Origin of the sequence: Mesoplasma florum L1 (assembly GCF_000008305.1) — a bacterium.
GTDB classification, from domain to species: domain Bacteria; phylum Bacillota_I; class Bacilli_A; order Mycoplasmatales; family Mycoplasmataceae; genus Mesoplasma; species Mesoplasma florum.
On record NC_006055.1, the window covers coordinates 519041 to 576711 of the forward strand.

A 57671-nucleotide genomic window follows, 5' to 3' on the forward strand; every position below is an offset into this window, starting at 1 on the left:
TGAAGCATCATTTCCTTTAGCCGCTGAAATTTTTAAATCATCAGCTTTAATAATATCTGCTAAATATTTTGAAAAGTCTGTTGATCAAGTTACAACAAAAGTTACTTTAGAACCATCAACAACTTTATCTGAACCTTTTCCTGTTATTTCAACACTTGTTGTTGCTTCATCATCAGTACGAGCAACTGTAAAGTCTACATAATCAGTTCCATTTACTAATCCAGCTGCAGTTAACACCGTTTCAATTTGTGTTTTAACAGCTGAATCATCATTTCCTTTAGCAGCTGAAATTTTTAAATCATCAGCTTTAATAATATCTGCTAAATCTTTTGAAAAGTCTGTTGATCAAGTTACAACAAAAGTTACTTTAGAACCATCAACAACTTTATCTGAACCTTTTCCTGTTATTTCAACACTTGTTGTTGCTTCATCATCAGTACGAGCAACTGTAAAGTCTACATAATCAGTTCCATTTACTAATCCAGCTGCAGTTAACACAGTTTCAATTTGTGTTTTAACAGTTGAAACATCATTTCCTTTAGCAGCTGAAATTTTTAAATCATCAGCTTTAATAATATCTGCTAAATCTTTTGAAAAGTCTGTTGATCAAGTTACAACAAAAGTTACTTTAGAACCATCAACAACTTTATCTGAACCTTTTCCTGTTATTTCAACACTTGTTGTTGCTTCATCATCAGTACGAGCAACTGTAAAGTCTACATAATCAGTTCCATTTACTAATCCAGCTGCAGTTAACACAGTTTCAATTTGTGTTTTAACAGCTGAAACATCATTTCCTTTAGCAGCTGAAATTTTTAAATCATCAGCTTTAATAATATCTGCTAAATCTTTTGAAAAGTCTGTTGATCAAGTTACAACAAAAGTTACTTTAGAACCATCAACAACTTTATCTGAACCTTTTCCTGTTATTTCAACACTTGTTGTTGCTTCATCATCAGTACGAGCAACTGTAAAGTCTACATAATCAGTTCCATTTACTAATCCAGCTGCAGTTAACACAGTTTCAATTTGTATTTTAACAGCTGAAACATCATTTCCTTTAGCAGCTGAAATTTTTAAATCATCAGCTTTAATAATATCTGCTAAATCTTTTGAAAAGTCTATTGATCAAGTTACAACAAAAGTTACTTTAGAACCATCAACAACTTTATCTGAACCTTTTCCTGTTATTTCAACACTTGTTGTTGCTTCATCATCAGTACGAGCAACTGTAAAGTCTACATAATCAGTTCCATTTACTAATCCAGCTGCAGTTAACACAGTTTCAATTTGTATTTTAACAGTTGAAACATCATTTCCTTTAGCAGCTGAAATTTTTAAATCATCAGCTTTAATAATATCTGCTAAATCTTTTGAAAAGTCTGTTGATCAAGTTACAACAAAAGTTACTTTAGAACCATCAACAACTTTATCTGAACCTTTTCCTGTTATTTCAACACTTGTTGTTGCTTCATCATCAGTACGAGCAACTGTAAAGTCTACATAATCAGTTCCATTTACTAATCCAGCTGCAGTTAACACAGTTTCAATTTGTGTTTTAACAGTTGAAACATCATTTCCTTTAGCAGCTGAAATTTTTAAATCATCAGCTTTAATAATATCTGCTAAATCTTTTGAAAAGTCTGTTGATCAAGTTACAACAAAAGTTACTTTAGAACCATCAACAACTTTATCTGAACCTTTTCCTGTTATTTCAACACTTGTTGTTGCTTCATCATCAGTACGAGCAACTGTAAAGTCTACATAATCAGTTCCATTTACTAATCCAGCTGCAGTTAACACAGTTTCAATTTGTGTTTTAACAGTTGAAACATCATTTCCTTTAGCAGCTGAAATTTTTAAATCATCAGCTTTAATAATATCTGCTAAATCTTTTGAAAAGTCTGTTGATCAAGTTACAACAAAAGTTACTTTAGAACCATCAACAACTTTATCTGAACCTTTTCCTGTTATTTCAACACTTGTTGTTGCTTCATCATCAGTACGAGCAACTGTAAAGTCTACATAATCAGTTCCATTTACTAATCCAGCTGCAGTTAACACAGTTTCAATTTGTGTTTTAACAGCTGAAGCATCATTTCCTTTAGCAGCTGAAATTTTTAAATCATCAGCTTTAATAATATCTGCTAAATTTTGTGAAGAATTACCAACTCTAGCTTTTACACTAAAATCATTTTTTCCTTCAATTACATAATTTTCTTTAAATGTAACAGTAAATTTAATTGTTTCATCGTTTCAGTCTTTTGGTGTTTCTGTTGGATAAATAACACTATCAACACCAGTAATAGCTTGTACTGCATTTGTAATATCTTCTTGAGCTGCTTCAATGTTTGCATATGATTTTCCGTTAATAGCAACTTCAGCCGCTGTTTGAATATCACTAGCTAAAACTTTATATGATTTTCAAGTATGAGGTAAAGTTACATCTCCTGTATAAACAAATTCGTTTTCATCATTAGAATTACCAATAAATTTTCATTCTTTTGTATTTTTTACTACATTTGAATTATCATCTTTTAACAGAATAACTTCCTCTACTGTAATTTGCCCTTTATTAAATTCAGTATCAACAGCTTTTTGCAATTCATCTAGAGTTCATGTTTTTTCTTCATAATCTTTATCCTTTAAGATAGTTTCTAATTCATTTTTAATTGTACTTATATTGGCAGTAACTTTATAATCATGAGTAACTTTAAGTTCTCCTTGATATTGTTTGTTATTTTCTTTTGAACCTTGACCTGTAATAACAAATTTTTCTGTTTTTTTACCTAGTTCAGAATTATCATAAGTTACAGTTGAATCATCTTCAGTAACATCAAATTCTTCAGAACCATATTTAGTATTTAATGCAGATTGCAATCCATCTTTAGTTCAAGCTTGATTTTTATGTGCTTCATCATTAACAAAACTTGTTAATTCTTGTTTAAATTCTTCATTAGTTGATATATCTGTTCTTGACATTAAATTTACAGTAACTTCTACTGTGTTAGTTGTTTGTTCTAAAACATAACCAGTTGATAATGTTAAAGTAACTGTAAAACTTGATTTATCATCTTCAACAGATTTATTATATTTAGCCTCAGCTTTTTCAATACCTTTAATTCCTGTTGGTTCTGCATCACTTGCTGCTTCTTTATAAGCAAATGCAGCTTCAATAGCTGATTTAGCAGCTTCTTTATTATCAAATTTATCGTGATTTGCTAAATCAGTAACAACAGTATTTATTTGTGCATTGCTAATTACAGTTTGTTTTGTATATGTATGAGTTAATGTTATTTCACCTATATACTTTAATGTATTTTCTGGATCTGTTGTTGCATTACCTGTAAATGTAAATTCAGCTTTTTTCTTTGTTTCACCAGTATAGTTATTATCGTCACTATAAGTTCCACCAGAAACTGCTATTTCACCATTTCCAAATTCAGAATCTATCTTAGTTTGTAAATCAGTAACAGTTCATTCATCATGAGGTTTTTCAGATAGAATGCTTGTCAGTCTTGTTGAAATAACTGAAATATCTTCAGCTTTATTATCTTTTACTTCATAAGTTTGAGTTAATGTTAATTGACCTGTATATTTTTTATTATTTGCTTTAAATATAAATTCAGCTTTAGCTATACTTGTTACTTTAGTATAGTCTTTAAATGAAACTGTAATTTCACCTTCACCAAATTCAGTATCTACTTTTTTTTGTAATTCTGATACATCTCATTTTGCATCAGTTTTTGATTTTAAAATTGCTTCCAATTTTGATTGCAAGATTCTAATATCGTTTTGCTTTTTCTTGTCTGCATTAGCTATAGCTACACCAGCTACAACAACGTTTGTTGTTAATGTAACAACCACTAATAATGCTAATAATTTTTTCATATAAACCCCCATATTTAATTGTTTTTTTACAATAAATACTCCAATTTTAGATTATTAATTCAAAAAAAACTCCAAAATGGGAATTTTTTCGTCTTTTTTTATTGAATTTACCAAAAAAAAAAAAAAAAGGCCAAAAACACTACTTTTTGACCCTTTTTTGACATTAAAATAAGCTATAACCATAGGTTAAAAAATAGCTTTTTTATCACTAATTAAATATACTAATGATCAAATTCAACTAAAAATATTAATTGATATTACTGATGTAACTATAAATAGTATTTAAATAACTCTATTTTTAGATAATTTTAATCTTCATGCAAATATTATATTTAATAAATTAATAGCAGTTAAACTAGTTGCAACAATTACTATAATCATCATTATTTGATTAAAGTAAGCAATAAACTGGGAAAAATAAAATTTACATTTCTGAAAAAGAAAGGTAGATTTTTTTATGTCTAAATTTTTAACAAAAAAACAAAGAATAAATATTATAAAAATAAATGATGAATTAAGTATTAATAAAGCAGCTATAGAGTATTTAAAAATAACTGGAAAAGAGGTTGGTCTAAAAGAATTAGAAATAAAAGTTTTTTTTAGATAATAAAGGTATGAAAGCACTACAAAGAAAAGCAGGTAATTTTAGACCGCCAAAAAGAGATGATTCTGATATTCCTTCAATTATTGATAAATTAAATGAAAACAAAAAATGAAATAATTGAAGCTTGAATTAAAGAACAAAGAAATAATAAAGAATAAAAACTCTGTAAAGAAAATTAAGTCATTAAATAATACTTTAAGATCAAAAATTTCTACAATACATAGAACAACTTTTTATATTACGTAAAAAGAAAGGAATTATAAATTTGACTATTTGAAAAATAAAGTAATTGATATTTTTAATAACAGCAAAGGATTTTATGGAAGCAGAAAAATAGCAATCATTTTATCTCAAAATGGGTTATATATAAACGATAGAACTTTGAGAAATTACATGATTAGATAAGGTTTAATAACACTTACATGTAAAAAGAAACGCAAAGCAGAAATTAAAAATACAAAAATTAAATAAAGAGATTAATCAAAAGAAATTATAATCCCGAATTAGATAATATCGTAGCTACAGATGTTTCTTATATACCTGCAACATCAACATATAATGATGTTTATTTATCAGTTGCGATTAGTCACAAAACTAAAAAAATAGAATCATGAAAAATTTCTGAAAATATGATGTAAAATTAGTTTTTGATACTTTAGATAAGCTAAACTGAAAAGGGTTTATTTTGCATTCTGATCATGGTTTTCAATATTCTTCTTATGAAGTTACTAAAAAGTAAAAAAATCAATTCACAAATATCTATGAGTAGAATTGGAAACTCATTAGATAACAGAGAAGTTGAATATTTCTTTAGTGTGTAAAGGGCGAATACTTAAATAGAATAAATACTCAAAAAATGAAAATTTAAATAAATTTATAAACACATGCAATGATATATAAGTTGATACAATAATCATAGAATATAGAAAGTTTTAAATTGAAAAACGCCAGCATGAGCTAGCGTTAATTAATTATTTAAAGTGTAGATTTATTTTTTCCCAGTTTATGATGCAAATGAAAATTTTAAATAATTAATTCTTAAAAAAGTATTCTTAATAAATTATACATTTAAATAAATATTTTCTTGTAAAAAGACACTAATGAAAATATTAATTGATTATTAAAATATAATTAGCTAAAAAAACTAATTTTGCCAATTAAGGAAATGATAATATAATTAAAATATTGAAAAATTAATATCTGATAAAATACCTAAACCTAGAATTAACTTAGGTATTTTGTGATAATTCTAACAAGAAATATGACACTTTAAAAACACTAATCTATACTTTGAGATAGTCAAAAAAATTATTTTCATTTATTAATTATTTTCAGGAAATTTTGGTTGTCTTTCCTTGGCTCAATTTCCCCCTTGATGATAAAAATTAGCAAAATATTCAACATTTTTAACATCTCAATTAGAAATATCAACATTAAAAGCTTGAGCACGATAAAACATATAACTCATGTTAGTTACACTTGAGATATTTCATTTTGAAATATCTTGATTAAAAGCTTGAGCACCAAAAAACATACTACTCATATCTGTTACCTTTGATGTATCTCATGCTACATATTTTTCATTATTTTTTTCTACTTCTTTTGTTGAAATATCACAATTAAAAGCTTGAGCACCAGAAAACATATTACTCATGTTAGTTACACTTGAAGTATTTCATTTTGAAATATCACCATTAAAAGCATAAGTTTCAGAAAACATACTACTCATATCAGTTACTTTTGATGTATCTCATGCAACATATTTTTCATTATTTTTTTCTACTTCTTTTGTTGAAATATCACCATTAAAAGCTTGAGCACCAGAAAACATACTACTCATATCAGTTACACTTGAAGTATTTCATTTTGAAATATCACCATTAAAAGCTTCAGCTTCAGAAAACATACCACTCATATTAGTTACTTTTGATGTATCTCATGCAACATATTTTTCATTATTTTGATCTACTTCTTTTGTTGAAATATCACCATTAAAATTTTGAGCACCTAAAAACATATTACTCATGTCAGTTACACTTGAAGTATTTCATTTTGAAATATCACCATTAAAAGCATAAGTATGATAAAACATATTACTCATATCAGTTACTTTTGATGTATCTCATGCAACATATTTTTCATTATTTTGATCTACTTCTTTTGTTGAAATATCACCATTAAAAGCTGAAGCATCAGAAAACATACTACTCATGTTAGTTACACTTGAAGTATTTCATTTTGAAATATCACCATTAAAAGCATAAGTATGATAAAACATATTACTCATATCAGTTACTTTTGATGTATCTCATGCAACATATTTTTCATTATTTTGATCTACTTCTTTTGTTGAAATATCACCATTAAAAGCTGAAGCACGAGAAAACATATTACTCATGTCAGTTACACTTGAAGTATTTCATTTTGAAATATCGCCATTAAAAGCATAAGTATCAGAAAACATACCACTCATGTTAGTTACACTTGAAGTATTTCATTTTGAAATATCACCATTAAAAGCTGAAGAACCAGAAAACATATTACTCATATCAGTTACTTTTGATGTATCTCATGCAACATATTTTTCATTATTTTGATCTACTTCTTTTGTTGAAATATCACCATTAAAAGCTTGAGCACCATAAAACATATTACTCATGTCAGTTACACTTGAAGTATTTCATTTTGAAATACCAAAATCCACAATATCACTTTGTGCAAAAATTCAATTCATATTAGTTACATTCGAAACATTTCAACCTGATAAGTCAATATTACTAAATGTTGTAAGTTTGAATGTTCCTTCCATGGAATTTACATTTGAAGTATCTCATTTTTTGATATCACTTAAATGATCTCCAGAATTAGAATTAGCATAAAATAAATAGTTCAAAGATTTTATGTTTTCATTTAATTTATTTGGATAAACTATATCCTCTGAAAAACGAGTAAAAATGTTTATTGGTTCATTATTGTCTTCTTCAAAAAATATTCCACAAACTTGACCATTATTATATCAACCAAACTCGATTATTTCAGTAAATTCAATTTCATCTCAATCTTTAGAACTTGTTCCTTTAAATTCTTTGCTATGGATATTTTCATCTTTATCTATTTTATAAAACATAAGTGTTGAATTTAAAACTGTTTTTATTTTAAATTCGCCATCAAATTCTGATTTTCATTCATAGTTATGGGTGTTTAATGATACTTTTATTGTAATTTCGTGCTCCTTATCTCATTCCACTTCTCCTAATTTTTTAATTTCAATCTTTGGTTCAGTTGTTAAATCAGGATTTATTATTTTATTGAAAGTTTCAATAATAGCTTTTTTAGCTTCACTCTCATCATATTCTTGAAGAATAGCTGATTTAAAAGATTTTTCCATTACATTTTGATCAATTTTAATAACTTTAGATACTGAAATATTCACATTAAATTTACCTTCAAATGATAAATCATCTCAAACATAATTTTCTTCGAGCATTACTTTAACTTCAAAAGTTTTTTCCTCAAATGCATATGATGTTAATATTTTAGCTTCAACAGTTTTAATTCCAGAAACATTTTTTAATGAATTATTAAGTTCAGCAATAGCTTCATCCTCAGTTAAATTTTTACCCTGAATTGATTCATTTAACATAGTTTGAATTTCTTCTTTTTTAATGACATCATAAGTTCCAACTTTTGCTGAAACTGTGAATTCACCATTAAATGATAAATCATCTCAAATATAATTTTCTTCGAGCATTACTTTAACTTCAAAAGTTTTTTCCTCAAATGCATATGATGTTAATATTTTAGCTTCAACAGTTTTAATTCCAGAAACATTTTTTAATGAATTATTAAGCTCAGCAATAGCTTCATCTTCAGTTAAATTTTTATTCTTAATAGATTCTTCTAATTTCTTTTGTATTTCATTCTGATCAATTTTATTATAAGCAGGGGGTTTATTTAATTTTTTCATCGACTCATAAGAAACAATTCCTGTAAGAACACTTGCTGTTAAAGATAAAACAGCTAATAATTGTAATAATTTTTTCATATTTCTCCTTTATATTTTTTAATTTTTAATTTCATTTTTTACTTTTTTCATATAAGCAATTAATTCTTTTTTTGTCAGGTTTCTCAAATTAACTTTTTGTAATTTTTTTGATAATTCTTTTTCAATCGCAATGCTTCTTAATTTATTTGAGTATTTTTGCAATTCATTTCTTTGTTCATCAATATTGCGTGATCCATCAATTTTAGCTCTTTCAGAGACTGACATTTTTGGCGTAACTTCTTTTTTAGCTATAGTTTTTCTCTCTTTAAAGTTGACTTCTTCAATATACTCCTCAGCGGTTTCCACTAAGCTATCTTTATATTTTGTTTCCATTTTTGAAACAAAGTCATGTGCATCTTCATCAGAAACATTAGAGTCTTTTTTAAAATTGATTTTTTTTATTTTGTTACTTGAATTGGCTGTTTTTTTACTTTTGTCATTTTGATTAGATGCTGGTTCAATTTCCAATATATTATTATTATTATTATTATTTAAAAGCTCATAAATAATAAAACCTAGCATGCAGGTAATTCCAACGATTAGAATTCAGTTGATTAATAAATCTCAAAAAATTGGAAGTAAGAATATATATCCACCGTTTACACTGTATAATAATCGAAATTCTGAAAATGACTTTGAACCTATTGGTCCTGTGAAAAAAGAACTTGTTATTTTTCCATTAGCAAATCAGTTAACATCTGTCTTGTTTATTAAACTAAATTCTGATTCAAAAATTACTTTTCATTGACTAGTTCCATTTATTGCCTGATTTATCATCTTAAACATGAATGCTAAAATTATCAAGATAATTATCATTAAGAATCAAGTTAAGATATTTTTAAATTTATTTTGATTTACTTTTAGTATTTTTTTCATTTTATCTCCTTTTATTTCCTTTTCATTTTGTTATTTTTTTGTTGAAATCCTGATTAAAAGTTTTGTTTTCTTTATTTTTATAAAGTAAAATTAAGTTTTTATTTTATTTAAATATTCACTAATATTCTAATTAAATTCATTAATTTAGTAAAACCTGGAGAAGTAAGGGCTAGGAAATTTTAAACTAATATATTATTATATAAATTGAATCTTCTTTAAAGATTTTTTCATGTATTTTTTTATATATAATAATAATTAATTTAGCACGATATAGGTTTTTTCACTTCTTTAAGACTAGATTCTGAACTATAAACTCCACTAGCTCTTAAAGTATGAAATGTTAGTTTTTATTAAATTTTGGTTTTGTGTTTAAATGATCCTATATGAATAAAATTTTATTTAAACTCAATGTTTTGGTAGATATTTTACTAAAATACTTTCAGATACTAAAGAAATAATATTGCAATTAAAAAAGCTAAAAGTAGAATCATTATTTCTATTTATTTTGATAACATTCTTCAGAAAATTAAAATTTTGTGAATTAATTTTTCAATTTATTTTGAAGATGATAATTAATTTATAATAAAGCCCATATTTTAAATAAATGCTCATTTTACTATCCACCTTTATTTTTTAAAGATCTAAAAGTTTAGTAAACTTAATTAATAATTATTTTTGTGTAAATTTTATTTTTTAAGTTACTGTTTGCTACTTTCAATTCTTTAATTTCTAAAAGATATAATTTATGCTAGGTATTTTTTATATATAGTAATCTTTATAATAAATACACTTATAAGGTGGTTATTTATAATGTTAGCAAAAAAAAAAAAAAAAGGCAAATTACCTAATAATTTGCTTATTCAAGAAACCTTTCCTCAAATTCCAACACACAAAATGTATTATTTGCCAATCACTTAAATTATGATTTTAATTTTTATTGATGCTTGAAATACATTTTATACAACAATAACATTTAAAAAAGAAATATTTCATCATGTTTGAAATTTTGATACTCTAATAAATAAGAATTAGTATCTTGTTTGAATATATAATAATTTCGAACATGAAAAATATTATGGATGCTTTTAATTTTGCAAAGCAAAAAACAATTGAGTCTTTCACAAAATACTATAAGTTTTATAAGTAAAAGTTATCTTATAAAATCTTTTAATAATATATGTTATTACTTGTTTTTTGGTATGTCTCTAACTATATTTTTTATAAACCTAATTTATTAAAGGTGCATTACCTAGTCCTGAATTACATCCAAATAAAATTGCTCTTATATAATTATTTGGTAATTCTACTTGCCATCTTTAAAAAAATTTTATGAGAAATATTTTAAAACAAATTCAAAATAATTTAAATTGATAAATTAATATTTATTAAAATATTGAATATATTTTCTAATCTTTTTCTTTATTATATTTTTAAAATATATTTAAAACTATTAAATTAAAAAATTATATTCTAAAATACTTCTTTTCGATCATTAAATAAATATACTAATGATCCAATTCAGCTAAAGATATTAATTGATAATACTGATGTAATTATAAATAGAATTTTAATTACTTTATTTTTAACTAACATTAATCTTCAAGCAAAGATAATGTTTAATAGATTAATTATAGTTACACTAGTTGAAACAATTACTATAATAAACATAATTTCATTAAAGTTATCTAACTTTAACTTTTTAATTAAATCTCTTAAGAAATCTAAATTAACATTATCAGGAATTTTAATTTCACCAAAGTCTAAGAAGTCATTAATTAATTTTACAAAATCATCTTTTGGTAATATTTGATTAAATAAATCCTTAACTTCTTGAGCCGATAGTGTTACAACTTCATTTTTAATTTTTACTGTTATATCACCTTTTAAGCTATCTAATACTTTTTGATAAATCTCTTCAGGATTAGTTTTATCTTTAACTGTTTGTATTGCATCATTGATCAATTTCTCTATATTAGTCTTTAAATCTTTTTCTAAATTATCAACTAAAGTTATAAAGTTTTCTTGACGTATATAAATAAAAATTAAGATAGAAATTAAAGAAAACATTATTAGTCCAATAATTGTAGTAGAAGAACCAAATAAGTTAAGTAGAATCCCATTCTTTCTACGTATGACTTTTTTATTAAATTTCTTTTCCTCTTTTGAAGGTTTTTGCTTAATTACTTTTTCTTTCATTTAATAGTTTCCTTAATTCTAATTAACTTGATTTTACTTGTTTAAAAAACAAAAGTAATGAAAATCACTAATAATATGAATACAAAACAAAAAAACAGTAATTAAAAAACTGTTTTTTTATCATTAACCATAAATACCAACATTCCAATTCATTTATAATATTGATTGATAATATTGAAGTAATAATAAATAAAGGTTTTGAAATTTTGCCTTTAACTACAATTAATCTTGAAGAAAAAATAATATTTAATAAATTAATAGCTGTTAATACTGCTGCAACTATTACTAAAAGAAAATCCATATTTTTAACTATATCTAAATCTAGTTTAACAATTACTGTATTTATAAATTCTGCATTAACAGTTTCATGTAATTGTACAGAACCACCATTGTCTAGTGAATTTTGAATTACTTGTGTTAATGTTGTTTTATCAAATACAGTTCCAAAAACATCTTTTACTTGTTCAAGACTTAAATGTTTTTTACCAAAGTTTAATCCGTTATCTTGAATTAATAATATTATTTTATTATAGATTTCTTCAGCTGATAAACCTTGTTGTGGATTAGCATCTCTTATTAATTGTTCTAAAGTATCTTGAATTTTTGTTTAAGTTAAATTATTTAATATTTCTAAATATTTATAATTAATCCTACTTTTCTTCTTTTAACATTTTTATTAAATTTCTTTTACTTCTTTGTTTTTATTTACAATCTCAAATTTTTTTAGCTATTGGTTGAATAACTTTTTTAGTTGATTTTGTTGCTGGTTTTTTTGTCGTTGATTCTTTTGTGGTTTGTGCACTTGTTTTCTTAGTGTTTGCCATAAAAAATCCTATTTTCTATTTTTAAATTAAAATATAAAAAACTTACTATTTCTAGTAAGTTGCTTTACGATTTTGTAATGTTCATAATCAAATGAATAAAATGATAAATGCAATATTATATGCATACCCTGCAAATATTAATCAGTTATTAGCATTTCATCAAAAACTTGACCCTGATGAAACTGATGGAATCATAAATAAAATTCAGCCAATTATACTTCGATAAAAATTGTCTACTAATAATAACGGAATTAACGAAAAGTTAGCACTAACTAATAAATATTGAATGAAAAAGAAAGCGATAATAATAATTACTTTTATAGCTCCTTTTTTCGGTAAAGCTTGAATTAATACTGATAGTAATAAACCTAAGAAATAAGCTGATAGTACTTTTAATACTAAAGTTGCAAAGAATTGTAAATTCATTAGTTCAATTACTTTAACTGACGAAATAGCTGTAGTTAAACCAAATATAATAATTATTATTAGAGTTGCTATAATTGCTTGTGCTATTAATAATATTGCATTATAGATTAAGCCAAAGTTTTTAATTTGGTATCTTTTGATTCCACCAAATAAGAATATACGGTTAACTTTTTTGCTTATATTATCATTAAGTGTGCTTTTCATACTTGTGATTGAAAAAACTAGCATTAAAGCACCAACTATCATCATAACAACACCCACTGTTAACTCTGTTTTATCTGGTTCATCAACTAAAGCCATTTTAACAGCAACATAGCTTAATAAACTAATAGTTCCAATTAAAGCTATTGTAAATAAAGATAAAATTACAAAACCAGATTTGAAGCCATTAAAGAAGTTATATTTAAAATAAATAGCAAATTTATTTTTAGTAGGAAATTTTGCACTTAAATGCATTTTTTTATTATTTGATCTCATAATTAAAAATCCCCTATTTCAGTAAATTCATAAAATGATTTAAAGCTTTCTCTTAAATTTGATTTATGATCTTTAATATTTACATCTTTAACAATAGTGTTATCTTTAATAATTAATCCACGATCACAAAATTTTTCAACTTCGTCTAGAATATGACTACAATAAATAATAGTTAAATCTTTTTCTTTTAATTTATCCATAATTTTTTCAAATAATTCTACAGCAATTGGATCTAATCCTCTTGTTGGTTCATCAAAAATTAAAATTTCTTTATCTCCAGATATTGCTAAAATAATTTTTAATTTTTGTACCATACCAGATGATAAACTACCAATTAATGAACTATCATTTAAATCAAATGCTAATACTTTAGCAAACATTTCAATGTTAGTGTTAAATTTTTCACTATTTTCTAATTCTTTAATATATCCTACATACTCAGATACACTTAATTTTTTAGGAATATCTAAATTAGCTGATATATAGCCAATTTTACTAATATCAAAATTCTTATCTGTTGACTTAATACCATTAATAAGAATTTCACCTTTTCTTGGTAAGTGAAAACCTAATAATAGTTCAATAAAAGTTGTTTTACCAGCTCCATTAGGACCAACTAAACCTATTTGTTCTTTATCAATAATAATATTTACACCTTTTAATCCTTTATTAGATGCAAACATTTTATCTACGTTTTTAAATTCAATCATAAATAATACCTTTAACCTTATTTAAAATAGATTATAACTAAATATAAAATAAAAAAGACCATATGGTCTTTTAAAAAATATTTAATTTAAGTATTTTTATAAATTATTCAGCTAGCTGAGCAATAGTTAAAACTAATTGACCTTCAACTAACTCTGATGAATCGTTTGCTTTAATTGTAATTGTTCCTGTAGCTTCATTTGTTGCATCTACTTTAGTAATTGTTACATCTTCAGCTTTTAAACCAGATAAACCTTCTACTTTAACTAATTCTGCAATTACAGCTAAGTCTTCAGTATCATTTTTTGCTACAAAATCAGTTAATTCAATTTTTGATAAATCTACTTTAGTAACTTCTGGATTAGTGTTTTCTTCTGTCCCTTTGTAAGTTACATTGTAAACAGTTTCACCATCTTTGATTTTAGCACCTTTTAAAGTGATTCCTTCAACAGTTGCTTGTTCACTAACAGTTAAATCTTTATTCTTAGCTTTAAAAGCATCTAAAATAACTGCTGCATTAGTTTTACCCTCTTTATTTTTTGCATCTGCTTTGTATTGTTCTCTAATTGGTGTACCAGCAATTGTGATATCTCCCAACGCTAAAATAACTTTGTCCCCTGGATCTGTAGTATTGCTACATGAAACAGCAACTGAAGCTCCTGTTGCTGTTAAACCAACAGCTCCTAATATTGATAATAATTTTTTCATTATTTATCCCCTTTTCTTATTAAATATTAAAAGCAAGAAAAATCTTACCTTGCATAAATTATAAAACTAAATTTTTTCAAATTGTGAGTTTGGAATAAAAAAAAAAAAAAAAGCAAAATTTTGGAAAAAATTCTCAAAATTTTGATCTTTTTACTCTTTTTGGCTAAGTTATTGATAAAACAAAACGTTTATATTTAATACTTTGAATTAAGTTATTATTATAAACTAATCATAAATGTTGCAATGAAAATCAAACAAAGAAGGTTATTATTAAATACAATACATATAATCAAACTGAATTACCTATAAATAAGTTTTGAAAGTCTACAAATGGATAAGGATATCTTCCTGTATTAAGGTTTTGTAAATATAACTCTCCCCTTATATATACATATGCTAAATAACTTGCTGCATAGATAAATACAATGTAGATATCTCATTTCTTATAAAAGTTATATTCATATCTTTCATTGCCCATACTAAATTGATAGATAATAAATAATAATATAGGACAAATTAAATGCGTTACTATGGTACAGATTATTTGATTAGTACCATAGTTAACTATACTATCTTCTCCAGACTTAACATAATATACTACACCCATTCAAAATATTAAAAATACTAACATATTTAAATTCATAATAGCCATTCTAAAACGATCAGTTAATATTCCATGCTTTTCTTTTTTATCAAAATTAATGATATAGATAATTAATCAAACTATTGTCATAATATTAACTTGCACTGAAAAGAAACTCATTAAGATATCATAATTTGTAAATGCATTTTTACTATATCAATATTCAACAAAGCTTGAAAGGTAAAATCCTCAGCATAAAAAACCTATAAATAGTAGACAAGCTATTAAATGATAATATCAAATTCAATTTTTATAATATGGTTTTGTTTTCATACTATAATTTAATCATAAAAAAACAAAAGACTATAGTGAGTCTTTTGAACTTATTATTAAAGTTAAATAAATTTTGCATTTAAACATTTATAGTTGTATTAAAGTAATATTTAAGCATTACACTACCTTGATAATATTCATCATTATCATCAACATTTATAATTACATAAAAAAGATTTGGTTCTACTTCTTCTTTATAAATAACAAATAATCTATTTATAAGTTGTGGTACTAATTTATAAACACTATTTAAGATTCCTTCATCAGTATTTTCTTCAACTTGAATAAAACTTCCTTCTTCTATTAAAGAATTAATTTCAATTTGAAATTTTGGTATTTCTTCTTCTTTATAAATAGTTATGTTGATAATAACATTACCTTGATATATTGGATCTTTATCATATACAGATAAATTTCATTCTAATTCAGTTAATCTTTCAAGTAGTAAATTAGTAGAAATTAATTCGGGATAAATTTCTTTAATTTTGTTTAAGATATTTAATTCATTTAGTTCACTATTTTCATCTAATATAATGTTTTTGTCTAAAACTATATCAATCAATTCTTTTTTAACTGATGGTAATTTTGGTATCTCTTCATTTTTAATTAAACTAAACTCTTTAAAACCTTCATAGTATAAATCATTATCATCAACATGGACTTCTCACTCTAGTTCAAAGGAAACTAGTTTTAATTTACAATCATTTAATTTTGGATATGCTACTTTTATTGCGTTTAAAATATTATCTTTATTTATTTCCATTCAATAAGGTATCTCAATATAATTGTCAGTAAATATTGTTTTTATATCAGTTTTTACAATTATTGGTATCTCTTTTGTGTCACAACTAATTACTATTGTTGATGTACACATTGTTAAAGTTAAACCTGTTAATAAATTAAGTAATTTTTTCATAAACTTTCCTTTGTGAGGTGTTACCCTCAACTTCATTTTATGACTTAAAAATAAATAAAAAAATGGTTTTAAACCATTTTGTTAAATATATAATTCTATAATACATTCACCATAATAAAGCACTTCATTTGAATCTATAATAATTGATCAATGAGATTTGTCTAATTTAATCGCTGACATTTTAATATTATTTAATTCAGGATAGCTATTTCTAATTAACTTTAAAACTAATATCTCGTGTGTGTTTAAAGTTGTTACTTTAAACTCTTTTTGATTTATGACTTCTTGTATATCTTTAACAATGAAAACTTTTAATATTAAATAGCCATCATAATTTTCATCACTTGTTTCAGCTAATATTTTTCAAGTATTATTATATTTCTCACAAATTAAATTAGCATTTTCTAAAATAGGGTTATTCTTTTTAAAATTGTAAATTATCGTATCTGGATTTTCTTCTGCTAATTTTAAATAAATGTTTGGATAAAAGATATTGATATTAGTTTTTTGTTTTATTTCTATTTGTATAAAACCAATGTAAATATTCTCATTTAAACTGGTTAAGAAATATTCTTCATTTTTAATTACAGATAATTCATTTCAATCTATGTTAATTTCTTTATTTAAAAAAATGAACTTTTCTAATATTAATTTTTCATTGAGTTCTTCATCACTTAATAATACAACTTTTGTTATTAAATCTAAAGACTTTAAGTCTATTGGTTCATTGTTAATTTCTGGTTGTTCAATATTATTTTTATCATAATCATTAGTAGTACAAGCAACCAGACTACTAATTACAATTGTTGAAAGACTAATTCCTGTTATAAATAGTAATAATTTTTTCATAATTTTATTCCTTTATACTTTCTAATTGTTATTAAGTATTAGAAAAGCAAAAAAGCAATTAATATAATGATTTTTATTTTTAAATAAAAAAGAACCTTACAGTAAGTAAAGTTCCTTAAATATATTTTTTCAGTATAAAGTACAAATTAAGCTTTTAATAATTCTTGAGGTGTTGTTTCAAGTCCTTCAATAAGTTTTTGTAAAATTTTAATTGTTATATTTCTTCTTCCTCTTTCAAAATCAGAAATATAATTTTTTGAAATGCCACATCTAAAGCCTAATTCTTCTTGAGTTAAACCTTTACTAGATCTAATCTTTCTTAAATTAGCTGCAATAATCAAAATTAAATCGTCTTCACCACTATACTTTTTCATTATTTAAACTTTCTCTTAAACCTTTTAAAGATTTAAACTTGATTGTCTTACGTGAAGGAACCATTTTTAATTCACCAGTTTTCATATCTTTCATTGTTGTTTCATCTACAAAAACAGTTGAAAACTTAGCAAAATTATTAATTTTGATTTCTGAACCTTCATTAACTAAATTGTTTTCCATTAATTCAAATAAACTATCAACAATTTTTTTAATTTTAACTTTTGTCAATTTATTTTCATTATTTGAAAAAATTGAATTAACCAAATCATTTTTTGTTACCTTATTTTTTCTTATTACGGGCTTTTTTTGATTTATTTTACCTGCCTCAACAACATCAATATTTTCTGATTGTTTTTTTTCATTAATTTGATTTATATTTTCATTTTCAGTAATTTTAATTTCTCCGTCTGTTGAAGCATCTTTAAAATTAAGATATTGATATTCAACTTTTCTTAATTCATTACCTATTTTTTTCATAAATAGAATTAATTCTTTTTTAGTCATTTCTTCTAAAACTACATCATCAACTTCTATATTATTTAAAATTGCGTAATTTCTAATTTTATAAGCATTTTTAACTAACTCACTTAAATTTTCTTTGATTAAAACTGATCCATCTGTTTTTGCTCTTTGTTGTAACAAAGTCAAATCGTTATCACTTTCATTATTAATTTCTTCAAAAAATGTTTTGTCTTCCTCAAAATGAGGATATAAATCAATATCAGGATTTTCAACTTCTAATACTATTTCAGTTTCAACTTTTTGATTTTTTATTGAAGCTTTAAAATCTTTTTTTGCTTTTTTTGCTTTTTTGTTTTTAAATTTAATAATTAGAACAATTCAAGTAAGTACTAAAATAGGTAAAACTATTAGCAAAATAATATTCGATATATAATCAATTAAATTTGGCAAACTTAGATCTGTTGGGGGAATTATTCCAATAGTTTTAAATGCATCTAAAATATCCGTATTATTTACTAATGCATTTACTATTTTCATTAAAAAGAAAATAACTATTGTAATTAATACAGAAAACGCCAAGCTTACTTTAATTACATTACTTTTTGATTTTTTTAAAAAATTATTTTTTTGCTTTTTATTTTTTTCTTGTTTTTCCATTAGTATCCTTTCTAAATACAAAACCCTTCTTTTATTTAAAGAAGGGTTCAAAGTTATTTTTGATAAACCATTTCTTATTATAAATTTATTCGATTTATAATATCTTCTAAATCATTAATCAATTTATTTAATTGTGAGTTAATCATTTCAGCATCTGATATAGAAATTCTAAATTCACCTAATTTAAGTAAATTTTTATTTGAACTAACTTCATTAATTAAATTTTTACTTAATTGTTTTTTAAATTTAATTAAATCTTCTAAATTAGTTTCTACATCATGACCACTAAAAAATTTTTTAATTTGTTCTGTCATAATCTTTTATCTTTCTATTTTAATCAACTACAGCAATTTCTTGAAGTAGAACATTTAATGTTCTATTTGCAGCTTTATATGTACCATTACTGTTTTTTGTTAAAAATACTGCGTAATAACTAGTATTTTGAGTATTTTCAATAGTTGTTCTAGTCAATGCGTTGCTTGAAGAAACAAACTCATCTATTGATTTAGTTTGCCCTAAAACGCTCTCAATATTATTATTTAAGTTTTCTTGAGTTTTATCAAAGAATAAAACTTCATCAACTTTAAATAAACTTTCACTTGCATCAGAACCATAGTTAAATGCAGTTGTATTCGTAAAGTAATAACTGTTAACAGATTCACTTATTTTTTTGTCTTTATCATCACCAGTAAAAATATTTAAACTTTTTACAAATTCTTTTTGTTGAAGTTTATCATTATCTTGGTTTCATTCATTAGTAATTTGTTGATTTGATAAATATTCTTTTTGAATTTTACTTGTTGTGTTAACATTTTTATCAAACTGAATAAATTGTGGTTCAATGTATTTATTACCTTTACTTGTCAAGACATGTCATTTTAAAGGATTTGATTGTATTTTTAAAATTTCAATCTCTGTTTTTATTTTATATTGTTCACTTTCAATTACTTCTTTTGAAAATTCATAACCAACATTTGGTTTTAAATTGACACTAACTTGATTTGTTCAATAAATTGAATCAATATTTGTTTCATTTTCAGTTATTCCTGAATCAGTAATACTATCAATTGCAATTTGTTCGTTTGCTAAAATTTCTTTTTGTTGAGTTAAAAGCTTATCATGAAAATCATTATAATCGCTAAATTTTTCGTTTTTAATTCAATCATTGATTGATTTTGTTGCTTCAGTTATAACAGTGTCTTCTATAATAACTGCATCTACAATTGTTCCTTGACATGTAAATTTTTTATCTTCCTCAGTAACTTCATCTTCAAATTCATAGTATCCATCATCATTATTTTTAATTCCAATTGTTCCACTTATTTCAAATTTTGTAAGTTTTGGAATTGATGGATCAGTTGGCTGAGTTGAATCAAGAATTGTTACTGTAATAGTTTTAAAAACTAATCCTTCAGCTGGAGTGCCTGGAATATTTGCATTTGGTACAAATGTACTTCTAACAGCATTTTCACTTTTGAAATAAATTGTATCTAAAAAGCTTTGTAACGCTGTTATAGTTGTGGCCAATTCTTGTTGACTTATTTTTTTCTTAGGTGCTGGTTTGTTTCCACCAAAGTTATAAATTAAAGTTATTGAGCCTGTATATTTGTAACCATTTTTTGAAGTACCATTACCAGTAAATACAATACTTTGTTGTTTATTGGTAATTGTTCCTTCTTTTATTTCATCACTAGCTTTTACACTAATTCCACCAGCTTCATCAACCTTTTGATTAACAAGTTCTGCTTCTAGTTCATCATTAGTTCAAGGCTCTTGATCATTTTCTTTACTATGCAATATTATAGTCAAAAATCTTTCAATTGAATCAATATTTTGTTTTTCCGCTTTAGTAGAACATGATACAGCAATCGTTGATGCTGAACTTGTAACTACTAAAGATGATAACACTAATAATAATTTTTTCATTTTCAGCTTCCTCTCTTATTTTTAATTATTGAACTCTTTCAATGAAAGTATATCTACCATGTGATTGAATATCAAATCTTTGACCTTTACCAAAAGAAACGTCTAATAAATCAGTTGAAATACCAAAAGTTAAAGCTGAATTATTTCTTGTAGACATTGATAAACCACTCATTAACATTGTTCCATTGTTACCTGTATATGATGAATCTGCAATTGTTGCGCTTCTTACACCTCTATAATTTGATTGAGATGAATTTCTGTTTACATCTGAATAAGTTAAGTTTAAATAAGTTAAACCTTCGATTTTTGAAATTAAGTTTTGTTCTTTAATTTGTTGAGCTTCAACTCCTGTGTTTAAACTTAATGCATTTGCAAAATTAGTTCCATTAATTGTTCCATTCATTGCGCCTGTTTCTTTTCAGTAATCTCAAATATTAAAATCTGTTCCATCTTCTTTTTTGACACCTGTTTTACCTGACATTTTAAATTTATTTTGTTTTTGTTGCAATGAGGCATTTGGTGATGATCAAATATCACTTTCAGAAATACCATAGAACTTGTGGAATGTATTTAACATTTGTTCAATTCCTTTATAGTATGCACTAAATATTTTTGATGTTTGGGGGCTATTTACTTCAGAAGCTGATGTTGCTTTATTGTCAATAGCGATTGAATATGTGAAACCAACATCACTTAATCTTTGAGTATATCCATTTCGTAAAGAAATAGTTAAACCTTTATTTGTAATTGTTTCACTTGAAATTGACATTGCTAATAAATCAGGAGTTCTTTCATTTTCTTGAATCACTGATGTTTGAACTCTTCTGTCATATTCACTTTTTAATTTATTATTATAATTTTGTAAAACTTGTTGTCATTGATTTTCAAGAGATTTATATAATACTTGATCTCCATTAACTCTTGAACCGTCTAATTGAATTTGATCTGTTGTCTTAACTTTTCCAAAGAAAGTATTTCATTCAGGTCATGCGCCTTGATCAAACTCAACACTAATTTTTCCTGTGTTGCTGAAATGATTTGTTTGCTCTTGTCTAATAATATCATTTTCATTATAGTAACTTACATTTATTGCGTTAACAACAGCAGAGCTAGTATTTCTAAAGTATTTGTTTTCAATAGTTGAAGTCATAGATTTTGCAAAGCTTTGATTGTACTTATTAATTGCTGATTTATAAGTTGTTGTATTAGCAGTTAATACATCTTGAATTGTTAAGCTTGGCTCTAGAGCTTTTAATGTTTCAAAATCAATGTAAACTTTTGAATTTGCTTCTTTTAACATGTCTCCTGCTAATTCATTACTAATTTTGTTAATTGCAGCAATAATTTCACCATTATCAGAAACAGTAATAACAACTGTTCCTCTTACAGTATTTGTCACAGTAGCTTGTTCAGCATCTCTGTATCTATAAGTTGATGAGAAGTTTAGGTTCATACCTGATATAAATCCTTCACCATCAGCTCCTGTATTACCATAAGTCATTTCTGCATTTTCATAGTCGAATTTAATATCATCAATTCATCTTGAACCAAAGCTTCCAATTAAAACGCTATATGTTGAAGTACTAATAGCATTTCTTAAATCTACCATTGCTTTAGCAGGACTTAATAGTGATTCAACATTTGAAGTTAAATCTTTTTGTTGATCAGGTGTTAAAACATCATAAAACTTAACTGATTGTTCATTTGCATATGTTGAAGTTTCAGGCCCTGTTTCTCCACCACCTGTTCCAGCTGATGCTTGATCATAAATTGATTTTAAATTATCTTTTTGGAAGAAAATTAAACCATTATTTGAGGCTTCTGTATCTAATAGAGTTGATCTTGTTGCCATTGGAGATGAAACAATTGTTGAAAATTTAGTTTGAACTTCAGATTCAAATTGTCTTATTAATTGTCTTATTGCTTCTTTTTCTTTTTCTGCTGGATCAACTGGTGGCTCAACTGGATCTTTTGAACATGAAATCACAGCCATTGATGAAGTACCAACTACAGCGAATGATGATAATATTAATAATAATTTTTTCATTTTTATTTTTTTCCTTTTCTTTCTTAATTGTGTGTATTTTTAAAATTTTATTTTAAAAATCAAACTTTCTAAATTTATATAAAGCTATTGAAAAACTAAATGTGCTTATTCCAAATAAAATAACCAAATAATATCAAGGCTTAATATAGTTTGATGTGGTATTTTTTTCAATCATATTAGTAGAAGTAAGTTTTATATCATACTCTGGATATCCTAAAAATAAATTCTTTTGATCTTCTAAATAAATCTTTGAAAAAGAATTTGGAGAAAATCAAATATCATTATTGTAAAATCCTAAGTTTTTGGTATAAACCATTCACAACCCACTATACAAGTTGAAATAGGATAGGCCACGCATCATGCTTCTGCCTTTAGTATAACTATTTCAGTCTCCTGAAGTTTTAGATACCGCATTTGAAGACATAATTATGTAATTGCTTGAATATTTAATAAAGTATTCTTCAATGACTCTAGCTGAGTACATTAAATTAAAGTTTAATTGATTTCTAACTAAATCATTTGCATTTGTAAATCTGAATCCATCATTACGGATTCCCGCAACTGAATATTCATAGAACGAAACAACATCTTGTTTTTTCAAAGCATAAGTTACTTTATTTTCTTCTATTTCTTCTTCAGATGGATTAAGTTTTTCTAAATAGCTTTTCTCAATACCTGAATCTAAAAATAAGAAATCATAAAATAAATCATATTTTTCAAATTGAAGATCATTGTTGAAGTATTTGTTAATTTCATTTGTGAAATTTCTAAATTCAACTAAAATATTTTTTGTATTTTGATCAACTGTTTTATTAATTAGTTCATCTAATTGATCGTTTGTTATAAAAGTGTCTTTTAAAGTTATTTGAATATTAAATTTATCATAGATTGCTCAAGTATTTGGAACAGATGTATCTCTAAGGGGTTTTGAGAATAAATCTAAATTTGTTTCTGTTATAACAACTGGATTAGGATTTATAAGTCCTAAATCTTTTCACATTTGCGTTCTATAATTTATATTTGTTGTGTTACGAAATTGATCAGTGACCATTTCTTTTGAAAGAAAATAGTTGTAAACGTATTTGGATAAATGGGGATATTTAATATTTCCATCGTTTACATGATCATATAAGCTGTATGCATCATATATATCATTTAACTGAAAAATGTCACCGCTTGTAAATTGTACATAATAACTTTTTTCATTTGCTTTTATAAACGACATGGGGATGTTTGCTATAAATGATAATGCTAATAATAATGTACATATAATTGTAGTTGTTTGTAACGTAAATATAAAAATTAAAAACGAAATAAAGTTAATTAAAAAGAATGTTGCAAGTAAACAATATATAACATACATTGATGTCATTCTAAGTATAAATACATCATAATGAAACAATGTAAATACTGCATAGAATATATTAATAACAATAAAGCTCATTAAAATATTTACAGCACAAATTAAAATAATTAATAAATATTGAGCTATAAAAAACTTTGTTCTACTTACTTGATTAGTTAAAACAATATATGTTGTTTTATCTTCAAAATTCTTACTGAAGAAAAATTGAATCATTCTTAAAATAAATACAAACATTAAACAACAAACAAAAAATAATATATAAAAGTTGAATATTACAACTTGAGAACTTCCAGATTTTACAAAAGCTAATATAATTCCCATTAAAATAGAAATAATAATAGTTGCTAAATTTAAAATATAAAATAATTTTTCTTTTAATAAACTTTTAAAACTAAATTTCATTAATTTAACAAACGGGATTCTTCTATATTTAATAAGCTTTTGCTTTATAAAATTTTGCAAAGGGTTTGTTTTCTTTTTTTCATAATTTTCTTCTACCATAGTACCTTCACCTCCTTTCAATGTAATTCACTAAATTAAATAGATTCAATTAGTGTTCTTTCAAATCAATAAAATTTTTCTGATTTAATTACAAAGCTTAGGTTTAAAAATGATAGATTAAAATCGACTGAAAGATTACTTGAACCTTCTTTAAATTTTTTAAAAATAAGTTGATTATTATTCATTTCAATTATTGGAATATTCTGCAATTCTTCACTATTGTTAAATTGAAAATGAAATGATGATGAGTTAGTTTTATTTAAAAAACTTTGGCGATCTGATTCTGCTGAATAAGTTGAACTTTTATTATTAAGTAAACTTAGTTGAGCATTAACATCTGAGATACTTTTATCATTAGTAGTTGCAGCTCTTGATTGTAAAATATTTGAACTTTTTAAACTAATTAATTGCTGATTGTCTGACAAAGACTTTCATGTTGTTTTAGATGTTCCATAACTTTCTTGAAAAATTTGTAAAGCACTCATTGTATTTTGGTAAATTGCTTTAAAAATTGGATCTTGATCAGGTAAAACTATTTTATTTTTAACCATTTCACTTTCACCATTTAAATAACTGTCATTAAAGTTATTGGCTGATATTCCAACATAATATGAAATCGGGCTAATTGGGTGATAATAATTAAATTCATCAAAATATAGACAAAAGTTATTTAAAGTAACCTCTCCAAAATTAACTAGTGAATCAGAATTAATATTAAGTTCTTCATTAACGTTAGATTGAAAATTGCTTACTCATGTTTTATATTCTTTGCTTAAATAAGCATAGATATCTTGATTTCCTTTTACGAATTTATTTTCTAGAACAATTTGATCGTCTGTTATTAATTGACTAAAAATTATTTTGAATAAATTTATATTATTTGTATTTGTTGTAGAAACTGTATCATCAAGAATTAATTCATTAGACCCGTATTTATTTTGGCGCGGATCGAAATTACTAATTTTATCAATAGATTTAAAATGTTTAAATCTATTTTCGTCTTTAAAAGCAAAATTATAACTTTGTGTTGGCTTACTTAAATTAGTATTATGTTCATAAATATAACTTAATAAACTTTTTTCAAATTTATCAAATTTAAAGAGATTTTCAAAATCACTATTTGATAAATTAAATAATCTTGCATAATCATTTACTCTAAGATCATATGCATCAAACCATGCTCATTCAAATTTATTTTTAATAAGATTTTCTCTTAGCTCACTTGTTGTAAACTTTAAGTTTTCAATTATGTCATTTTGATTAGAAATTGTAATTACTATATCTTCGTGGTAATTATTTTTAATTATATTTTTATTAATGTCAGTGTATTGGTAAGTAAAAACTAAACCTAAATTAACATTAGCTATATAATTTTTATTTTCTTTATCAAAATTTAAATAACCAAAATCTATGTTATTAAAATCATAAGACAATCCATCAAATCATTTTTGATCTACATTTTTAAAATCCAAAATACTTGAATAAAAATTAATTTCAGGTTTCATTGAATCTAAAATTGTTTCTTCTAATTTACTGTTTTTTGTAATCTTATTTAAATCATTATTTAAGGCGTCTTTTTCTCTTTGAGATAAAAGTTCATAATTTGAAGATACATTTTGGTTTTGTTTACGCAAACTTATTTCTTGTAAATTAGACTGAGTGAAAAAATCTAGATTTTTATTTTGTTGCATAGTTTGATCAATATAAATAATTTCATTTTGTTTTTTAGCTAATGCATTATGAAATTTTGTTTCAACTTCTTGTTCAAAAGATTCGCCAAGAACATAATAGTCATATATTGGTTTATATTCTTGTTTAAAATCTTTTGGTTTTTGGCCACAAGCAGTAGTTATTAAACCAAAACCTAGAACAAATACTGAGGCAATTGGTAATACTTTTTTTAACATCTTATTTGGGGAAATTTATTTGTTAAATTTTTGCATTAGCAATACTTCGTTTAATTTATTTTTCTCTTCTTGGATTTCACGTCTAATTCTTTCAAGTTCTAAAACATTTTCACGTTGTTTCATTTCACTATCAAATTTAGCTAACTTTTGATTCATTTCTTTTTCAAATGCCATTTCTTTTCTTAACTGTTCAAAATATTCTTTTTCTTTAATCAAATCAGATTTAATTTTTTCTAATTCTTGATCTTTTAGTGAAATTGCATTTTGTTGATGTCACATTGGTTGTTGCATATTATCTGAAAAATTATTTAAACCTTGATGTGAATTTACATATCTTTTCATATTTTGTTGTTCATTCATTTCATATTTTAATTTTTCTAATTCTTCTTTCAATTTTAAGATTTCAAAATTTGATTCTTTAATAGTTGTTGATTCTTCGTTAATTAAGTTAACTTTTGTAGCTATGTTGTTTTGAATTGTATTGATTTCACTATATTGGCTCTCTAATTGTTTTTGTTTTGATTGAGTTGAAATATTTTCAGCTTCAATTTTGGCTAGTATTGCACTTTGAGTTTCTTTCAATTTTTTTAATTCTTCTTCAAGTTCAGCTTTTGATTGATTAACTTCACTTGATTCAATTTGAATCTGTGACATAAATTCTTTTAATTCAGAAATACTATTTTTAATTGATTCTTTTTCAGCAGATGCTGTTTTATTAAATTCATCATGATATTCCTTGAATTCTTTAATTTTTTCTAAGTATTCAGCTTTTGATTCTTGAATAATTTGTGTTTCTGCACTAATGTTTTCAACATATGATTTTAAATCTATAAGTTTGCTTGTAAACTCAGCTTTAATTGAATCAATTTCTTCATATTCTGTAATTGTTGCTACAGCAATATCTTCTTGTAATTTTTTCAATTCATCAAGTTTTATATTTAACTCAAGTTTCTTCATTTCAACTTCTTCTTGCTCTAAATCAACTTCAGTCAAGAATTCTTCTCTGCTTTGTTTTAAAGCAGATAAATCTTTATCTAACGCATCTCTTGAATTATTAATTTCATCATTTTCAATTTGAATTTGAGTTAAATAACTCTTAAAGTCTTTAATTTCTTCTTGAATGATTTCTCTTTGAACAGCAACTAAGTCTTTGAATTGATTTTCAAATTCTTTAAATTCATTCATTTTTAATTCAATTTCAGAAGTTAAAGAATTTTCAGATTCAATCTTAACTTTTTCAATATAAGTTTTTAAATCTTCAAGTTTATTCGAAAATTCAGTTTTTACTAGATTAATTTGTTCATACTCATTTGCTGAAGTTGAACTGATCTCATCTTGCAATGCCTTTAGTTCATCAATTTTAATTTGTAAATCTGTTTTCTTAAATTCTAATTCTTCTGTTTCAGCTTCAGTTTGTTGTAAAAGCGCTTTTAAATTAGTTGCTTCATCTTCAAATGAAGTTTTTACTTGATGAATGATTTCTGATTCTAATTTAATTTTTGCAAAGTAGTCTTTTAAATCATCAATGTTTAAATCAATTTCATTTTTTTGTTCTGTTACAATTTTGTTTATTTCTAATTTTAAATTTTTAAGTTCTTGCACTTTATCGAAAAAGTCATTTTTGATCATATTTATTTCTGATGCTGTTAAAACATGTTCACTTGCATAACTTGGATCATTTAAAACTAATGCTTCATGTGATTCGGTTGATGATTCAGGTGAGTTTTCACTTATTAATACAAGATCGCTTGATAAATCCACTTTAATTTCATCTTCTTTTAAATTTAAAATGTTTTTATATTTATCTTCTATTTTGTTTAAGAAGTCTAATGCTCTGTCTAAATCAATCGATTTATTTGAACTATCAATTGCAAATTCTTTTAGTGCTTCATATTTTGGTTTATGTGGTTTTTCTTTATCTTCTAATGCTTTTGTAATTGCATCCATATTAATAGCTTGTGCTACAACATCTTTTGGTTGTATATGATTTTTTTCTAAAATAGCTAAAGCATCATTAAAAGTTTGGTATTGATTTAAACCAATAACTAATGAATTAGTACTTAAGTCAAAATTAAACGTCAAAATATTATGTTGATTTAAAAGTTTTTCAACTTCTGCTAATACAACATCTTTTTCAAATGAAACATTTATTTTTTTATATAAATTCAATTCAGATTTTGATCCAGAAAATAATAATTTACCTTTTTCTAAAATTACAAAGTTTTCAATTATGTTATAAACTTCATCAATATTATGAACTGTTAATATAATTGTGCTATTGAATTCTTCTTTAAATTCTTTTAGTATTTTGTAAGATTGCCCTCTTCATTTAGAGTCTAAGTTTGCACCTGGTTCATCTAAAATAAGAATTTCAGGTTCTTTAATAAAGCATAAAATTAAATTCATACGGTTTTTCATTCCTCATGAAAATGCATTTAAAGGTTTATCTTTAGATGTTCATAAGTCAAATTTTTTTAATCAATATTCAATTCTTGATTTTACTAATGTTTTATCTAAACCCATAACATTACACATATTGTATAAAAAGTCATAAGCTGTAATTGAATATAATGAAAAATCCATTTGAGAATAAAACCCTACATTAGAGTTATTTTCAATTGAACTGCTTTTTTTACGTTCTTTACCATTAATATAGATATTTCCATCATAATTTAGAGTAGCTCCAAGTAATGAGTTTAAAAATACACTCTTACCTGATCCACTACTTCCAAGTAATGCTGTAACTTTTCCTTTTTCAATATTAAAAGAAAATGGTCCTATATTTATGTCTTTAAATTTTTTATGAAAATGGTCAACCATAACAGCATTATTATTAGAGTTTTCTAAAATAACACGCTTTGATTTCAAAATATTTTTTTCCATTTCGTTTTCTCCTACATCATTTTAATAATTTGTTTGATTTGATTTGAGTTTCATTTTTTCAAACCATGAGTTAATTGTCACAAAAAAAAAAAAAAAACAAGTCTTTCATGAATTTTGTTAAAAAACACTTAAATGTTAATCAGCCAGTAAGATCAAAAAAGCAAAAAAAAGAAAGCATTTATGCTTTCTTTAATATTATTTATATATAGTTTAATAAATATTTTATCATTTTCAATCAGCTAATTTATCAGTATCACAAACAGCTACATAAGGTAAGTTTCTTAATTTTTCTTGATAATCTAAACCATAGCCTATTACAAAGTGTTTTGCAATTGAAAAACAAGTTCAATCTGGTTTAATATCTACTTTGCGTTCAGTTGGTTTATCTAACATAGTTAAAATTTTAACTGATTTTGCACCTTTGTTTAATAAGTAATTTTGTACAAACTCTAGTGTTAGACCAGATTCAACAATGTCTTCAACTATTAATATATTGCGATCTTTAACAGACATGTTAACGTCTAAATTAATTTTGGGTTCTCCAGAACTTTTTGTTCCACCCAAATATGAACTTACAACCATAAAATCCATATCAATTAAAAAGTCAAAATTCATACAGAATGTTTGATAAAAAGGAATACATCCTTTTAATAATCCTATAACCAATAATGATTGGTCTTCTTTATCATTTTGTTCGTAAAATGATTTAATTTCTTTTGCTACTTCAATTGTTCTTTCTTTTATTTGTTCTTCAGTAAATAATACATTTTTTACTAATGGGTGTAATTTCATTGTGCTCCTTTGTTTAAATTTTGTAATATAAAAATAATACCTATTATTGATTTCTTAATCAATAGGTATTAACAATTATTTCTTAATTTTTTCTAAATATGTTTCTAAAATTAATTGTGCAGCTAGTGTATCTTTGTTTTCTTTTTGTTTTTGACGAGATAACCCAGCTTCGATCATAATTGACTTAGCCATTTTAGTAGTTCTTCTTTCATCTATTCTAATTATTTGTTCTTCTTTAATTTCTGGATTATAAACCATAAATCCTTCAATAAAATAATCAACCATTTCAGCTCTTTCACCAATTGATCCATTCATGTTTTTAGGATAACCAAAAACAAATGTATCAAAAGATTTATCTTTTATGAATTCAGTTAATAAACTAACTCCTTCTTCAAAGTTTCATTCTTCAAATTTTAAGTTGATTTCTTTCTTTGCTACGTTACCTGTTGAAGAAGCTAAACCTATTGTTTTGCTCCCAACATCAAGACCTAGAATATTACTCATAATCTCCTCCAAGCTTTTTATTTAGCATTTTTAAAAAGACATTTTCGAATACTAAAAATCAAGTGACAGCCATAATACATGCGAATGTAATATCTGTTAAAAAATGTTTTGCTAAAACCATTCTTGAGCTACCTACTAAAGCTGCAAATAAGAAAGCAATAGCTAATACACCATAATAATATAATGATTCTTTTTTAAATAATAAAGCTAAACCTAAAAAAGTTATAGCACTTGTTGTGTGACCAGATGGGAAAGATTTATTTTTACCAAATCCAAAAGCATAAGTTATATTTCATCATTCTCTATATTCATACGTGCCATTAATAACTGAGCTTATTGGTCTTGGTCTTGAAAAAATATTCTTTAATAATTCTGTTGTTAGTGAAATTGTAATTATATATACAATTACTAAACCTGCTTTTCATAAAAAATTTCTTTGTTCTACAAAAGTTGGGTTTAATTTATAAAATACATTTGTTGCTATAAACAATGAAACAAAAACTAAACTATTAAAAATATCTACACTAAGTTCATGAATGTGTTTTTCTTCTTTTGACATTAATGGAGCAAATAAGTAAATAATAGTTCCAGCATATATTAATGTGTAATAAACAGTTTTAAACATGAATAAATGTAAAGCTCAGTCTTTTTTCTTTCTTGTTAAGTAAATAAATATACCAACAATACAAAAATTGACTGGTATTAAGAAAGTAAGTTGTCCGAATTTATCAAAAGCATATCCAAATCAAGAATTTTCTTTATAAATATTTTCAGCTATTTGAGCATCTAAAAAAGTTCCCACCATAAAAATGGTAAACAATACTATTCCGATTGATAAAAAAACATATAAGTATGGTTTTTTAATTTTTTCTTTGTCTATAAGTAGTTTCATACAATTAATTATACTTAAATTATTTCTTTTTTAATTTAACTAATGTTAAAATATAAATCCAAGAGGTATTTATATGAATTATGATAAATTATTAGAAATTGTTAAAAAAGAAGTTTATACAAGAGAATTTGAAACTGACAAAGTGACAGCTGGTGCTGTTGCATCAGTATTAGTAACAAAAGATAATAATTTTTACACAGGTGTTTGTGTTGTAATGGATTGTGCTTTAGGGACATGCGCTGAAAGATCTGCTGCTTTTCAAATGATTAAGAATAATGAAACTGAAATTAAAACAATTTTAACTATAGGTAGAAATGGATATATTTATCCTCCATGTGGTGCATGCTTAGAATTGATTAAGTTAATAAATCCTAATAACAAAAATACGCAATTTTATATTTCAAAAAATCAAACATTAAATTTAAATCAGTTAATGATTAAAAACTGACAAGATAAAGAAAAAATGGAAAAATATTAATTCCATTTTTTTAATATATTATCCAAAATATTATTTATTTTTTCAATTCTAATTGAAAAAAAATCTTCGTAAACTTTTTGTTTTATTTCATATCTTTTATTTTCTTCTTCAATTCAGTCTAAGTTATCATTATCTTCAATTTCATAAAGATGCCCAACAATATCTAAAATATTTTTTTCTAATTCATTTAAATCTTTGAAACTATTTTCCAAAATTTTTTTAAGTTCAAAAATACTATTAATGTTGACATTAATAAATTTATTTATTTTTTTATTATTTAGATATTTCAAATTATTAATCGAATCTTCAATTAATTTAATGTTTAAAAAAGTTGTCAACATTTTATTATAAATAAATTCATGCAAATTTCTTTCTGATTTTAAAATTTCAACTTCTATAAGTGATATTTTAGATTCGTTCACTTTTCTTATAAAAGATTTTATTTCATTTCTTGTACTTTTTATTTTTGGAATAAGTAATGCAATAATTATAGTTATAACTAATGTTATAGATGTTAAAAAAACACCGAACCATTCAGCTAATGTTCCAATTTCAATTGTATAAAACATAATACCTCCATTATTTATTCTTATAAATCTAATTTTAATATAAAAAAACTAAGCATAAAGCTTAGTTTGAATAATTATTTAAAATTATTTATTAATTTTTAAGTTATAGAATGTTGCATATCCATCATAAATTGCATCTTCACCTAATTGGTCTTCGATTTGTAATAATCTGTTGTATTTTGCAATTCTATCTGAACGTGACATTGATCCTGTTTTGATTTGACCTGCATTAAATGCTACAGCTAAGTCAGCGATTGTTGCGTCTTCTGTTTCTCCTGAACGGTGTGAAACAACTGCAGTTCAACCAGCTTTTTGAGTCATAGTAATAGCTTCAACAGTTTCTGATAAAGTTCCAATTTGGTTTAATTTAATTAAAGTTGAGTTAGCAGCATCTTTGCTGATTCCTTCTTTAATAAATCTTGGGTTTGTTGTAAATAAGTCATCTCCAACGATTTGAACTCTGTCTCCAATTTTTTCAGTTAATTGAACAAATCCATCTCAGTCTTTTTCACTTAATCCATCTTCGATTGAAATAATTGGGTAGTTGTTTACTAATTTTTCTAAGTAAGCAATCATTTCTTCTGTAGTGAATGCTCATTCTTGACCAGTAACTTTTTCAATTTTTTTGAAGTGGTATTTTTTGTCTTCAAAGTATAATTCTGATGAAGCACAGTCCATTGCGATCATGATTCCATCTTTACCAACTTTGTAACCAGCTTTTGTAATAGCTTCAACTAATAAGTCTAATGCAATTTCAGCAGGTGTTTTAGCTTTAAATGAAGCTAAGTCTTGTTTAGCATATGCTCATGAGAAATGAGGTGCAAATCCACCTTCGTCTCCAACAGCAGTAATATCACCTTTATCATGTAATAATGATTTTAATGCTTGGAAAGTTTCTGATGATCATCTTAATGCTTCTTTAAATGTTGGTGCTCCAACTGGCATAATCATGAATTCTTGGAAATCGATTGCTGAATCAGCATGTTCTCCACCATTAATAACATTTAACATTGGAACAGGTAAACGTTTTGCTTGAACTCCACCAATGTATCTGTATAAAGGAACTTCTAATTCACTTGCTGCTGCGTGAGCTGCAGCTAATGAAACAGCTAACATACCGTTTGCTCCTAATTTTTTCTTAAATTCAGTTCCATCTAATTTAATCATTACTCTGTCTAAACCTAATTGGTCTTGAACATCGTGTCCAATTAAAGCTGGTGCGATTTTATCGTTTACATTAGCAACTGCTTTTAAAACACCTTTACCGTTGTAACGTGCTTTGTCTCCATCTCTTAGTTCTAAAGCTTCGTTTTCTCCAGTTGATGCTCCTGATGGTGCTTTAGCAATTCCATAACCACCAAATTCAGTTCATAATTCAACTTCAACAGTTGGAGTTCCACGTGAGTCTAATACTTCACGTGCAATAATTTTCTCAATTCTTGACATATAATTTCCTCTCTTTATTTAAATTATGTATTTAACTCCTATATTATATTCTCTTTTTAAAAAAAATTAAATAGAAATTATCTCTTAAAATGTGATATCATTTAAAAGTTATATAAAAAAGGAGAAATAAATGTCAAATCAAAAAATTATTAACATTGCGGTTATTGCTCACGTTGATGCAGGTAAGTCAACATTGGTTGATGCACTTTTAAAACAAGGTGGAGCTTTTAGAGATAACCAAGAAGTTGTAGAACAAATCATGGATTCAAACGATCAAGAAAGAGAACGTGGGATTACCATCTATTCAAAAAACTGTGCTATTGAGTACAAAGGAACAAAAATTAACATCGTGGATACTCCAGGTCACGCCGACTTCTCAAGTGAAGTTGAACGTATTATGAAAACTGTTGATACTGTTATTTTATTAGTTGATTCAAGTGAAGGGCCAATGCCTCAAACACGTTTTGTTTTATCTAAAGCATTAGAATTAGGATTGAACCCAATCTTAATGATTAATAAAATTGATAAAAAAGATCAAAGAGCTGAAGAAGTTGTTGAAGAAGTATTAGAGTTATTTATGGAATTAGATGCAACTGATGAACAATTAGAATTCAAAACATTATATGGTATTGCTCGTGAAGGGATTGCTCAATTAAACTTAAGCGATCAAGGAGTCGATCTTTCACCAATGTTTGATACTATTATTGAGCAAGTTGGAACATACCCAATTGAATTAGCTGAAAAACCATTAAAAATGCAAGTTAGTTCATTAGCTTATGATTCATTTATTGGAAGATTAGGAATTGGAAGAATCTTTGAAGGTAAAATTGCTGAAGGTCAAACAGTTAGTGTTGTTAAAAACAATGGTGAAGTTAAACAAGCCAAAATTTCTAAATTAACAGTTTACCAAGGATTAAACAAAGTTGCTGTTAAAGAAGCATTCGCTGGAGATATTATTACATTCGCTGGTATTGAGCATATTTCAATTGGAGATACTATTAATGAATTAAATAATATTAATCCAATGGAACCAATTACAATTGAAGAACCTACAATGAGTATGAACTTCTTAGTTAACACTTCTCCTTTTGCTGGTAAAGTTGGTAAATTTGTTACTTCAAGAAACATTAAAGAACGTTTAGAAAAAGAATTAGAAGTAAACGTTGGTTTAAAGGTTGAACCATTAGATAACCCAACAATTGAAGGATTCAAAGTTTTAGGACGTGGAGAACTTCACTTATCTGTTTTAATTGAACAAATGAGAAGAGAAGGTTTTGAATTAGCTATTTCTAAACCTGAGGTAATTTTTAGAAAAGGTGATAATGGAACATTATTAGAACCTATGGAAAAAGTTATCTTAAACATTCCTACTGAATATTCAGGAACTGTTATTAATAAATTAAACCAACGTAAAGGTTTAATGACAGATATGGATTCTGATGGAGTTAGAGATAAAATTGTTTACAACATCCCATTAAGAGCTTTAATTGGATTTAGAAGTGAATTTACTAATGATACTCATGGTGAAGGAATCATGGTTAGAAGTTCAAATGGATTTGAACCATACAAAGGTGAAATTGAATCACGTAAAAACGGAGTTCTTATTTCAATGGCTTCAGGTAAAACATTACCTTACGCTTTAAATAACTTAGAAGAACGTGGAATTTTATTTGTAGGCCCTCAAGTTGAAGTTTATGATGGAATGATCGTTGGACAACACTCAAGAGATAATGACTTAGAAGTTAACCCAACAACTGGTAAAAAATTAACTAACACTCGTGCTAGTGGTAGTGATGACTCAGTTAAATTAACTCCACCTAAATTAATGACTCTAGAAGAAGCATTAGAATACATCGAATGAGATGAATTAGTTGAAGTTACACCAGATGATATTCGTTTAAGAAAAAGATGATTATCAAATACTGAAAGACGTCAACACAGAAACGATAATAAAAAAGTTTTTGATTAAAATAAAAATGAACTCAATATTCTGAGTTCATTTTTTTTACTCTTTCTCAAGTAAATCAATTATTTCATTTTTTACATAATTGTAGTTTTGTGGGGCATTAAAATTATAATTATCTTTTAATTCTTTATAAGGTATATAATTTTCAAATTCCTTAAATTCAGATATTGTTAATACAAAACAACCACATCTATGACTTATTCATTCTTCCATTATTTGGTATGCTGCTTCTTTATCTTTAAATTGATTAGAATAAAATGTGCAAGCTTCATCTTTACTCATTCATTTAACATCTCTTATCTTAATGTAACCATAAATTCCAGCTTTGCTTTTTGGTATGTATAAATAAAGTTTGTCATTAATATTTAGTTCTGGCATTTTGAATCTATATTCGTATTTTTTCTTTCCAGTTTTAATTAAATCAAAATACTCTTTTTTCATTGATAAAATTAAATCCATATTATTTCTTAAACCTATATGAACCTTGCTCATCTTTCAATAAAAACATTAGATCAATGATTTCAAAATGAAATGGTAAAAATTCACCAGTTTTAATCATATCAATTATTTCTTGTTTTGTTGCTCATTTTACTTCTTCAACTTCTTCTTTTTGTAAAATTAGTTTTTCAATTTCTACTTCTTTTTTAATTAAATAAAAATCATCAAATCCTTCAGTAAAATTAATTGTAAATGATGGCCTGATATTTGAAAAATCTATTTCCAATCCTAACTCTTCTTTTGCTTCTCTTGTTGCTGTTGATTGGCTATTTTCACCAGTTGAAACAGAACCACTAACTGATGGTGTTCACATTCCAGTTCAATACTTTCTTTCTTTTGAAACTTTTTGAATTAACATTTCTTCTTTATTATTAAAAATTCCAATAGTTATTTTTCTTCTATAAAAACCTTTTGGAGGTTTAGTCCCTCTTATCATTGTTTGATCAGTTTTATTACCTAATATGTCATATAAATCTAAAATTTCCATACGCCTCCCTTTAATTAATAAAATGATAACAAAAAATAACCCTATTGGGTTATTTTAATCTTCTTCATTCATGATTTTAAATGTTTCAATTTCTTTATATCTATCTAAAATATTCATTCTGTAAAAATTGTCAGGTAAGCCTTTTTGCTCTACGTATTGATATTCAATATGTTCCTTTAATAAAATTAATCTATCAAAAATTATTTCAAATTTAATTAATAAAGCTATAAAATTATTTGAACTTTCAATCATTTCATCGGTTAAATCAATTGATAAATCATCAAAACCATCAATTGTTGTAGTTAGATAATCAAGCAATTGATAAGCTACATCTAACTTATCTTCTCTTGACTCATAACTATTAAATCTTTGTACTAATTCAATTAAATCTCTTCAACAATATTTAAATTCATCTGGAACTTCAGTGTTTCTAACTACTGTAATTAATTCTTCATAGTATTTTTCTGATAATTCTAAAAATGCTTTATTAATCGCCACATCAACTCCACTTTCATCAACTGCGTTAAATGAATGTTCATTAATTTCGTTAAAAGCATTTACATAATCTGAAGCTATGTTGTACAAACCATCAATTCTTAAATGAAAAACACCACTAATGAAAGATTTAATGTATTCATCAGTTTTGCAAACTTCTTCGTTTTCTAAAAAACCAGGTAAGTTATCAATAGCAACTGCTTCTTGATTTTCTTTAATAAAATTATTATAATCTTGGGAATCTAATCATTTTTCATGTAATTGAATAACTTCATCAAAAATAATGTTATTTTCTGATGTGTTAATTTGTATATATCAATCGTCATTAATAAATTGCATCAATCAATCTTCATATTTGAATTTTGTCATGTTATTAAACCTTTCTAATCATCAAGTTTTAATACTGCAATGAATGCTTCTTGTGGTACTTCAACACTTCCGATTTCTTTCATTTTCTTTTTACCTTCTTTTTGTTTATTAAGAAGTTTTTTACGTCTTGATTTATCAGCTGCATGAAGTTTTCAAGTTACATCTTTACGATATGCTTTAATTGTTTCACGAGCTAAAACTTTATTCCCAATAGTTGCTTGAACAGGAACCTCAAAGTTTTGACGAGGAATTAATTCTTTAAGTTTTTTAGTTAAAGCAGCCCCTCTTTGATATGCAAAGTGTTTATTTACTATCATTGAGAATGCATCAACCATATCCCCATTTAATAAAATATCCATTTTAACTAATTGAGATTCTTGATATCCAATCATTTCATATTCAAATGAAGCATACCCTTTTGAAATAGATTTTAATTTATTAAAGAAATCAAAAATGATTTCAGCTAATGGCATGTCATAAACTAACATCATACGATTATCATCAACAACTTGTAAGTCCTTATAAGTCCCTAGTTTGTTTTGACATAAACTCATTAAATCACCAACTGATTCTTTTGGTGTCATGATTTTTACATTAACAAATGGTTCTTCCATAAATTTGATCTTTTGTGGATCAGGTAACTTTGCAGGGTTATCAATTTCAATCATTGTTCCATCAGTTAAATGAATTTTATAAATTACAGATGGAGCTGTTGCGATTAAATTTAGATTGTATTCTCTTTCTAATCTTTCTTGTACAACTTCCATGTGTAATAAACCTAAAAAACCAACTCTAAAACCAAAACCTAATGCTTGAGAAGTTTCTGGTTCATAAACTAATGATGAATCTGATAATTCCATTTTTTCTAATGCTTCTTTAAAATCTTGATATTGATTTGTATCAATTGGATAAATACCACAATAAACCATTGGTTTTAGTTTTTTATATCCATCAAGTGGATGCAAAGCTGAATTAGTAACTGTTGTTATAGTATCTCCAACATTTATGTCTTTAATAGTTTTAATTGAAGCAGCTACTCATCCTACTTCTCCAGCACTTAATTGATCTTTTTTAACTATCTTAGGATTTTTAACTCCTAGTTCAGTAACTTCATAGCTGCTACCATTTGCCATAAGTTTAATTCTATCTCCAACTTTAATAGAACCTTCTCTTACTCTAATTGACATAACAACACCTAAGTATTTGTCATAGTAACTATCAAAAATTAAAGCTCTTAATGGTTTTGCATCATCTGCATCATATGGTGCAGGAATTTTATTAACAATAGCTTCTAAAACATCTTCTACGTTTAAACCAGTTTTAGCACTAATTAATGGTGCATCACTACAATCAATTCCAATTGTATTTTCAATTTCTTCTTTTACTCTTTCTGCATCAGCACTTGGTAAATCAACTTTATTAATAACAGGGATAATTTCTAAATTATTTTCAATGGCTAAATAAACGTTAGCAAGTGTTTGTGCTTCAATACCTTGAGTTGCATCAACAACAAGTATTGCTCCTTCACAAGCTGCTAAACTTCTTGATACTTCATATGCAAAGTCAACATGCCCAGGAGTATCAATTAAGTGGAAAGTATATTCTTGTCCATCTTTTGCTTTGTAATACAATTGAACAGAGTTTAGTTTAATTGTGATTCCACGTTCTCTCTCAATATCCATTGAATCAAGAAGTTGCTCTTGCATTTCACGTTTTGTTACAGTATTAGTTAACTCTAAAATACGGTCAGCCAAAGTTGACTTACCGTGATCAATATGAGCAATAATACTAAAATTCCTAATTTTTGATTTATCCATGTGTTCTCTTTCTACCATTAATAATTATCTTTGTATTTATCAATGAATTTTACAATATCATCAATAACAACTTCGTTAACTTCTTCTTCTAATAATTTATTTTTTAAATTTTGATAAATTTTAAGGTCAGTATCTAAACCTAACTTTGTAAATCTATAAAATAGTTTTTGTGAGTCTTTACCCATTTTTGTATAGTTATCTAATCCACCACTTTGAATTAATATTGGTAAGTCCTTAGTTATAAATTCATTATTTGAATTTTTAGAAATAAATTTATTACCAACAGCAATATCTTTAAAAGCTGATCAACTAAGTTTTAAATTACATAAAGGATCATTATTATATTTCTCTACAAATTTTCAATCACTTGATAATCATTGGTTATCAAATTTTAATAATGGGTTATGTCTTTTATTCATTCTTTTTGCTCTAATGTTATTAAGGAATTTTGCATCATTTCTTACATTAAAGATCATTTGACTTAAATTCATATATTTTAAAAATATATTTGAAATGTGATAATTGTAATCACGTGTATTAATTAAAATTAATCCAGCCATTTCTTCTGAGTATTTAATTGAGAATGCTCTAGCTAAATTTCCACCTAATCCTTGCCCCATTACAAAAATAGGCAAGTCTGAATGGTATCTTTTAATTCATGTATTTATATTTTTAACATCTTCAACTAATTTACTTCAACCTTGTTTTTTATCAAAAATAATGTTTGAACCATCAGATTCATCTCTACTTTCACCAATTCCTCTTAAATCAGTTCCTACAACTAAAATGTTATGTTCTTTCATGATTTTGGCAAATTTATCATACATTTCCATATGTTCATCAAAGTTAGGTACAACTTGAATAATGGCAATAGGTTTTTTAGAAGTTTTTCATTCAAAATTAATTAATTCTTTCCCATCAATCATTTGCAATTGAAATTTTCTCATGCTTTAAACCTCCTTAACGTATTCTTCAAATGTTGCATTAGCTGCTAATTGATCAGCTAAATCATTGTAATAATCATTACTATGACCTTTTACTCAAATAAATTCTAATTCTACTTTTGTTCTGATTTGATCAACAAATTTAATATATTCATTACCTTCATCAGATTTTGCTTTTCATTCATGGTTTGCTCACTTAGCGATACCTTCATAATCATGATATAAATATAATTTCTTAATGTTATTAGCATACGCGAATAACATCACCCTTTTTGCTCCTTGTAGTTCTCCACTCACATTTCACATTGATTTTAATTCATCATCACGATATCTTTTTGAAAAATGAAACTCTTTATTTTGTCACATTACAACTGCACCATATGAATAAGTATTATTGTCTTTAATAAAACTACCATCACTATATGCAACTGCAGCATTTTCTTCTATTTCAATTTTTTGTTTAGGTTTAGATAATGTTTGTCCGCCCTTAATAAAGGCTTCAGCATCTGCTTTGCTTGAAAAAGATTTATAAACAGCATTAGTATATCCTTCAACTTGAATTTTACATTCTTCTCAAGTTTCATATACACCAATATTTCTTCCTTGTTTAACAGCGTAATATTTCATTTCTAAACCTCCTTACTTTTATTAATTAATAAGCTCTTGCAAAATAAACTTTTAATGTTGTGTCTTTGTTACAGTTAAAACATTTTTCAGTTTTGTTATCTTGATCAAATGGAATACAACGTGAATTTGTAGAAGTTTGTTTTTTAACATCATCTTCACATTCAATTTCACCACAGAATGGAACTAATACAAAACCTTGGTTTTGAGCTAGTATGTTTTTGTATTCTTCAATTGAGTTAGCCCTTGAAGTTCTTTCTTCACGGTTTTTTAAAGCCTTAGCATATAAATTAGCATCATATTCTTTGATCATTTGATCTACTATATTTGTAACTTCATTTACATTAACTTGAATTTTTTCTCTAGTATCTCTTCTTGAAATGGTTACTTGATTATTTTCTAAATCTCTTGGTCCTATTTCAATTCTTAAAGGAATCCCTTTGATTTCAGCTTCACTTATTTTAAATCCAAATGATTTATCTGTTTTATCAATGTCAACACGATATTTATTTTTTAATGCTTCTTTAATATCTTCTGTTACTTTAATAACTTCATCAGTTTCTTTTATTTGAATTAATCTAACTTGAACTGGTGAAACCATTGATGGAAGTACTAAACCATTATCATCAGAGTGAGTCATAATAATAGCACCAATTAATCTTGTTGAAACTCCTCAACTTGTTGAATAAGCATGCTCTAATTTACCTTCTTTATTTTGGAATTTAATTTCATATGGTTTAGAGAAGTTATCTGCAAAGTAATGTGATGTACCACATTGTAATGCTTGACCATCATGCATTAATGATTCAATAGTATATGTTGAATCAGCTCCCGCAAATTTTTCCTTTTCAGTTTTCTTACCTGGGATTACAGGTAACAATAATGCATTTTGAGCAAACTCAGTATATGTGTCTAATATTTTTAAAGTTAAATCAGAAGCTTCTTTTCTTTCTGAATGTACAGTGTGTCCTTCTTGTCATAAGAATTCACTTGTTCTTAAAAATGGTCTAGTTGTTTTTTCTCAACGCATAACATTAGTTCATTGGTTAAAGATTAAAGGTAAGTCACGATATGATTTAACTTCATTTTTGAAAAAGTTTGCCATCAACACTTCACTAGTTGGTCTAATAAATAGTGGCTCAGGTAATGGAGTATCTCCAACTCTTGTTACAGTTGCTATCTCAGGTGAAAAACCTTCAATGTGGTCTTTTTCTTTTTGAAATAATGATTGTGGAATTAATAATGGGAAGTAAACATTTTGTACTTCAAGTTCTTTGAATTTTGCATCCAAATATTTTTGGATTAATTCTCAAATTGCATATCCATAAGGTCTAAAGATAATTGTTCCTTTAACTGGACCATAGCTTGCTAATTTAGCATTAATAACTGTATCAGTATATCATTGTGAAAAATCAACGTCTCTTGGTGTTATTTTCTCTAATTGTTTCATTTTATTACTCTCCTATTTTTACTAAGCCATCATGACTTAAATATAATTTTATTTCTAATCCTAATTCCTTGATAATGTTATTAGCATAGTTATAGTATTGTTCGTTTCTTATCAATATTCATTTGATTGTGTCAAAGTGAATTGTTTCAATAATGTTAATCATTCCAAATGATCTATCAAAGATTCAATCTTTTGTAGTTGTTTTTGCTAGTTTTTCAGGATCAATTCCAATAACACAAAACTTACTTGTATCAATTGCTGCATCTGCTGATCATTTTCAAAAGTGTGCTCTTGATGAAATGTCAAAGTCTAAGTTACTTGAATCTTGTTTTTGGTGATAACCTCAAACATGATATAATTCGTCTTTATTTAAAATTATTTCTTGGGTTGGTTGTATTCCATTTTTTAAAATATAACCAATGTTTCTTACATCAGTATAAAATAAAAAACTTTTAATTCCTCTTTTTTTAATTAAGTCTAGAACAATCTCTTTTTCAGAACCGGCATTAACGAATAATGATTTAAAAAAGTTATCTAATTCATTCTCATTCAAAATGTCATCTTTATCAGCTCTTCAAAATAAAAGTTTTTCTTTTCATGAGCTTTTAGTTCTTTTTTCTTTTGATTTCACTATAACACCCCAGACTATATAATATTATATAATTTTTTAACTATTTTTGATATAAAAAAGCCACCTATTAAAGGCAGCTTTGTTGTTTTTACTGGCGGGTTAAAAGAGACTCGAACTCTTGCGCCGGAAACCGACCTAACACCTTAGCAGGGTGTCCTCTTCACCAACTTGAGTATTAACCCAATAATTACACTTAATTATTATAACAATTAAGTGTCACATATTCAAAAAATTATTTATGATATTTTTCATTATTCATTATTTTAAATGCACGATATATTTGTTCAGCTAAAATAATTCTAAATAATTGATGTGGTAACGTGATGTTACCAAAAGAAACTTTTTTATAATTTTGTTGTAAAAATTTATCACTAAAACCATCACTTGGCCCTATTACAAAAACAATTTTTGCTTGCTTTAAATTTTTATTATTTTCAATGATTGACATAAATTCTTCTGTTGAATAATTTTTAGAACTTACATCCATACAAATTATTTCATGATCTGAAAATGCTTTTAATTTATCTATTAATAAATCTGAATTAATATTTTTATTTACCACATCTTCTTTTTGGTATTCTTCTTTAAGTTCAATAACTTGTAAATTAGCATATTTTGATATTCTATTTGCGTATTCATTAAATGAATCAATAAAGAATTTCTTATCTAATTTACCAAAACAAACTATTTTGATATTCATGATGAGATTTGATTAAAAACCAAATCCTCCTTTACCCATTCCAGGCATTCCTGGCATACGTCCGCTTTTCATCATTTTAGCCATTTCAAGAACTTGTTTTTTACCTTTTTCAAATGAGTTAATTAACTCATTTAATTCTTTTTCTGTACGACCTGAACCACTAATAATTCTATTTTTTCTAGTAAGTGATTTTAATAGTTTAGGTTCTCTTCTTTCTTTTAATGTCATTGAATCCATTAAAATTGAGAATACAACTAATTTTCTTTGTGCATCTGAAATTTGATTATCTGATATTTTAGCATTTGGCATCATTTTCATAATTCCACCAATATTACCCATTTTAGATACTTGAACTAATTGGTTTCTTAAATCTTCTAAATCAAATTGTCCCATGAACATACGTTTCATAGTTTTTTGCATTGAACGTTCATCAATATTATCAACAACTTTTTCAAAAAGAGTTTCAATATCTCCCATTCCAAGAATTCTATCAGCCATTCTTTTTGGATAGAATGGAGCAAGAGCTGAAACTCCTTCTCCTTCACCAATAAATTTAATTGGTAATTTAGTCATGTATCTAATTGATAGTGTAGCTCCCCCACGAGCATCCCCATCTAATTTAGTTACAATAACCCCTGTTAATTTTAATTGATTGTTAAATTCATTAGTTACATTAATAATTTCTTGACCAATCATTCCATCAACAACTAATAAAGTTTCATTTGGTGATGTAATCTTTCTTAAGTCATTTAATTCATTCATTAAATCTTTATCAATTTGTAAACGACCTGCTGTATCTAAAATAACAACATCATGTCCATTTTTTTCAGCAAATTCTAATGCTTGTTTTGCTGTTTTTAAAGGTGATTGTTTTCCTTGCTCAAAAACTGGTATGTTATTTTTATTTCCTAATTCAACCAATTGGTCAATAGCCCCTGGTCTATAAATATCTAAACCAACTAGTAAAGGCTTTTTAGCTTCTTTTTTTGCTAAATAATGAGCTAGTTTAGATGATGAAGTAGTTTTCCCTGATCCTTGTAACCCAACCATCATAACAACAGAAGGTTTTTTAGAAAGATTTAAAGGTGCTTTTTCAGTTCCTAAAATGTCAATTAATTCTTCATGAACAATTTTCAACATTTGTTGGTGTGAAGTAACACCTTCTTGAATATATTCACCAACTGTTTTTTCTTTTATTTTACTTATTAATTCTTTTACAACTTCAACGTTAACGTCAGCTTCTAATAAAGCTAAACGTATCTCACGAAGTGTTTCTTGAATGTTTTCATCAGTCAATGTAGATTTTTTGATATTTTTCTCCATTGATTTTTTCATTCGTTTAGTTAAAAAATCTCCAAATGCCATATGCATACCTCCAGTTTTAATCTTTATTTATTATACCAAACTTAATATTCAAAATAAAAATGCCGCAAGGCATTTTTGAATATATTTATATATTAATACAATAATGTTTTAGGTGTTCTTGGGAATGGAATAACATCTCTAATGTTTGAAGCACCTGTAATGTACATAATTAATCTTTCAAACCCTAAACCAAATCCAGCAGATTTGTAAAATCCATATTTTCTTAATCCAATGTATCAGTCTAATTCTTCAGGATTAATTCCATAGAATTCACATCTCTCAAGAATCTTATCTAAGTTAGCTTCACGTTCACTTCCACCACATAATTCACCAATTCCTGGAACTAGTAAGTCTACAGCGGCAACTGTTTTACCATCATCATTTTGTTTCATGTAAAATGATTTAATATCTTTTGGATAGTTGATAACAAATGTTGGACATTTGTTAACTTCTTCACAAATAAATCTTTCGTGTTCTGTACCTAAATCTAAACCAAAATGAATATTGTTTTCTTCAAATTTATGCCCTTTATCAATAGCATCTTGTAATGTTTTTAAAACTTCTTCATAAGTATTAACTTTAAATTCAACATTAACAATTCCTGTTATTTTATCAATTAAACCAGGTTCTAATTGTTCTTGTAAAAATTCTAATTCAGTCATGTTTTTTTCTAAAACATAACCAACAACACTTTTTAACATATCTTGCATTAATTGAATGTTGTCATTAATATCTGCAAAAGCAACTTCTGGTTCTATCATTCAGAATTCTGAAGCATGTTTTGTTGTATGTGAGTTTTCAGCTCTGAATGTTGGTCCAAAAGTATAGATATTTTTAAATGCTTGAGCAAATGCTTCACCATTTAATTGTCCTGAAACTGTTAAACTAGCTTTTTTACCAAAAAAGTCATTTGCATAATCTTTATCTTCATTAACTGTAACTACGAATTGTTCACCAGCACCTTCAGCATCATTTGAAGTTATGATTGGTGTTGTAACATAAACATAGTTATTTTCTTGAAAGAATTTATGAATTGCAAAAGCAGCTGTTGAGCGAATTCTAAAAATTGCTTGGAATGTTTTTGTTCTAGCTCTTAAGTGCGAAATTTCTCTTAAAAATTCAGGAGAATGTTCTTTTTTTTGTAATGGATATTCTTCAATTGCTTGATCAAGTAAAGTAATTGAAGTCGCATTAATTTCAAAAGGTTGTGGTCTTGTTGGTGTAGGAATTAAAATACCTTCGATTTCAACAATTGAACTAACTCTTGCTTTACTTCCTTGTTCAAAACCAAATGTTTCTGGTTTATAAACAACTTGTAAGTCATTTAAAACAGTTCCATCATTTAAAACCATAAAGCTAACTGCTTTTCCTTGACGATTTGATCTAACTCTACCAATGATTGTTACTTTTTGTTCTTTTAAAGTTTCATGGTTGTCATATAAAAATTTAATATCCATATCTTTATTCTCCTTTTAATACATATTTTTCTATAAATTTACCAACTCCACCATTAAGGTTTGTATCAGTTTCAAATTTTGCTATTTTTTTAATTGCTGGTACTGAGTTTCCCATAGCAACTGAATTTGGAACAACTTCAAACATGCTTATGTCATTCATATTGTCACCAAAGATTAATATTTCATCAAGTTTAATATTTAGTAATTCTGCTAATTTTAATACACCATTACCTTTACTTGCCTCAATGTTAATAAACTCATAAATTGGTGTTGATTCAACATTACTTCTCATTTTGTTTAACACTTTATTTTTATCAGTTTTTTCAAATCATTCTAACATTGCAGCTTCTTCTTTTTCCTCAACAAAAATCATAAACTGAATAACGTCTTGATAATTATTAAATGTTGATACATCAATTGGTTCAACATCATATTTATCAACTCAATTTCTTTCTTTTAATGACTTAACATTAATATCAATTTTATTTCAATATGCATGCGCAGGGACTTTTGTATATGCTAATGTTGGAATATTCATTTCAAACATTTTTTGCATAAATTCTTTAACTAATTCAATATCGATTGTTTCACAATATGTTGGTTCAAATTTTGATACTGTTGAAATAACAGATCCGTTTGAAAAAATAGAAACATCAGAATGTTTATCTACATCAAACATTTTTGCTCTTACTGAACCACTTGATCAACCTTGACCAGTAACAACAGCTACATGAACACCTTGCTCTGATACTTTTTTTAACATTTCTAAATCAAATGGATTTGATATTTTTCCATGTTCTAAAATCGTTCCATCTAAATCTGTTGCAATCAATTTAATATTAGTTAACTTCATTTATTTATTTTCCTTTTTTTCTATTTTTTGTTGAATTTACATAGAAAGTATTAACTTCATATTTCTCTAAGAAATTATTGTCAATAATTTCAGAGTTAATACCTAGATTTTTCAAAGCTCTCTCAGTTGCTTCGTCATCTTTCATTATTTTATTTTCAAAAGTTAATCATCGATAAACTGTTTGATAATAATGATGTTTAAGAGATAAACAATGTGATGAATAGTCATAAATTAAAATTTCATCATCTCTTGAATGAATTGATCTTTTAACAAATAATCTCATTGAATCATCAAATGGTGTTACATTATCATTTCTACAATGTAAGAAAAACATTGGGAATATCATTTTTAAATCTGATTCATAGTATTTAAACACGTCTAAATCATTTCAATCTAAATCAGTATCTTGAATTTGGTTTTTAATAATTCTATTAATAGATTTACCAACTCTTTTGTGACTTACTAAGTTTTTTAATCAAACATTTCTTGTATGCACTAATAATGTTTTAATGCTTCCATAATATGAGTCTGAAATTGCTCATTTAATATTATATTTAGAAAATTCTTCGTTATATTTTACAATACCATATTGCATTGTAAATCCACCCATACTCATTCCAACTAAGCCAATTGTTTCTGGTTTGTGGTTTTCATGTAATCATTTCATTGCTGCTCTAAAGTCTTTAACTTCACTAGCACCCATAGTTACATATTCAGTACTTTCAGATTCACCATGATTTCTAAAATCAAAAACTAAAATGTTATATCCTAGTTCAATGAATGGTCTTGCTTCATATAAAGCTCAATATTTATGTCCAGCAAATCAGTGTAATGATACAACTCATTTTTTAGAATTAGGATCAGTTATATATTTCATTCCTGAAATAACTACTCCATCTTCTGTTTCGAAATTAAAAGGGATTAAATTATCAGTTGCTTTTAATTGTAGTTGTGGTGTTTTATAAAACTTACGCATGATTTTATTCATACGTCTTAATTCAGGATAATAGTATTTATTCTTATTAGAATCTCCCATTGTTCCTTCTAAAGCTTTATAAAAAAATTTAAATCTAAGGTTAACAGTTTTAAAAATTTTGCTACCTAATCTAGATCTAGATTTTTTATTATTTTTTTTCTTTACTTTGGACATATATTAATCTCCTTATTTTTTCTCACTATTTAAGTAATGGTAAATTAATAAATCATTAAAGTAATGGAAAGGTAATGATTTTGAAATTAAAACATTATCATCATTTATTTCAACACCATCAACAATTAATGTATGAACTAAACTGGCATTTTCTTCAACTTCTTTTGAAGGCACTTTACCTGAAATAAAAATTGATTTACCTTTTTGTTTTCTTATTGCTTCTATAACTTTTGATAAGTGTGTAGAAGTTCCGTATTTTGTTAAGAATATGTATAAATCATTTGTTTGTGTATTTTTAATTCTATTATTGATTGAGTCTCAATCTGAATCTAATAATGTTACATTAACACCGTGGTTATAGAAAAAGTTAGAAAGATCCATTGCTGGTCCTCTTAACACACCTTCTCAATAACAAATAACAATTCTTGGTGATGAATCAATTAAATTAATTGTTTTAACTAAATTAGCTTTTTTAATTAAAGTGTAATTTTGTTTAATTAAATTAATATATCCATTAGCTACGTTTTCATCGTTTTTTGCAATATTTAATTCTGCATGTTCAACGTCATTTGCTAAACAGATCATGAAATCTCGATATCCATCAATATTCATTTTTTTCAATAAATTATAAATTGCACTAAACCCTGTTTTTGCACGTCTTGCTAATTCATCAATTTTTATATTTTCTTCTACTATTTGTTTTGAATTGCTTTTAATGTAATCAACAATAATTAATTCACGTGTAGTTAAATTATTTTCCTCAATTGTTGAAAGTTTTGCTAAAAAAGATCTCATATTTCCTCCGTTGTAAAATTATGCATTTTTGCATATTTATTTATTATATTTTATCATTTTTGGAAATTAATTACTACTTTTCAACTTTTCGTACGCTAATTTCGCTATCATTGCTGCATTATCTGTGCAATATTCCATCTTTGGAACAAATGTGTTTGTTATATTATATTTTTTACCCAATGACATTATTATGTTTCTAATTTCACTATTAGCACTAACACCACCAGCAACTGTTAATGTTTTTGGTTTAAATTGAATAATTGCTTTTTCTAGTTTTTTTTCAACTATTTTTGTTGCTGCATATTGAAAACTAGCAGCAATATCTGCAACCGGTATTTCCTCACCTTTTTGAGTTAAATTATGAATAATATTAATGACTGCTGTTTTTAATCCTGAATATGAAAAGTCATAACTATCATCATTTTTAGATATAGGAAATATAAAAGCTTCTTTATTTCCTTTTTGAGCCAATTTGTCAATTTTTGGTCCACCCGGATAACCTAATCCCATTACTCTAGCTACCTTGTCATAACATTCACCAATAGCATCATCAAGAGTTGCACCAATTACCTCAAATTCATTAGGTGAGTTAACGATTTCAATTTGCGTATGTCCTCCACTAACAACCATAGCTAGTACCGGATAAACAAACTCATTCTCAATTGATGCTCCATAAATGTGACCTTCAATATGATGTAATGGCATTAATGGTTTATCAATATAACTAGCGATAGTTTCAGCAACTAATTTACCTATGATTAAAGAACCTATTAAACCAGGTTTTTCAGTATATGCAACATGATCAATTTCTTCAATTTTTGTATTTGAAGATTCAAGTGCAGATTTGATTACTCAAGATATATTTTCTAAATGTAGTCTTGCAGCTAGTTCAGGAACAACACCACCAAAATTAACGTGTTGATCTATTTGTGATGAAATAATATTTGTTAATATTTTTCCATCATCAATTATTGAAATTGAAAATTCATCACAACTTGATTCAATTGCTAATATTTTCATGTGTTCTCCTTTTTATAATGATTTAATAAACTCATCATACATTTTTGATATGTTATATCCGAATTTTTGTGCAACTTCAGTATGTAAGTAATCTATTTTAAAAATATTACCATTTTTAAAAATCATAGTTAAATCAGCAATATCTCCAAGAACTCCTAGTTTTACATCTTCTATTTGTTCTAAACCATATTGTTTAATTTGACTTGCTGTTTGAATAAATTTGCTTATTGTAAATAATCTTTTATTTGTTAATAAAATCATATGCGCAAAAGCGTTTATTTCTCCAACAATAATATCAATTACATATTCATCAGATAAAAAGTATTTTTCTACTTCATTAAATTCTTTTTTATCTATCAGTTGATATTTATCAAAATTATAAATCTCTAATTTACTTAAATACTCTTTATTGTTCATAAATAGATTATAACAAATAAAAAAACCACATTAAGATATGGTGTTTTTATTACAACAAATGTTTGTTAATTTAGCATTTCTTCAATTTCTTTTTCTAAAATTGATGCTTCCTTTTTAAATTTAATAATCATACTTTTATTGTTAGAATTTTTATTTATTGCTTTAATTTTATCTTCTAATTCTATTTGCTTTAACTTTAAAGATGTCATATTGCATTCATTAATTGAAATGTCATTTTTTTCTTTTTTATTATTTGAATTTTTGTTATATAAAATTCAAAATGGAATTGCTCCCACAAATGGGAAAATGGCTAAAGTTGCTAATAAACCCAACCAAACACCAGATTGCTTTCCTTGCTTGCATTTTTTAATAGCTAAAAAACTAAATGCAGTTACAAAAATTAAAATAAATAAATAACATGCTATGTAAATAAGTATAAAAGCTCAAGTTGGCATACTAGTTTTCTCCCTTTAAAAAATTGATTTTATTTTTGCAAGTAATTATTTCTACTTTTGTTATTTCTATTTCTTTTTTAAGATTGATAATTTCTTTATTCAATGTTGATAAATTTTCTTTGATGACCCCAGATTTTTTATTATTCTTTAATTCTTCTCTTAATCTTAACTTTGAGTTTTGAAAAGAAAGTTTAGAATTTAACTTTTCTAATTCACTTAGTGCATTTTGTAAAAAAATATTGTCTATATTATTATTCTTACTATCAGGTAATTTATGTTTAACTATTTCACTTTTTTGGACGTTATCATTATTTTTTTTATATTTTTCATACATAATGAAACACAGTACAATACCAAGTAACGCACTACCTAAAAAACCAACTAAAAACCCTCATGGATTACCATTAAAACATAATTCGGCACCATAATATGTCAGTCCTACAGCTAAAATTATTACAAATATTATTATAAATATACTCATTTTATCACCTTATCTTTTATCTTATTTTAGCAAAACCACATTATATGTGGTCTATTCATTATCAATTATTATTTGATTTGCATCTTCAACAATTTGCATTGCTTCATCTAAACTGTTAATGATTGCTCCAGCAGCCATTTTGTGACCACCTCCACCTCATTTAACAGCTAATTCATTAACTGCAATACCATTTGAACGGAATTCAACTCTTCATTTTCCATCTTCTCTGATTGAGAAAGTGATTCAAATGTCAATTCCTTCTAAGTCTTTTAATAAGTTTGAAAATTTACCATTTTCTTCATAACTTAAATTATATTTTTTCATTAACTCATCTGGTAAGATGATATATCCAACTTTGTGATCAGTAACTTTAGCTGATGCTATTAATTCTGATTGTAAAGCTAAAACTGGGAATGAACGTTTGTACATAGTTTTATACATTTCAAACACATCAAAACCTGTCTCAATTAATCTAGCACATACTTCAAAAGTTCTTGGTGTAATACCACCAAATAAAAATCTTCCACTGTCTGTACAAATTCCATGATAAATTACTCTAGCTGCAACTGGTGTTATTTCTCAGTTATTATTAACAGCTAAATCTCCAACCATTTCACTTGCACTTGTATAATTTACATCAACTCATGATAGATCTCCATATGGTGTTGCATCTGGGTGGTGATCAATTTTTAGTAAAAATGCACCCTTATCATAATTTTGATTATCAATTCTTTCAACATTACCACAATCAGTTACAATAACTAATGCATCCTTAAATATTGCTTCATCTGTAAAAACATCAGGTGTTCCAGCATGTTTTAAATATCCAATTTCTTCACCAAATGCATAAACTTCTTTATTTGGGTAATTTGTTTTAATTAATTCTTTTAAGCCTAATTGTGAACCATAAGCATCTCCATCTGGAACAATATGTCTTAAAATAATTATCTTGTCATATTTTTCTATAACTTGTTTTATTTGTTTATAAATTGTCATAATTCTCCTTATATTATTAATATTTTACCAACTATTTGATAGAACTTTTTATTTTACAATAAAAAAAGCAATTCCTTACGGAATTACTAATTTTTATTAATATTAAAGAGCTAATTATTTAGCTGCTTTTGTAGATTTTGTAGATTTTTTTGCTTTTGCATTTTTTAATGCATCTGCTTCAACTGCTTTACGTAATTCTCTAGCCATGTTTGGTGAAATTAAGTTGTTGATTAAGAAACTTGAAATTGATAAGTAAATTCAGAATCCAACTAAAGTAACTCCATTAATTGCTGAGAAAATGCTTTGTAAGCTATGTCCATCTGGTCCATATAAAGCCATAAAGTTTGAAACAGTAGCAATAGTTCATGCGATCATTGGTAAAATGATTCCATCAACTAATAATTTTTTAGATAATGTTTTGTGTTGTTTAAAGCTATCTACTAATGTAGCGATTACATAGAATATTAAACTTGTTGATAATACTAAGTAAGCTACTGCTGAGAATCAAACTCAAATTTGAGCTGATGATCCCGGAGCAACGATGTTAACTTTTGATACACCAACAATTCCTGCTGAAATTGTAATGAAAGTTAATACGTATAATGAGTAGAAAATAATAGCTGGTTTAACTAAAATATTTTTGATGTTTTTGTATTGTTCATTTCTGAAGATCATTAATGAATGAGCAATAATAGTTAAAATTACTCAAGAAACGAAGAATGTAGCTGCTACAGCTAATGTTCTTACATCACCTGTTAAATTAGAAACTAATCCATTAATTAATCCACCAACAAATGCTGAAATAATAATTGCTGGGATAAACATTGCAACTAAGAAGAAGTTAAATTTAAAGATTTCTAAACTATAAATTTTTCATCCTAAATTGTTATCCGCTTTATCTTGTAATGCTTTGTGATAAGCAATTGAGTATTTTGAACCTGTTGCACAGTATTCATATCCACGTTTTAAGTCGAAGAATAATTCATCTCCACGACCATTGATTGAACGTCTTCTTTCTTTTTCATACATTTCTTTGATTGATTCTGTAACAACTTTTGCTGCTTCAGCAAAAACTGTTAAGTCTCCTTCTTTGATAAGTACTGAACAAATTTCATCCATCATAATGTTTAAGAATTCTGGTTTGAAGGCCAATCCTGAATATGCTGCATAATCAGCTTTAACTGCATCAAAGTTTCCTTCTGCCAATTTAACTTGTAATCCTTCAGTAAATGAAATTGTTTTTTGGTAGTTGTATAAAACATTTGATTGACGGTTTTTCATGTATGATTTCATTCCAATAACTGTTCCAAATAATAATTGTTTTGTTAATGGTACAAACATTGCAAATACTCCCCCAACTAAAATCATTTTGAATGGATCCAATAATGTTTTTAATAATGAGTTTGCTGCCATAAATCCGTTTAAAACATATGTACCAGCTCCAGCTTTATCATTTGCTGCTTCAATTAATGCATTGATAAATGCAATATTTGTTGATCCACCTAATGATAATGCAGATGAAGTAATTATTCCAGATGGTAATGTTCCACCATTAAATAACATTGCTGCATTTAAATCTGTATATTTTTCAAAAAATGCAGTTCATGCGTTTGATTCACTTAAACCAGCAACCATGATAAGATCATCTAAAGTTTTGTTTCAGTTTGTACCTGATCCCAATTGAACTGCACCGATGTTGTAAATAGCAACTGAATCAATTCAAGCTGAGTAACCAAAGTAAATAACTGCAACAACTAGTAATAAAATAACTAATCTAACTGTTTTTCTCATTTTCTCTATTCCTTTCTTTTAACCAAAATATTATAACAAAAAAAATCAGTGTCAATACTGATTTTTTGTTTTTTTGCACCCTTATTTAATAACTATGTTAACAATTCTGTCAACTACAGCAATCTCTTTAATGATTTCTTTATCTTTAATATAGCTAATAATGCTCTCTTGTTTCTTAGCTAATTCTAATAATTTATCTTTAATAGTTCCTTTTTCTACTTCAATAGTAGCTCTTAATTTACCATTAATTTGTAGAGCAATAACAACTGTGTTTGAAACTAATTTACTTGGATCAAAAACTGGTCAAGCTTGTTTTGTAATTGAAGGAGCATGTCCTAGTTTTTCTCATAATTCTTCTCCAATGAATGGAGCATAAATACTTAACATTTTTACAAATCCTTCAATGTAAGGACGATATACTGGTCCTTCATGTTTATAAACTGCGTTAACAAATATCATTAATTGTGATATTGCTGTATTAAATTTTAATGATTCAATCATTTCACTTACATTTTTAACTACATCATTATAAACAAAGTCTAGTTTAGTATCATTTACATCAGTTAATTCAGTAGTCATAACCATTCTATAAGCTCTATGAATTCATTTTAAAGCAGAATCTAATCCATCTTCACTTCATGGTAATGAAGCATCTAATGGTCCCATGAACATTTCATATAATCTTAAACTATCAGCACCATGTGTTGAAACAATGTCATCAGGATTAATTACATTTCCTCATGATTTAGACATTTTTCTTCCATCTGGTCCTAAAATCATTCCTTGATTAAATAATTGTTTAAACGGTTCTTTAACTGAAGTAATTCCTAGATCATATAATACATAGTTTCAAAATCTTGCGTATAGTAAATGACCAACAGCATGTTCTTGTCCACCAACATATAAATCAACTGGCATTCATTTTTCAAAACGTTTTTTAGCTTCTGCACTATCAATGTCAATAAATTCATTTTCTCCATCAGCTAAAATATAAGCTAAGTAATATCAACTTGAACCTGCAGATTGAGGCATTGTGTTTGTTTCTCTTCTATATTTAACACCATCAATTTCTACATTAACTCATTCTTCAACATTGGCTAATGGTGATTCTCCAGTACCACTTGGTTTAATATTTTTAATTCTTGGTAATTCAACTGGTAAATCCTCAATTAATGTTATTTCTTGATTTGGTCCATATAAGACTGGGAAAGGTTCACCATAAAATCTTTGACGTGAGAATAATCAATCTCTTAATTTATAGTTTGTTTGTTCTCTTCCTCAACCTTGTTCAATAGCAATTTTTGTCATTGTTTGAATAGCTTGTTTTTTATCCATCCCATTTAAAATATCTGAGTTGATAATTTTACCTTCTCCAACAAAAGCTTTTTCATCAGTTTTGTTTTCAATAACAAATTTTTTCTCTAAGTTGAATTTAGTTGCAAATTCTCAATCTCTTTTATCGTGAGCAGGGACTGCCATAACAGCACCAGTTCCATAATTTGCTAATACATAATCACTAACTCAAACTTGAACTAATTCATTAGTATGTGGATTAGTTGCATAGCTTCCAGTGAAAACTCCAGTTTTTGGTTTTGATTCATCTTTACGATCAATCTCTGATTTATTTTTTGCTAATTCGATATAAGTTTGTACTTCTTTTAATTGTTCTGGAGTTGTAATGTTTAATACTTGTTCATGCTCTGGAGCTAAAACAATATAACTAACTCCATAGATAGTGTCTATTCTAGTAGTGAATACAGGAACTTTAATATTGTTAACTAAAAAGTCTAATTCAACACCAGTTGATTTACCAATTCAGTTTCTTTGTAAGTCTTTGATTGAACTATTTCATTCTAATTCATCTAATCCTTCTAATAAACGATCAGCATATTCTGTAATTTTTAAAACTCATTGACGCATTTTACGTTTAGTTACAGGATGCTCTCCACGTTCACTAACCATTAATCCATCTTTTTCAATAATTTCATCATTAGCTAAAACAGTTCCTAATTCTTGACATCAGTTAACTTCAACATCACGGTTTTCTGCTAAACCTTTTTTATACAGTTGATTAAATATTCATTGTGTTATTTTGTAATAGTTTGGATTAGCTGTTGATATTTCTTTATCAAAATCATAACTAAATCCCATCATTTTTAATTGGCGTTTAAATGTTTTAATATTTTCTAAAGTGAAATCAATTGGATCATTACCTGTTTTTAATGCATATTGTTCTGCTGGTAATCCAAATGCATCTCAACCCATTGGGTGTAAAACATCATATCCATTCATTCTTTTATAACGAGAAAAAACATCAGTTGCAGTATAACCTTTAACATGACCAACATGAATACCTGCTCCACTTGGGTATGGGAACATATCCAATACATAAGATTTTTTATCAGATGTATTAGTTGTTTTATTTGTATTATTTTCTTCTCAATATTTTTTTCATTTCTTTTCAATCGCTTTATGTGAAAATTCCATTTTAAACTCCTTGTAAATATAAACTATTATTAATTTTACTATTTTTAAAAAATAAAAAAAGTAATAATCAAATGATTATTACTTGTGATATCTAATGGTCGGAATAATTGGACTTGAACCAACGACCTCTCCGTTATCAGCGGAGTGCTCTAACCAGCTGAGCTATATTCCGAAAACAAAAA

The 57671-nt window shown here is 26.0% G+C and carries 51 protein-coding genes and 2 tRNA genes (1 of these 53 cut by a window edge); 6 read left to right on the forward strand and 47 right to left on the reverse strand.

Annotated elements, in window-relative coordinates:
• On the reverse strand, nt 1-3891 hold the 5' portion of the coding sequence (locus tag MFL_RS02355; RefSeq protein WP_164919790.1) for a hypothetical protein. Its footprint begins 528 nt before the window's first position; 3891 of the gene's 4419 nt are visible here — the first part of the coding sequence; the start codon lies at nt 3889-3891; its stop codon lies off the left edge, out of view.
• Nucleotides 3892-4348: 457 nt separating this feature from the next.
• Between MFL_RS02355 and MFL_RS02360 the strand changes: the two genes are divergently transcribed.
• From MFL_RS02360 to MFL_RS03710, 3 genes are all read left to right on the forward strand, one after another.
• Nucleotides 4349-4498 (forward strand): hypothetical protein, encoded by a 150-nt coding sequence (locus tag MFL_RS02360; RefSeq protein ID WP_164919791.1) that lies wholly within the window; start codon nt 4349-4351, stop codon nt 4496-4498.
• Nucleotides 4499-4505: 7 nt separating this feature from the next.
• Nucleotides 4506-4628 carry a hypothetical protein gene (locus MFL_RS03705; RefSeq protein ID WP_276323388.1) on the forward strand — a complete coding sequence of 41 codons (123 nt, stop codon included), beginning with the start codon at nt 4506-4508 and terminating at the stop codon, nt 4626-4628.
• A 477-nt stretch (nt 4629-5105) separates the two neighbouring features.
• Complete coding sequence (locus tag MFL_RS03710; protein ID WP_276323389.1) at nt 5106-5234, forward strand: hypothetical protein; 129 nt, start codon at nt 5106-5108, stop codon at nt 5232-5234.
• A gap of 582 nt (nt 5235-5816) precedes the next feature.
• Here the strand turns inward: MFL_RS03710 and MFL_RS02365 are convergent.
• The 3 genes from MFL_RS02365 to MFL_RS02375 form a co-directional block, all read right to left on the reverse strand.
• A complete protein-coding gene (locus MFL_RS02365) occupies nt 5817-8540 on the reverse strand; it encodes a BspA family leucine-rich repeat surface protein (protein ID WP_011183344.1) in 2724 nt (907 codons plus the stop codon).
• Between the two features lie 18 nt (nt 8541-8558).
• Nucleotides 8559-9416 carry a histone-like/ribosomal-like protein gene (locus MFL_RS02370; RefSeq protein WP_011183345.1) on the reverse strand — a complete coding sequence of 286 codons (858 nt, stop codon included), beginning with the start codon at nt 9414-9416 and terminating at the stop codon, nt 8559-8561.
• A 1470-nt stretch (nt 9417-10886) separates the two neighbouring features.
• Nucleotides 10887-11612: a hypothetical protein gene (locus tag MFL_RS02375; RefSeq protein WP_011183346.1), complete on the reverse strand. Its 726-nt coding sequence runs from the start codon at nt 11610-11612 to the stop codon at nt 10887-10889.
• Nucleotides 11613-11773: 161 nt separating this feature from the next.
• Here MFL_RS02375 and MFL_RS02380 point away from each other — a divergent pair, with 161 nt between their 5' ends.
• Complete coding sequence (locus tag MFL_RS02380; RefSeq protein WP_164919792.1) at nt 11774-12145, forward strand: hypothetical protein; 372 nt, start codon at nt 11774-11776, stop codon at nt 12143-12145.
• Between the two features lie 168 nt (nt 12146-12313).
• Here the strand turns inward: MFL_RS02380 and MFL_RS03715 are convergent, their stop codons facing one another.
• The 18 genes from MFL_RS03715 to MFL_RS02470 all read right to left on the reverse strand — a co-directional run bounded on the left by MFL_RS03715 (nt 12314) and on the right by MFL_RS02470 (nt 31748).
• On the reverse strand, nt 12314-12436 hold the full coding sequence (locus MFL_RS03715) for a hypothetical protein (protein ID WP_276323390.1): 123 nt from the start codon (nt 12434-12436) through the stop codon (nt 12314-12316).
• Nucleotides 12437-12487: 51 nt separating this feature from the next.
• Complete coding sequence (locus tag MFL_RS02385; RefSeq protein ID WP_011183347.1) at nt 12488-13339, reverse strand: hypothetical protein; 852 nt, start codon at nt 13337-13339, stop codon at nt 12488-12490.
• 2 nt (nt 13340-13341) lie between these two features.
• On the reverse strand, nt 13342-14049 hold the full coding sequence (locus MFL_RS02390; RefSeq protein WP_011183348.1) for an ATP-binding cassette domain-containing protein: 708 nt from the start codon (nt 14047-14049) through the stop codon (nt 13342-13344).
• 103 nt (nt 14050-14152) lie between these two features.
• Nucleotides 14153-14755: a lipoprotein gene (locus MFL_RS02395; RefSeq protein ID WP_011183349.1), complete on the reverse strand. Its 603-nt coding sequence runs from the start codon at nt 14753-14755 to the stop codon at nt 14153-14155.
• A 163-nt stretch (nt 14756-14918) separates the two neighbouring features.
• Nucleotides 14919-15671 (reverse strand): hypothetical protein, encoded by a 753-nt coding sequence (locus MFL_RS02400; RefSeq protein WP_011183350.1) that lies wholly within the window; start codon nt 15669-15671, stop codon nt 14919-14921.
• 79 nt (nt 15672-15750) lie between these two features.
• Nucleotides 15751-16587, reverse strand: coding sequence for a hypothetical protein (locus tag MFL_RS02405; protein ID WP_011183351.1), 837 nt, complete (start codon nt 16585-16587; stop codon nt 15751-15753).
• Between the two features lie 81 nt (nt 16588-16668).
• Nucleotides 16669-17436 (reverse strand): hypothetical protein, encoded by a 768-nt coding sequence (locus MFL_RS02410; protein ID WP_011183352.1) that lies wholly within the window; start codon nt 17434-17436, stop codon nt 16669-16671.
• A 146-nt stretch (nt 17437-17582) separates the two neighbouring features.
• Complete coding sequence (locus MFL_RS02415; RefSeq protein ID WP_011183353.1) at nt 17583-17810, reverse strand: helix-turn-helix domain-containing protein; 228 nt, start codon at nt 17808-17810, stop codon at nt 17583-17585.
• On the reverse strand, nt 17797-18930 hold the full coding sequence (locus MFL_RS02420; protein ID WP_011183354.1) for an HU family DNA-binding protein: 1134 nt from the start codon (nt 18928-18930) through the stop codon (nt 17797-17799). The genes MFL_RS02415 and MFL_RS02420 overlap by 14 nt, the downstream gene beginning before the upstream one ends.
• A gap of 77 nt (nt 18931-19007) precedes the next feature.
• Nucleotides 19008-19244 carry a hypothetical protein gene (locus MFL_RS02425; protein ID WP_011183355.1) on the reverse strand — a complete coding sequence of 79 codons (237 nt, stop codon included), beginning with the start codon at nt 19242-19244 and terminating at the stop codon, nt 19008-19010.
• 19 nt (nt 19245-19263) lie between these two features.
• Entirely contained in the window at nt 19264-20856 is a 1593-nt protein-coding gene (locus tag MFL_RS02430) for a Vmc-like lipoprotein signal peptide domain-containing protein (RefSeq protein WP_011183356.1), read from the reverse strand.
• A 25-nt stretch (nt 20857-20881) separates the two neighbouring features.
• Complete coding sequence (locus MFL_RS02435; RefSeq protein ID WP_011183357.1) at nt 20882-22903, reverse strand: hypothetical protein; 2022 nt, start codon at nt 22901-22903, stop codon at nt 20882-20884.
• Nucleotides 22904-22955: 52 nt separating this feature from the next.
• Entirely contained in the window at nt 22956-24770 is a 1815-nt protein-coding gene (locus tag MFL_RS03640; RefSeq protein WP_011183358.1) for an ABC transporter permease, read from the reverse strand.
• A 35-nt stretch (nt 24771-24805) separates the two neighbouring features.
• Nucleotides 24806-26677, reverse strand: a complete 1872-nt coding sequence (locus MFL_RS02450; RefSeq protein ID WP_011183359.1) for a hypothetical protein — start codon at nt 26675-26677, stop codon at nt 24806-24808.
• A gap of 15 nt (nt 26678-26692) precedes the next feature.
• Nucleotides 26693-29560, reverse strand: coding sequence for an ATP-binding cassette domain-containing protein (locus tag MFL_RS02455; protein ID WP_011183360.1), 2868 nt, complete (start codon nt 29558-29560; stop codon nt 26693-26695).
• Nucleotides 29561-29782: 222 nt separating this feature from the next.
• Nucleotides 29783-30352, reverse strand: a complete 570-nt coding sequence (gene hpt / locus MFL_RS02460; RefSeq protein ID WP_011183361.1) for a hypoxanthine phosphoribosyltransferase — start codon at nt 30350-30352, stop codon at nt 29783-29785.
• 75 nt (nt 30353-30427) lie between these two features.
• On the reverse strand, nt 30428-30856 hold the full coding sequence (gene ruvX, locus MFL_RS02465) for a Holliday junction resolvase RuvX (protein WP_011183362.1): 429 nt from the start codon (nt 30854-30856) through the stop codon (nt 30428-30430).
• On the reverse strand, nt 30849-31748 hold the full coding sequence (locus tag MFL_RS02470; protein ID WP_011183363.1) for a phosphatase PAP2 family protein: 900 nt from the start codon (nt 31746-31748) through the stop codon (nt 30849-30851). Before MFL_RS02470 ends, ruvX begins: the two co-directional genes overlap by 8 nt.
• A 73-nt stretch (nt 31749-31821) precedes the next feature.
• Here MFL_RS02470 and MFL_RS02475 point away from each other — a divergent pair, with 73 nt between their 5' ends.
• A complete protein-coding gene (locus MFL_RS02475) occupies nt 31822-32226 on the forward strand; it encodes a cytidine deaminase family protein (RefSeq protein WP_011183364.1) in 405 nt (134 codons plus the stop codon).
• Here MFL_RS02475 and MFL_RS02480 read toward each other — a convergent pair.
• A complete protein-coding gene (locus MFL_RS02480; RefSeq protein ID WP_011183365.1) occupies nt 32223-32795 on the reverse strand; it encodes a hypothetical protein in 573 nt (190 codons plus the stop codon). The genes MFL_RS02475 and MFL_RS02480 overlap by 4 nt on opposite strands.
• A gap of 84 nt (nt 32796-32879) precedes the next feature.
• On the reverse strand, nt 32880-34241 hold the full coding sequence (gene eno / locus MFL_RS02485; RefSeq protein WP_011183366.1) for a phosphopyruvate hydratase: 1362 nt from the start codon (nt 34239-34241) through the stop codon (nt 32880-32882).
• A gap of 130 nt (nt 34242-34371) precedes the next feature.
• Here eno and typA point away from each other — a divergent pair, with 130 nt between their 5' ends.
• On the forward strand, nt 34372-36210 hold the full coding sequence (gene typA, locus MFL_RS02490) for a translational GTPase TypA (protein ID WP_011183367.1): 1839 nt from the start codon (nt 34372-34374) through the stop codon (nt 36208-36210).
• A gap of 36 nt (nt 36211-36246) precedes the next feature.
• Here the strand turns inward: typA and MFL_RS02495 are convergent, their stop codons facing one another.
• From MFL_RS02495 to MFL_RS02605, 23 genes are all read right to left on the reverse strand, one after another.
• A complete protein-coding gene (locus MFL_RS02495) occupies nt 36247-36666 on the reverse strand; it encodes an ASCH domain-containing protein (RefSeq protein ID WP_011183368.1) in 420 nt (139 codons plus the stop codon).
• A 1-nt stretch (nt 36667) separates the two neighbouring features.
• Complete coding sequence (locus MFL_RS02500; protein ID WP_011183369.1) at nt 36668-37192, reverse strand: NUDIX hydrolase; 525 nt, start codon at nt 37190-37192, stop codon at nt 36668-36670.
• A 54-nt stretch (nt 37193-37246) separates the two neighbouring features.
• The gene (locus tag MFL_RS02505) at nt 37247-38056 is read right to left on the reverse strand and encodes a hypothetical protein (RefSeq protein ID WP_011183370.1); all 810 of its coding nucleotides are present in this window, start codon (nt 38054-38056) and stop codon (nt 37247-37249) included.
• Between the two features lie 14 nt (nt 38057-38070).
• A complete protein-coding gene (gene lepA, locus MFL_RS02510) occupies nt 38071-39873 on the reverse strand; it encodes a translation elongation factor 4 (RefSeq protein WP_011183371.1) in 1803 nt (600 codons plus the stop codon).
• Nucleotides 39874-39890: 17 nt separating this feature from the next.
• On the reverse strand, nt 39891-40820 hold the full coding sequence (locus tag MFL_RS02515; RefSeq protein ID WP_011183372.1) for an alpha/beta fold hydrolase: 930 nt from the start codon (nt 40818-40820) through the stop codon (nt 39891-39893).
• Between the two features lie 3 nt (nt 40821-40823).
• Nucleotides 40824-41444: a viroplasmin family protein gene (locus tag MFL_RS02520; protein ID WP_011183373.1), complete on the reverse strand. Its 621-nt coding sequence runs from the start codon at nt 41442-41444 to the stop codon at nt 40824-40826.
• A 25-nt stretch (nt 41445-41469) separates the two neighbouring features.
• Complete coding sequence (proS, locus tag MFL_RS02525; RefSeq protein WP_011183374.1) at nt 41470-42891, reverse strand: proline--tRNA ligase; 1422 nt, start codon at nt 42889-42891, stop codon at nt 41470-41472.
• A gap of 4 nt (nt 42892-42895) precedes the next feature.
• A complete protein-coding gene (locus tag MFL_RS02530; protein WP_011183375.1) occupies nt 42896-43522 on the reverse strand; it encodes a hypothetical protein in 627 nt (208 codons plus the stop codon).
• A gap of 92 nt (nt 43523-43614) precedes the next feature.
• Nucleotides 43615-43704 (reverse strand) — tRNA-Ser (locus MFL_RS02535).
• 50 nt (nt 43705-43754) lie between these two features.
• On the reverse strand, nt 43755-44222 hold the full coding sequence (locus tag MFL_RS02540) for a 23S rRNA (pseudouridine(1915)-N(3))-methyltransferase RlmH (protein ID WP_011183376.1): 468 nt from the start codon (nt 44220-44222) through the stop codon (nt 43755-43757).
• 12 nt (nt 44223-44234) lie between these two features.
• A complete protein-coding gene (ffh, locus tag MFL_RS02545) occupies nt 44235-45587 on the reverse strand; it encodes a signal recognition particle protein (RefSeq protein ID WP_011183377.1) in 1353 nt (450 codons plus the stop codon).
• A 92-nt stretch (nt 45588-45679) separates the two neighbouring features.
• Entirely contained in the window at nt 45680-47044 is a 1365-nt protein-coding gene (asnS, locus tag MFL_RS02550; RefSeq protein ID WP_011183378.1) for an asparagine--tRNA ligase, read from the reverse strand.
• A 4-nt stretch (nt 47045-47048) separates the two neighbouring features.
• The gene (locus MFL_RS02555) at nt 47049-47897 is read right to left on the reverse strand and encodes a Cof-type HAD-IIB family hydrolase (protein ID WP_011183379.1); all 849 of its coding nucleotides are present in this window, start codon (nt 47895-47897) and stop codon (nt 47049-47051) included.
• 4 nt (nt 47898-47901) lie between these two features.
• Nucleotides 47902-49047, reverse strand: a complete 1146-nt coding sequence (locus MFL_RS02560; protein WP_011183380.1) for an alpha/beta hydrolase family protein — start codon at nt 49045-49047, stop codon at nt 47902-47904.
• A 12-nt stretch (nt 49048-49059) separates the two neighbouring features.
• Nucleotides 49060-49842 carry a MurR/RpiR family transcriptional regulator gene (locus MFL_RS02565; protein WP_011183381.1) on the reverse strand — a complete coding sequence of 261 codons (783 nt, stop codon included), beginning with the start codon at nt 49840-49842 and terminating at the stop codon, nt 49060-49062.
• A 66-nt stretch (nt 49843-49908) separates the two neighbouring features.
• Nucleotides 49909-50862 carry a tRNA (adenosine(37)-N6)-threonylcarbamoyltransferase complex transferase subunit TsaD gene (gene tsaD / locus MFL_RS02570; protein WP_011183382.1) on the reverse strand — a complete coding sequence of 318 codons (954 nt, stop codon included), beginning with the start codon at nt 50860-50862 and terminating at the stop codon, nt 49909-49911.
• A gap of 12 nt (nt 50863-50874) precedes the next feature.
• Nucleotides 50875-51279, reverse strand: coding sequence for a PH domain-containing protein (locus tag MFL_RS02575; RefSeq protein ID WP_011183383.1), 405 nt, complete (start codon nt 51277-51279; stop codon nt 50875-50877).
• Nucleotides 51280-51344: 65 nt separating this feature from the next.
• On the reverse strand, nt 51345-51734 hold the full coding sequence (locus MFL_RS02580; RefSeq protein WP_011183384.1) for a hypothetical protein: 390 nt from the start codon (nt 51732-51734) through the stop codon (nt 51345-51347).
• A 1-nt stretch (nt 51735) separates the two neighbouring features.
• Complete coding sequence (locus MFL_RS02585) at nt 51736-52215, reverse strand: hypothetical protein (RefSeq protein ID WP_011183385.1); 480 nt, start codon at nt 52213-52215, stop codon at nt 51736-51738.
• Between the two features lie 51 nt (nt 52216-52266).
• A complete protein-coding gene (locus MFL_RS02590) occupies nt 52267-53211 on the reverse strand; it encodes a DHH family phosphoesterase (RefSeq protein WP_011183386.1) in 945 nt (314 codons plus the stop codon).
• A 114-nt stretch (nt 53212-53325) separates the two neighbouring features.
• Nucleotides 53326-55002, reverse strand: a complete 1677-nt coding sequence (locus MFL_RS02595; RefSeq protein WP_011183387.1) for a hypothetical protein — start codon at nt 55000-55002, stop codon at nt 53326-53328.
• An 81-nt stretch (nt 55003-55083) separates the two neighbouring features.
• Entirely contained in the window at nt 55084-57489 is a 2406-nt protein-coding gene (gene leuS / locus MFL_RS02600; protein WP_011183388.1) for a leucine--tRNA ligase, read from the reverse strand.
• A gap of 95 nt (nt 57490-57584) precedes the next feature.
• Nucleotides 57585-57661, reverse strand: a tRNA-Ile gene (locus MFL_RS02605).
• Nucleotides 57662-57671 lie beyond the last annotated feature (10 nt).